The organism is Streptomyces sp. NPDC104096, from assembly GCF_055584385.1.
On record NZ_JBVJMD010000010.1, the window covers coordinates 111954 to 168438 of the forward strand.

Genomic DNA, 56485 nt, shown 5'->3' on the forward strand with positions numbered 1-56485 from the left:
GACATGGCCGAGCGCGTGGTCGACCGCGGCCCCGGCGTCGTCCTTGCCGTCCGAACGCAGCCAGGAGCGCAGCGCGTTGTTGTGCGCCGCGACCACGGCGGCCGCGATCACGTCGGCCCGCAGGGTGCCGTCCGGGCGGCCGGCGAAGCGGGCGCGCAGATACGCGGCCAGGGCGCGCTCGTAGCGCCACACCACCGACAGCTCGTACGCCCGCAGCCCCGGCACCTGCTTGGTGAGGCGGTAGCGCTGCACGGAGAACGCCGGGTTCTCGGCGTACATCCGCAGCACGAGCCGGGCCGCGTCGCAGACCCGCCGCACGGGTTCGTCCTCGTCGCCGCTCGCGGCCAGGAAGGCCGTCATGTCGGCGACGCAGCGCTCGTGGTCGGGGAAGACCACGTCCTCCTTGGAGGGGAAGTAGCGGAAGAACGACCGCCGGCCCACCCCGGCCAGCGCCACGATGTCGTCGACCGTCGTCTGTTCGTAGCCACGCTCCAGGAACAACTGGAAGGCCGCCGCGACCAGGGCGTCCCGCATGGGCGGCTTCGCGGCCGCCTCCTCCGCCTTGTTACTGGAGCTCATGGAGGGGAACGTAGCACCTGGTCCACCGGGATGGCACTCAGTTCCCTCTCGTGGGGGAACTGAGTGTCCCCCGTGAAGGCTCCGCGACGCCCGGCGTAACCTTCCTGCACCGCAGGGCACTGGCTGCACTGCCGGCCACCCGCCGCACCGCGGTACGACCACTGCCCCGCAGTACACCCGCTTCCGAGGAGACCCCGGCATGCCCGCCGCCCGCCCCCGCGTCCTCTATGTCACCGATCTGGCGTACCCGGCCCGCGGGCGCCGCTACTGCGACGAGGACATCTTCCTCACCGCCCGGCTGCGCGCGGACTTCGACCTGGCCCTGTGCCACCCGCGGGACGCCGCCGCCCTGATGGACGCCTTCGACGCCGTCGTGGTCCGCAACAGCGGCCCCGTCCTGGCGTACCAGGAGCAGTACGACGCCTTCCGCGAGCGGGCGCTGCGCGACGGCACCCGGGTCTACAACCCGCTGACCGGCAGTGCGGACATGGCCGGCAAGCAGTACCTCCTCGACCTGAGCGCCGCGGGCCTGCCCGTGATCCCCACCGTCGACCGCCCGGCCGACCTGGGGCTGCTGCCCGAGGCCGAGCACTACATCGTCAAGCCCAGGCTCGGCGCCGACTCCATAGGCCTGCGCACGGCCACCGCCGACGAACTGCCGGGCCTCGCCGACGGCACGGTCCTGGTCCAGCCGCGGATCGACTTCACGTACGAGGTCTCCTTCTACTTCGTCGACCACGACTTCCAGTACGCCCTGTACGCCCCGGACCCCGACCGGCGCTGGGAGCTCCGGCCGTACGAACCCACCGGTGAGGACCTGGAGTTCGCCCACCGCTTCATCGCCTGGAACACCCTCGACGCCGGCATCCAGCGGGTCGACGCCTGCCGCGCTCCCGACGGCCGTCTGCTGCTGGTCGAGCTGGAGGACCTCAACCCCTATCTCTCCCTCGACGCCCTCGACGAGACCCGGCGGGACGCCTTCGTGACCGCGACGGCGCGATCCCTGCGCCGCTTCCTCGCGGGCTGAACCCGGGCACCGGCACGCGCGTATCACTCCCCGGGGACCCCGAGGTACCGAAGGAGACCAGCGTGCCGACACCGCCCGAGCCCGGCGAGCCGTACGACCGCCCGGTCCTCGAACCGATCCGGGTCCTGCGCCCCCGCCGCACCGACGCGCTCGCGGACCTCTTCCGCGAGATGACGCAGGACGCCGCCTACGAGTCCGTGCCGGTGCGCGACGCCCCGGCCGCGGCCGAGGAGGAGACCCAGGAGCTGCCGCCCTTCCACGACCGGCAGGCACCGGGGAACGGCGGTCCCGCACGGCGCGGCGCCGGGTGGGGCGGCAGCCCGGGGCAGCGACGTGCCGCCATCGCCCTGGGTGTCTGCGCGGCGGCCCTCGTCGGCTTCGCCGGCGCCCTCCTGCTGCCCCGCATGAACGACGCCACCGCGGCCGCGCCCGCCCCGTCCGCCCCCGCTCCCGCCCCGACCGCCGCGGCGTCGACCGACCCCGACGGCGCCGGCACCCTGCGGGAGGGCGACTCCGGCCCCGAGGTGACCGACCTCCAGCAGCGCCTGCTGCGCATCCCGAACGTGTACGACCACGGAGCCACCGACGGCCGCTACGGCGCCGACCTCACCGAGGCGGTGGCCCGCTTCCAGCTCTGGTACGGCATCCGGGGCGACGAGTCCGGCGTCTACGGCGACGACACCCGCCGTGACCTGGAGGCGCGCACGACGGCGGCTGACGGCCAGTGAATCGAACACCGGGCAACGACTGGGGAAAGAGCCGTGATCGGGAGGTGGGTACGGCCTCACGATGACCTCGGGGGCCGACGCGACGGGGCGGCCGGCCCGCCTCGGACGAAAGCCCTTGCGATGACCGGCTCCCGCATTCCGGGCCTGCTGCTGCCCACCGCCTTCCTGCTGGCCCTCGTCGTGGGCGCGTTCTGGTACTGGAGACACCGCGACGACGACTGATCGTCCGGCCGGCGTGGTCAGCGGCCGGCGGTGCCGTGCTCCGCGAGCGCCTCGGTGACCGCCCGGACGCTGCGCGCGATGTGCTGGAGCTGCATGACCTCGGCCGCGTACAGCTTGATCGTGTGCTCGATGACCGACTCCGGCAGGCCCAGCCGCGGCAGATCGGCGCGCGCGGTCTGGAGCGCGGTGCGGGCGACCCGGATCTCCTGCTGGACCTGGATCGACGCGTGCCGGGCCAGGAGCACGGGGTGGCGCAGCAGCACCGGGTAGCTCGCGTAGCGGGCCGGGACCAGTTCCCGCAGCCACTTGGCCGCCGAGCGTTCCCAGTCGTAGCTGCCGGGCGTCTTGACCTGGCAGGGCCAGTCCGGGCTGATGCGCGTCGTCGTGAGAGTCATGATCATCGCTTCCGGGTGTGCGGCGTCGGGACGGGTGGTCCGACGAGGTGGGGCGGCCCCGGTCCAGGGGATGACCGGAGCCGCCACGGGCGCGCGCAGGCGACGCCCGACCGCGCCCCGGCGCCGACGTGGGTAGGGACGGCGGGCTCGGGGCGGGTGCGGCCGTGAGCAGTATTTATATATGCCGTTCGCTTTGCAAGGTGCATGAAAACATTCATGCGCGATCTGCTCCGAATGATCCGGGTGTGACGCCGTTTGACCATGGCGGGCACCGAGCAGGGGCGGGTCGCCGTCACTCCCGCAGGAAGAACTGGTGCTGCTCGGAGATCTGTTCGTACTCCTCCAGCCGCGCCTGGGTCCGCTCGGGCCCGGCGTCCGTCATCGCCTGGAGCAGCGCGGCGGCCAGCACGCCGGGCGCCGCGTAGGAGTCGAAGACCAGCCGCGAACCGGTGCCGGTGGCGAAGGTGACGTCGGCCTCGTCGGCGAGAGCCCCCAGCGCCAGGTCGGTGATCAGCGCGACCCGCAGTCCGGCACCGCGCGCGACCCGCAGCGCGGCCAGGGTCTCCTGCGCGTGCCGGGGCATGGAGAAGGCCAGCACCCAGGTGCCGCCCGCCGCACGGGACTGGAGCAGAGCGTCGTAGGCGACGCTGCCGCCCAGGGTCACCAGCCGCACGTCCGGATGGACGCGGCGCGCCGCGTACGCGAAGTACTCGGCCAGCGACACCGAGATGCGCAGCCCGAGCACCGTCAACGGCGACGACTCCGACAGCGCGCGGCCGATCTCGATCACCCGGTCGGGATCCGCGAAGTCGCGCCGCAGGTTCTCCAGGTTCTCGATCTCGGCGTCCACCGCCGCCTGGAGCTCGTTGCCCCGGTTCACCTCGTCCGCCGCGGGACCCCCGGCCAGGGTGCCCAGGGCGATCGCCTGGAGCTTCTCCCGCAGCGCGGGGTAGCCGCTGAAGCCCACCGCGGCCGCGAACCGCGTCACCGAGGGCTGACTCACGCCGACCCGGTCGGCGAGGTCGGTGATCGACAGGAAGGCGGCCTCGGTGATGTGCTCGATCAGGTACTGCGCGATACGCCGTTGCCCGGGAGACAGATGAGGACCGTCGAAGAGCGCCCTGAGCCGGGAGGTGGGGGAGACCTCCGCCTGCGGGTCGGTCTTCCCCGACGTGATCGCCGATGCCTGTGCGCGCGCCTGCTGCAACGAGGGGGCCGGCGCGTCTTCTTTGTCTCCCACAGAGACTCAACATAGCTCACCCACCGTGGTGACCAGGGATTGTGGAGCAGGCTCCGGCGCTCAGGACACCGGTGGGGATATCCGGGCGCGCCCCGGGCACCCGACGCCGAGGAACACCGACCCCGAGCAGGCAGGTGAACACACATGGGTGCGCTCAGCGCATTGGAACTGACTCTGGAGCACCACTGGGAGGCCCTGTGGGCCCGCGTCGTCGGCAAGGAGCCGGTCGAGCTGCTCGCCGCGCTGCGCCGCGAGTGCGACGACCACGCCGTGGTGTGCAGCGAACGCCTCGTCGTGGTCCCCAACGCCTACGACGTCGAGCTGGACGCCACCGTCCACGACGAACTGACGCGCCGGGACAGCGCCGTGGGCCAGGCCCTGACCGACAGCCTGGCCCGGCACGCGGATCGCGAGGGCTACGCGTGGGCGGGACCGCTCACGGTCCGTGTCGTGCGGTCCCCGGACGTGCCCAACGGCCGCTACCGGGTGGCGAGTCGAGTGATGCCCCACGTCAGCGCGGAGGAGTTCGCCGCAGCCGCGCCCCGGGGCCGTCACCGCCGGTAGATAGTGATCGAGTGGCCGACCTCGTCGATCTCGCGGCTGCCGTGGATCAGCGCGGCCAGCCGCCCCGTCGCCTTGGCCACGGCCGAGTCGGACACGACCAGCAGCCCGCGCACCTCGGCGGTGGGCCGCCTGCGCGGATCGGCCGCGTGGATGCCGTAGTACGACGGCACCCCGCTGCCCTTGTACACCAGCCAGACCCGCTTGCCCCGGTAGTGATCGCGCAGCCGGTCGGCCAGCGCGCCCAGGTCCTGGCCCCAGTCCACGTTGGAGTCGTGCAGCCGCAGATGGGTTCTGGCGGGCCCGCCGAACGCCTCGTTGGAGTACGGCAGGTAGTACGGGAACGTGCGCATCGAGCTGATCGCCACGAACAGCACCAGCGTCCACGTCACCACCGGCGTCCACCGTCGGCGTACCGCCAGGGCACAGCCCGCCGCCACCGCCAGGAACACCGGCATGAACAGCGCGTAGCGGGTGCCGAAGTCCCGCGACCCCAGCATCGCCGCCGCGAGCAGCACGGCCGTCGGCGCGAGCAGATAGGGCGCGGCGGGCCGCAGCCGTCGTACCGTCACCAGCGCGAGCGCGCCCGCCGCCCACAGGGCCAGCATGCCCAGCGGCGTCTTCACCAGCAGCGCGGCGGGCAGGTAGTACCAGAGCGAGCCGGAGTACACATGCCCGAACAGGAAGCCCTGCCAGGGGGCGTTCTCGAAGGCGAACTGGATGCGCATGCCGTCCCGGTAGGCGTCCGGGAAGGGCATCAGGCGCACCAGGAGGCCGTGCAGCCCGTGCGCGGCGGGGATGTGCTGCTCGGGCGTCCACCGCAGCCGCGGGTCGACCGCCAGATACACCGCCCACACGACGGCCACGGCGGTCAGCGCCACCACGGCCGCGCCCGCCACGGCCCCCAGGAGCGCGCCACGCCGGTCCGCGCCGGTCCGCGACAGCGCGCCGATCCGCGACAGTGCGCCACGCCGGGCCGGGGGAGCGGCGGGGGCCGCGGGCGGCACGTCCCCCCGCCGACCGTGCCACACCCACACGGACCCGGCGGCCAGGGCCATCAGCACCGGAACCGCGGGCAGCGCGGACATCTTCGTGGCCAGCGCGGCGCCGAGCGCCACCCCGGACAGCGGCAGCCAGAGCCGCGGGCGCCGCCGGGCCCGCCACACCAGCCAGACCGAGGTGACCAGGAAGCCGGTCACCGGGAGATCGAGCGTGGCCAGCGAACCCTGCGCGATCACATCGGGGGAGAAGGCGTACAGCGCGAGCGCCGCGACCGCGCCCCGCGCCCCGACCAGGTCCCGGGCGAAACCGAACACGACCAGGCCGAACAGCAGGGTCAGCGTGATCACCGGCAGCCTGGCCCACAGCATCAGCCGCCAGGGGTCGTTCCCGGACTCGTACAGCAGATGGCGCCCGACCTGGCCCTGGTCACCGGTGAAGGCCAGGTCGACATGCGGATCGGCCAGCGCCACCCCGACCCCGACGATCAGCTTCCCGAGCGGCGGATGCTCGGGGTTGTAGCGCAGCCGGTGCTCGTGCAGGGAGACCGCGGCCGTGCCGACGTACACCGGTTCGTCGATGGTCGGGGTCTGCCGTAAGGCCGTGGTCACCATCGCCACGGCCATCTGGGCCAGCAGCACGACCACGACCAGCGGCAGCACCCGGCGCCGGTGCCGCCGCAGCCACTGTCGGGTCCGCCCCGCCGTCACGGCCGGTCCGGCGGCCGCCGGACCGGCCGGATCCTCACGGTCGAGCACGACCGTCGTCTCTTCGCTCGCCATCATCCGCCCCGGGGTCCGGCCCGCGTGGGCCGGCGGGAGCGATCCTGAGTCGCCTCATGGACGTACTCTGCCTCAGCTCCCGCCCCACGGGGCGGCACCGCTTCAGGAGTCGTACCGACAGACTTTCCGCCGTGTGGACAGGTACGGCCGGCGGCGGGCCGGGGTTCAGTTCCCCCGTGCGCGGACCGCCCGCGCGCCGGTCGGGTGCCGGGTCCGCGCCCCGTGCGACGGCGCGGCGACCGTGTGCCGGGACCGCGGGCCGGGCCCGGCGCACCCGCCACACGATGTTCGTCCGGTGGACGTCCGCACTCCCGCCCGTGCTCATCTGCTTCCCCGACCGTCCGACGAAGCCGGCCGGGAGCACGGCGACCGCCGCGACGAAGGGCCGAGCACACATGCACCTTCCCCACCAGCGCGGCCCGTTGCACGACCTGCCCGACAGCCCGCAGGCGTACGACGCCGTCCTCGCCGACGTCACCGAGCAGGCCCTGGCCCGGCTGACCCCGGACGGCAGCCTCGAACACCCCGCCGGGGGCGACGACATCGGCGACACCTCGCTCGGCGTCACCTCGCTGCTGGCGCTCGCCTGGCAGCGCTCCCGGGACCCGCGCCTGCCCGCCGCGGTGGGCCGCAGCCTCGCCTTCCACCTCCGCGAGCGCGTCCACCGCGAGGACAACCCCGGCTACCCCAACCTCCGGCGGCGCGACACCCGACTGCCGTACGCCCGCTATGTCCTGGAGACCGGCGCGCACCCGGTCGGCGACTGGCCGAGCACGGTGTGGGCGCTGCTCCAGGCGGTGAACGTGCTGGACGCGGCGGACGGGCTGGTCGCCGACGCCCAGCGCGCGCAACTGCGCGACACCGCGCACGGCTACTGGCACTGGCTGACCGAGGCGACCTTCTTCAACCCGCAGGAGGCGGGCAACCAGGCCATCGGCTGCGTCGTGGGCGGACTGATGCTGGCCCGCCATCTGCCGCCGCGGCAGGGGGAGTCGGTGCGTTCACGCGCGCTCACCCTCTACGCCGATGAGATCCGCGCCCACCGCGTCCGCGACCGGGGCGCGCTGCTGCCCCCCGAGCACCGCGGCGCGTACGACAACAACTACGGCCCGATCTCCCTCTCCTTCCTCGCCCAGGCCCACCGGGTCAGCGGCGAGGCGATGTTCGCCGAGGACGGGGACGCGCTGGCCCGCTACCTCGACGCCCGGCTGACCAACGGCGGCTTCGACATCGGCGGCCCCCGCTACAGCGAACAGCACTCCGGCTTCGAATCGGTCCTCGGGCTGCGCTACTTCGGCCGACGCATCGGCTCCGACCTGGGCCGCTACCGGGGCGACAGCCGCTGGGGCCGTCATGCGACCAGGGCCGACGGCGGTCTCGACGGCCACTTCGCGTTCATGCTGGTCTGGCAGATCCAGGACCCCACGCGCTGGCACCGCGCGCCCGCCGCCCCGACGACGCGGCACCAACTGCGCGCGGGCACCGTCTCGGTGGCCTTCGACGACCGGATGACCCCGGCGCTCGTCGAGGCGGCGGGCACGTACCTCCTCGCCGCCGCGGTGAACCGTCAGCACGGCTTCGGACCGGTGCTCGACGGCTTCCTGATGTGCCGTCCGACGGGCGAGGTCCGGGTCCGGGACGTGCGCGCGGACGGCCTGACGGCCAAACTGGTCACCAAGCCGGTCGTCGGCCGCGACCACGTCCTGCGCCATGTGCGGTCCCTGTACGTCACCGACGGCACGAGCCTGTGGACGACGGTCGTCGTGCAGCGGCTGGACGGCAGCCCGTACCTGCTGGCCGGACTGCCCTACGCCGCCGACGACGGCGACCGGGTACGCAGGACCGCGCGGGCACACGTGACGGGTGCGGGCCCGCTGCGGCTCACCCACCCCCGCTCCACCGGCGTCGACCACTTCGACGCCCGCGCCGACACCACGCAGGAGCAGGCCGCCTTCGCCCTGGCCGCCGACCCGCGGGTGTACGGCAACCCCGACGAGGGCTGGCGGCACCTGGTGTCCTCCAGCGCGCTGGAGGCGGACCCGGCACCCGGCGCCCCGGAGCACCTGCACGTGTTCGCCGTGCGCTACGGTCCCGAGGGCGGTCCGTTCGTCCCCGCCTTCGAGGACGGCGGTACGGGCCTGACGGTCCGCACGGAGGCCTTCACCGCACTGATCGGGCAGCCGGCGGGCGACGCGTCGGGGGAACCGGAGTTGACGCTGCACGCGTGAGCGGCGAGCGGCCCGCACCGGCGCCGGGGCGGGCCGCGGCCGGCCCGCACCGGGTCACGGACCCCCGCGTCCGCCCCGCACCGGGTCACGAACCCCCGCGGCCGCCCCGCACCCGGGTCAGGCGTCCGCCGGGGCCTGCGGCACGGCCGCCTCCGGTACCACCAGATCAGCCCGCTCCCGGGTCCCCGCGACCAGGTCGGCGTTGCGCTGGTCCGTGCCCAGCACCCACGCCACGGCCTCCTCGTGCCCCTTGCCGAACTCCTCGTGCCGGGCCACCAGTCGCCGGATCCGCTCCTGCTCGTCCACCTCGCAGAACCACACCTCGTCCAGCTCCGGCCGCACCCGCGCCCACGCACCCGACTCCAGCAGCAGGTAGTTGCCCTCCGTCACGACCAGTCGTGCCGTCGACGGCACCGGTACCGCCCCCGCGATCGGCTGTTCCAGCACCCGTTCGAACCCGGGCGCGTACACGATGTCGTCCCCGTCCGACTCCTCCCGCAACCGCCGCAGCAGCGCCGCGTAACCGGCGGCGTCGAAGGTGTCCGGCGCGCCCTTGCGGTCGCGGCGGCCGAGCCGGTCCAGCTCCACGTCGGCGAGATGGAAGCCGTCCATCGGGACGTGCGCGACCCAGGCGGGCCCGTCCCCGTTCAGCTCCCGGACCAGCCAGGCGGCGAGCGTGCTCTTGCCCGCTCCCGGGCTCCCGGCGACCCCGAGGACCGCCCGCCGCCCCGGCCGCACGAGCGCGGCGGCCCGGCGCAGCAGGTCGGCGGCGGTCAGGCGCGAGGCACCCGTCCCCGAAGGCGGATCGGACTCGGCGGGCGGTGCGTCATGGGACATGAGCCGATCATCCAGCCGATCAGCCGCCCTGACCAGGGAACGGGACAGCCGAACCGCCTCAGAGCGCGTTGATCGCCGACGGCGCGCGTTCCGCGCGGGTCAGGGCACGCAGCAGCGCCGTCCGGCCGTGCCGACGGGCGGCGAGTCTGGCCAGCAGGGCCAGCACGGGTTCGAACGCGGCGGCCGGGATCTCCGGTGCGCGGACGCCCACGCTGACCGCCAGATCGTCCATGTGCACGGCGAGTTCCGTCATGCGCGTCACGAGGAAGTCGTCGAGGCTCAGAGCCCAACCCGTCTGGGGCATGAAAACGGCCCGGTCGCCCCGGATCCCCGGCAGGGCGAACCGCTGTCCGGCGAGTTCCGCGCGGGCCTGGTCGAGCAGCGCCCGCGGACCCCCGGACGCGATCTGCTCCCCCTTCGCCCGGATACCGGTGTTCACCTCACCGTCGAGCGGCGCATCGATCCACGCGGCGCGCGCATAGTGCTCGAGCAGAGGGATCGGCGGCGTCTGCCCGGACGCGGATTCCCGCAGGGCCGGGGTCACGCTGAAGATCTGGTACGCGAGATGACCGGCCAGGGCGGCGACGGTCATCTCCGCCAGCGCGCTCGGCTTCTCCCAGGAAGCGGCGACTTCCGGCGCGCCCAGCAACGTCACCGCCTGGGCCGCGGCACCCAGATACGCGTCTGCGAGACCCATCACGCCCCCTGCGACCGGCTGTCCCCGGCAGCGGTCGGCGACCGGGCGGCACACCTGATGATAGGTGCGGGAACTCCGTCCGGGGCGGGATGCGGAACTTCCGGGCGCACCGCGGTCGCGGCCGTCGGGACGAGGAGGGGCTCGGCCCCGCGGCCGTGATGTGACAAGGTGTGACGAAGTCGACGGGGAGACAACGGGGAGGACGGCATGCCCGAGCTTCGCAAGGGTGAGAACACGGCGGTGGGCTCCGGGCTCGTCACCGTCGAACTGCGCGCGGTGGGTGACGCGGTCGACCTCAGTGCCCTGCTGGTCTCGGCGGACGGGAAGGTCAGGTCCGACGACGACCTGGTCTTCTACAACCAGCCCTCCGCCGAGTCCGGAGCCGTCCGGCACCTGGCCGCCGACGCCGAGGGGCCCGAGCGGATCGCCGTGGATCCGGCCGCGCTTCCCGCGGACGTGGACCGGGTCGTCCTGGTGGGCAGCTGCGACCCCGACGACACGACCCGCACCTTCCGTGAGGTCAAGGACGTGCTGGTACGTGCCGAGCAGGACGGCGCCGAACCGGTGCGGTTCTGTCAGCCCGCCCTCGTGGACGGCGAGCGTGCCGTGCTGCTGATGGAGCTCTACCGCCGGGGTCCGGTCTGGAAGCTGCGCGCCATCGGGCAGGGCTACGCCGACGGACTGGCCGGCCTCGCCACCGACTTCGGCATCCGGGTCGAGGAGCCGCAGCAGGTCTCGGCCGCGGAGGGCCGCGACACCGATCACGGCGGGCCCTCGCTCGACGCCCCGGCGACGGCGACGTGGCCGGAGCCCGGTCCGCAGGCCGTCGCCGCCGCGGGTCCGACGAGCCTGCGCAAGCCCCCGCTGGGCAGGGTCAGCCTCGACAAGGGCGGCCGGATCTCCATCGGATTGGACAAGGCGGACCGCGAGTCGGTGGTCACCGCCTCCCTGGAGTGGGACGGCGGCAGCGACCAGCGCCGCAGGATGGGCGCCGACCTCGACCTCTACGCCCTGTTCGTGCCCGCCGCCAAGGCCGTGCGCGGGGGGACGGCGCCCGGCACCCTCGTCAAGGCCGGTCATGTGGCGCAGGGCGAGCCGCTGCGGCCCGGGTCGGCGGTCGCCGGGACCGCCTCGGACACGGCGAAGAAGGACAAGGGCGCCGACGTCGTCTACTACAAGGACCTCGGTTCGGTGCAGAGCCCGCCCTACATCCGCCTCGACGGCGACGCACGCGCTCCGGGCCGTGAGTCGATCCGTATCGTCCGCCCCGACGAGCAGGGATACGTCCTGCTGTGCGCCTACTCCGCCGTCAGCAACGGCTTCGGCTCCTTCCGCAGTTTCGGCGCGCGGGTCGTCGTCGACGACGGGCGCGGTTCCACCGTCACCGTCCCGCTCTTCGAGAACACCAAGACCCGCTACTGGGTGGCGATCGCCCTCGTCGACTTCACCGGAGCCGACGGTGCGGCGATCCACCACATCGAGGCCTACAGCGGCCGGATGACGGAACGCCGTCCGGTCCTGCACCCGGACGGCACCATCACGATGAACGCGGGACCGGTGGAGTTCAAGCGGCGCTGACCGCCGGTCCACGGACCCAGGACGCCGGATCCGCGAGATGTGGCGCGCGCCACCCCGTGGACGGCGTCCGGCGGGGAACGGTGAAGGTATGACGGAGCTCGGTCTGCCCGAAAACATCCTGGCCTGCCTCTTCGACCTCGACGGGGTCGTCACCAAGACCGCCGTGGTGCACGCGGCCGCCTGGAAGGAGACGTTCGACGCGTTCCTGCGCGAGCGCGAGGGCGGGCGTTTCCGGCCGTTCGACGCCGTGGCCGACTACGCCGCGTACGTCGACGGCCGTCCGCGAGCCGACGGGGTACGCACCTTCCTCGCCTCCCGCGACATCGAACTGCCGGACGGCACGGCGGACGACCCGCCGGACGCCGGCACCGTCCACGGCCTCGGCAACCGCAAGAACGAAGTGCTCCTGGAGAAGATCCGCACCCAGGGCGTCGAGGCCTACGACGGCACCCTGCGCTACATCGACGCCGTCCGCGCGCGAGGCCTGCGGACCGCGATCGTCTCCTCCAGCGCCAACACCCTCGACGTCCTGCGCTCGATCGGCGCCGAGCACCTCTTCGACGTACGCGTGGACGGGGTGGTGGCCGCCGAGCGGAAGCTGCCGGGCAAGCCGCACCCCGACACGTTCCTCGCCGCCGCCCACGACCTCGGGGTGCCGCCCGGCCGCGCCGCCGTCTTCGAGGACGCGCTGGCCGGGGCGGAGGCGGGCCGCGCCGGGCACTTCGGATACGTCGTCGGCGTCGACCGGACCGGACAGGCCGACGCCCTGCGCGCACACGGCGCGGACGTCGTCGTGAAGGACCTCGCCGAACTGGGAGGCCGGGCGTGATCACCCACCGCTCGTACACCGTGGAGCCGTGGACCGTACGCGAGACGGCCCTCGACCTCGACGTGCTCGCCCAGAGCGAGTCGGTGTTCGCGCTGTCCAACGGCCATGTCGGCTGGCGCGGCAACCTCGACGAGGGCGAGCCGCACGGCCTGCCCGGCTCCTACCTCAACGGCGTGCACGAACTGCACCCGCTGCCCTACGCCGAGGCAGGCTATGGCTACCCCGAGTCCGGCCAGACCGTCATCAACGTCACCAACGGCAAGGTGCTGCGGCTGCTCGTCGACGACGAGCCCTTCGACCTGCGCTACGGACGGCTCGTCGCCCATGAACGCACCCTCGACCTGCGCGCGGGAGTGCTGGAACGGGTCTGCGAGTGGACCTCGCCCGCCGGGACGACCGTACGGGTGCGCTCGACGCGGCTGGTCTCGCTCACCCAGCGGGCGATCGCCGCCGTGGCGTACGAGGTGGAGGCCGTCGGCGGGCCGGCCCGGGTGGTGATCCAGTCGGAGCTGGTCGCCAACGAGAGCCTGCCCGAACCGGACGGCGACCCGCGCGCGGCCAGGGCGCTGCGCTCGCCGCTGGAACCGGAGGAGGACTTCGCCGTCGGCCGGCGGCTGCGCCTGGTGCACCGCACCCGGCGCAGCGGTCTGCGGGTGGCCGTCGCCGCCGACCACACCGTGACCGGCCCCGAGCGGACCACCACGAGCGCCGAGAGCAACGTCGACGTCGCCCGGCTCACGGTCACCGCCGTGCTGGAGCCCGGGGAGCGGCTGCGGGTGGCGAAGCTGGTCGCCCACGGCTGGTCCGGCGCCCGCTCCCGGCCCGCGATGAGCGACCAGGTCGAGGCAGCCCTGGCGGCGGCCGCGCACAGCGGCTGGCAGGGCCTCCTCGACGACCAGCGGGCCTACCTCGACGACTTCTGGGCGCGCGCGGACGTCGAGGTCGACGGCGACGAGGAGATCCAGCAGGCGGTCCGCTTCGCCCTCTTCCACGTCCTCCAGGCCGGAGCCCGGGCCGAACGGCGTGCGATACCCGCCAAGGGGCTCACCGGCTCCGGCTACGACGGCCACGCGTTCTGGGACACCGAGACCTTCGTCCTGCCCCTGCTCACCCACACCGCGCCGCAGGCCGTCGCGGAGGCGCTGCGCTGGCGGCAGAGCACCCTGCCCGCCGCCCGCGCCCGCGCCGCCCAACTCGGCCTGCGCGGCGCCGCGTTCCCCTGGCGGACCATCGAGGGCTCGGAGGGGTCCGCGTACTGGCCGGCGGGCACCGCCGCCTTCCACGTCAACGCCGACATCGCGGACGCGGCGGTGCGCTACACCCAGGCCACGGGCGACACCGACTTCGAACGCGAGACCGGGCTCGAACTGCTGGTGGAGACCGCCCGGTTGTGGCGTTCGCTGGGCCACCACGATCCGCGCGGCGCCTTCCACATCGACGGCGTGACCGGGCCCGACGAGTACAGCGCCGTCGCGGACGACAACACGTACACCAACCTCATGGCCCGTACGAACCTGCTGGCCGCCGCCGACACCGCCGAACGCCATCCCCGGGAGGCCGCCCGGCTCGGCGTCGACGCGGAGGAGAGCGCGGCCTGGCGGGACGCGGCGCAGGCGATGCACATCCCCTACAACCACGAACTCGGCGTGCACGAGCAGCACGAGGGCTTCACCCGCTACCAGCGCTGGGACTTCGCGGGCACCCGGCCCGACCAGTACCCGCTGCTGCTGCACTTCCCGTACTTCGACCTCTACCGCAAGCAGGTCGTCAAACAGGCGGACCTGGTCCTCGCCATGTACGTCTGCGGAGACCACTTCGACGACGAGCAGGTCGCCCGCAACTTCGCCTACTACGAACCGCTGACCGTACGGGACTCCTCGCTCTCGGCGTGCTGTCAGGCCGTGGTCGCCGCCCAGGCCGGCCATCTCGACCTCGCCCACGCCTACGCGGCCGAGGCGGCGCTGATGGACCTGGCGGACCTGGAGCACAACACCCGCGACGGACTGCACATCGCCTCGCTGGCCGGCACCTGGACGGCGCTGGTGGCGGGCTTCGGCGGGCTGCGCCGCGACGACGGCACCCTCCGGTTCGCGCCCCGACTGCCCGAGCGGCTGGGCCGGCTGGCCTTCACCCTCCAGCACCGCGGCCGTCGCCTGCGCGTGGAGATCGGGCAGAAGGCGGCCACGTACACCCTGCTGTCCGGGCCGCCGCTGACCCTGCGCCACCACGGCGAGTCCCTGGCCCTGAGCGGCGACGACCCGCAGGTCCGGCCGGTCCCTCCGCCGCCGTTCCGCCCGGCCCCCGAACAGCCCACCCACCGTTCCCCGAAGCCACGTTGACCCGCGGGGCACGGCCGGAGTCACACCGGTGATCCCAACTCCTTGTGCCACTTGGCGAGTTGCTGGTGCGGATCGCCGGTGTACGACCATGGCGTACGCGTCGCCCGGCGGCCGAGCATCCGCAGCAACGGACCCGCGACGTCCTCGGCACCCGCCAGACAGGCGGCGTGCGCGAGGTGGTTGAGGTCACGCAGGTCACTCGGTTCGACCGGGGCGTCCAGGTCGGCGCGGTCCGCCAGCCAGCGCTGCCAGGTGCGCCGTACGTCGCTCACCGCGCCGTCGTCGTCCCAGTGCCGGCCGAGCCGCATCGCGGCCCGGCTGCCTTGCGCCGCGTCCAGGGCGTAGCGGTACTCCTCCACCCGGGCGTACTGCACCAGGACCGGCAGCGCGCAGCCGGGCGGCGCCGAGCCCGCCGCGTCGCGGGCGAAGTCGTACATGACGCCGTGGGTGCCGTGCCAGCGCGCGGAGTAGTAGTGCAGCACCTGGAGGTGGCCCTCCACGCTGTACGGGTCTCGCTGGTGCAACTCGTCCCACCAGCGCGCCAGTTCCTGCCGCCGTACCCCCGACGGGTACAGCCGGGCCACGGAGATCAGGGAGACCCATGGCGTCGGATCCTGGGGCAGGGCCTCGGCCGCCCGCAGGCACGCCAGCACCGCGGTGTCGACCCGGTGCTGGTCGATGGGCACACCCCGGCCGGCGGCGATGGCCAGGGTGAAGGCCCGCACCGCCTCGGTGGCCGCCCGCAGCACCAGCGCGTCGGCGCTGTGCGGCTCGGCGGCCAGCCAGGTCTCGACCGCGGAACTGTCCATGCAGGCCTGCGCGAGCAGCCGGACCCGGTGTCCCCGGGCGGCCCAGTCGGGGCCGGTGGCCCGCAGCAGTTCCCGCAGCCCCTGCCAGCGGCCGATGACGATGTCGTGCCGGGCGGAGGTGACGGCCGTGTCCCCGCAGTCGGGGTCGAAGTCGGGAGCGAAACGGTCTCGCGCCATCGGATTCCCCCTCAGAAGTCGGTGGGGAGGCCCTCGTGGGCGGCCGAGGCCGCGGCGGCACGGTCGGCCGGGACGTACTCCGTCGCGACCGTGCGGCTGGCGTCCAGCCGGGCGGGCCGGTAGTAGTCGCTGCCCTGCCGCCAGTACCAGAACATCGGGACCAGTCCGACGGCCAGCCCGCCGACGCCGATCGCGACGGCCGCCGCGCTCAGCTCGCCCAGCGACTCGACGAAGATCCAGAACATGAACAGGGCGCCGAACAGCGGCCACACCCCGCCGAACACGAAGTTGGCGGGCGATCTCAGCAGCATCCTGCGGTAGGCGACGACCACCGCGAGGCCCGCGAGACCGTAGTACACCGCGATCAGGAGACCGATCGCCGAGATGGCGTCCGCGAGGATGTCGCCCACCGAGCCCAGCGCGTTGGCCGCCACGAACATCGCGAGCGCCACCGCGCCGACCACCGTGATCGCCACCCACGGGGTGTTCCAGGTGCGGTGCACCCGGCCCAGCGCGGCCGGCATCGTACGGTCCCGGCCCATCGCGAACAGCGAGCGGGTGACCTGGATGAGCGTGGTCTCCAGGGTGGCGATGGTGGACAGCATCACCGCCACGGTCAGCAGTCTGCCGCCCCAGCCCGGCCAGATCTCCTCACCCAGTGCCCCCAGCACGTTGGCGGCGTTGTCCTCGATCTGCTCGGTGGACAGGATCACGTTCACCACGATCGTGAACACCTCGAACAGCAGGAACACGGTCCCCACCCCGATCAGGCCCGCCAGTCCTGTCGTACGGCGGCTGTTGCGGGTCTCCTCGCTCAGATTGCTGGTGACGTCCCAGCCCCAGTAGTAGAACGCGGCGACCAGCGCGCCCGACGCGAACCCCGACACCCCGTCGAAGTGTCCGAACCCGAACCAGGACCAGTCGAAGGCGCGGGCGTTGCCCGAGTGGAAGAGCGCGAGCACCGCGAACAGGACCAGTATGGCCAACTCGACGCCGGACATGAGAAGTTGCGCGCGGACGGTGAGCCGCGCGCCGCCCAGCACCACGCCCAGCATCAGCAGGAACCAGGCGGCGCCGACGAGCGTGGACAGCGCGGTGTCGTCGGCGAGGCCCTCGTCGAAGAGCGCGAGCGTCATCGAACCGGCGGGCAGTGACCCGGCCACCATGAAGACGGTCGCCGAGACCACCAGCGCCCAGCCGCTGACGAACCCCAGGAAGGGATGGAGCGTGCGCCCCACCCACGAGTAACTGGCGCCGGCGTTCACGTCGATGCGGCTGAGATAGCTGAACGCCAGCGCTATGCCGAGCATGGGTATCACGCAGTACAGCAGAGCCGCGGGGCTGGCCACACCGACCGCGCCGACCAGTACCGCGGTGGTCGCGGCCAGCGAGTAGGCCGGAGCGCTGCCCGCGACCGCCATCACCACTGTGTCGAACGTACCGAGGGCGTTGGCCTGGAGTCCCCTGCCCCTGCTCTTGCTCATGGCTGTGCTGCTTTCCGTCGTGCACGACGCGAGGGCGGCCGGTCCGGCCCCGACGACGTCGGGGGGTGGGGCGCGGCCGCCGTGCGCCGGAGGGGGATGACCTCGGTTCAGGGGCGGCGAAGGAGCAGGTGGCCGCCGTTCAACCGCTGGATCGGCGAAAGATCACACCGAGTGTGCGAGTGATGATAGCCCCAAGATCCCCGGCCCGGTTTCCGGCCGGGCCCCGGTCCGGTCCCCGGATCAGTCCCCGATACGGTCCAGTTGACGCAGCTTGTTGGTGGCGTCCAGCGCCGCGACCTTGTAGGACTCGGCGAGCGTCGGGTAGTTGAACACCGCATTGACCAGGTAGTCGACCGTTCCGCCGCAGCCCATGACGGACTGTCCGATGTGGATCAGCTCCGTCGCCCCGGTGCCGAAGCAGTGCACACCGAGCAGCTTGCGGTCCTCCGGGGAGACCAGCAGCTTCAGCATCCCGTGCTGATCGCCGATGATCTGTCCGCGCGCCAGCTCCCGGTAGCGGGCTATGCCCACCTCGAACGGCACGCAGTCCTCGGTCAGCTGGTCCTCGGTCCGGCCCACGAAGCTGATCTCGGGGATGGTGTAGATGCCGATCGGCTGGAGGTGGTCCATCTGCCCGACCGGCTCCCCGAAGGCGTGGTACGCCGCCGAACGCCCCTGCTCCATCGAGGTGGCGGCCAGCGCCGGGAAACCGATGACGTCGCCGACGGCGTAGATGTGCGGCACCTCGGTGCGGTAGTGCTCGTCGACGGTGATCCGGCCACGCCGGTCGGCGGTCAACCCGGCCTTGTGCAGGTCGAGTTCGTCGGTCAGGCCCTGCCGGCCCGCCGAGTACATCACCGCGTCCGCCGGTATCTTCTTGCCGCTCTCCAGCACGGTCAGCGTGCCGCGCGCATGGCGTTCGACGGCGGCGACCGTCTCCCCGAACCTGAACGCGACGGCGAGGTCGCGCAGATGGTACTTCAGCGACTCGATGACCTCGACGTCGCACATGTCGAGCATCCCGGCCCGCTTCTCGACCACGGTGACCTTGCTGCCGAGCGCGGCGAACATGGAGGCGTACTCCATGCCGATCACCCCCGCGCCCACGATCACCATGGAACGCGGAACCCCTTCCAGGGTGAGGACGTTGTCCGAGTCGAGGATCGTCCGCCCGTCGAACTCCACGGTCTCGGGCCGGGCCGGCCGGGTGCCGGTCGCGATGACGATGTGCTCGGCCGTCAGCAACTGGTCCTGGCCGTCGGCCTCGCGCACGGCGACCGTGTGGGCGTCGACGAAGCGGCCGATACCGGCGTACAGGGAGATCTGGTTGCGGGAGAGCTGGTTGCGGATGACGTCGACCTCGCGGCCGACCACGTGCTGGGTGCGCGCGGTCAGATCGCCGACGGTGATGTCGTCCTTGAGGCGGTAGCTCTGCCCGTACAGATCGCGCTGGGTGAGTCCGGTCAGATAGAGCACCGCCTCCCTCAGCGTCTTGGAAGGGATGGTGCCGGTGTGTATGGAGACCCCACCGACCATGTCGGGGCGGTCGACGACGGCGACCCGGCGGCCGAGCTTGGCGGCGGCGATGGCGGCCTTCTGGCCACCGGGTCCTGAACCGAGGACGAGCATGTCGAAGTCTGGCACCCTCGGGAGTCTGTCAGCCCGAAGGTGCCTTTCGAAAGGGTGTACCGGCTAACGGGGAGCCGTTCCGCGTCCTACGGCAGCAGCTTCTCCATGGCGGCGGGGCCCTCCTTGTCCAGCTTCCGCCGGGCCCATTCCAGGTTGCTCGGGGTCACGTCCCGGCCGGTGGCGAGCACCAGGTCCTCCGGTGCCACCTCCGTGCCGGTGCGGGTGTGGAGCAGGTTGTCCGGGGTGACGCGCTCCCGGACCTGCCGGGACGCGTCGGTCTGTGACGTCTCCATGATCACTGCTCCTCGGGTCCGTGGGGACTGCTTCGGCCCGGTGCCTGCACCGGGGCCCACTATCACCATTCATCGCGCGGGCGCGGTGCGCATCCGGAAGACGCGGGTGCCCCGGTACGGGCGGGACTCACCCGGATGTCCGAGCCGATTCCGACCGGCCCGGACGACCGCTCGCTCTCCGGGAAATCCCCAGGTCAGCGTGATGCGGTGAGATCAGGGGCGAGGATGAGGCAGGTGACGTCGTCGTGGACCGTCGACGTGCCGCAGAACCGCAGGACGTCGGCCCACACCCGCTCGGCCAGGTCCTCGGGGTCGTCACCGTGCTCCGCGGCGAGCGCGGCGAGCCGCTCGGGCAGTGGGTAGAAGGCCCCGGTGGCGTCCCTGCTCTCCCAGACCCCGTCGGAGGCCAGGACGAGACGGTCGCCCGGGCACAGCCGTACCGTGCCCTCGCCGTGCGGTGAGGCGTCGGGCAGCCCGAGACCGAGCGGCGGCCAGGGGGCGCTGCCGACCTCGCGGGCCGTTCCGTCGTGCAGCAGCAGGGGCGGCGGATGGCCACAGGTCACGATCCGCACCATGTCCGCCTCCGGCGAGATGTCCAGCAGCACGGCCGTCGCGAACCGCTCGTCACGCCGGTTCTGCGCCGCGTCCACCAGCAGCCTGCGGTCCAGCCGGCCGACGATCGACTCCAGGTCGGGGTGGTCCAGCGCCGCCTCCCGGAACGTCCCCAGCAACAGGGCCACCGTCGCCACCGCCGCCAGCCCGTGCCCCTGCACGTCGCCGAGGACGGCCCGCACACCGTGCGGACCCTCGCGTACGTCGAAGAAGTCCCCGCCGACCAGCGTTCCGTGCTGCGCCGCGCGGTAGAGAGCCGCGCAGCGCACCGGGCCGACCCGCTCCGGCACCTCCGGCACGACCGCGCGCTGCGCCGCCTCGGCGACCGTGCGCTCCAGGTCGAGCTGGGCGTCCCGGCGGCTGCGCACGTACGACACGAAGATGCTCAGCAGGGCCACGAAGCAGACGGTCAGCAGGTCGGTGTTGCCCGGACGGTTCAGCTGGAACGCCGGGACCGTCAGCACCACGACCGCGACCAGACCGAGCAGGGCCGTCGCGAGCGGCCCGTACGACAGCACCGCCAGGGGCGGGATGGCGCCCAGCAGGAAGCCGATGTCGAGCGGATCCGGGCTCAGCAGCGTGACCACCGCCACGACGCAGATCAGGACGGGCGGCAGCGCCCGGACCCACCGGGGCGGCGGCGCGCCCCGCAGCCAGCCCCGGCGGTCCCGGCGGAGTGACCCGGCACGCACGCTTCCCACACCACCACGCTCCTACGTCGGCGCGCGCGCCGCACGTCCGGAGGCCGGCGTCCGGACGCGCGGCGCGCTGCCGAGCGGTGTGCGCGGTCGCTCGGCGTGCGCGGTCGCTCGGTGTGGACGGCCGTTTTCGCGTTGCCCGGTCCGCGTCGGCGGGTTCCCGTCGGCCGGTCCGTGTCGGTCAGTCCCTGTCGGTCAGTCCGTGTCGGCGGTCAGGAGCGTTTCGGCCGCGGTGAGGATCTCGGTGACCCGGAGGGCGAACACGGCGTCGCACGGGTGCGGGACGCCGGTGCGGGCGGCCTCGCGCAGGGCGTCGACGGCGCGGCCGAAGGCGGGCACGGCGCCCTCGGAGCGCTCGGGCAGCAGGGTCACTCCGTGCTCGCCCCGGAGCTCGACGACCGCCCCCGCCGCCGCGGCCGGTGCGGTGAGGCTGAGGGTCAGCGTGCTGGAGGCGCCGCCGATGTGCCGGAGGACCACGTGGACGGTGTCACCCGGACCGTGCGCCGCGGCGGTCACCCGCCGGACGTCGCCGAGCAGCGGGAGCAGCACGGACAGGGCGTGCGGACCCACGTCCCACAGCGCGCCCTTCTCCCGCCGCCAGGGCGAGGCCGCGAACGGGCTGTCGGAGGTGAACACCGCGCCGAGCCACTGCGCCCGCCCGGTGAACCAGCCGCCCACCCCCGCCTGCTCGTCGACCCAGGCCGCGGGGTCCGCCAGGAAGCGGGTGGTGAAGAAGACCACCGAGGCGACACCGGTCTCGCGCACGGCGTCGACCACGGCGCGTCCCCGTTCGACGTCGGTCGCGACGGGCTTGTCCAGCAGCAGATGGCACCCGGCCCGCGCGGCCCGCGCCGCCAGACCCGCCTGGATGTCCGGGGGAAGGGCCACGGCCACCGCGTCGACCTCGGCGAACAGCGCGTCCACGTCGTCGTACGGCCGGGTGCCGTGCTGTTCGGCCAGTTCCTTCGCCGCGTCGGCGCGACGGCCCCAGACACCCGCGAAGTCGACCTCGGGATGTGCGGCGAGGGCGGGAGCGTGGACCAGGTGTGCCCAGGGTCCGGTTCCGAGCAGTCCGATGCGCATGCCGCCGCCTTCCACCGTGCCGCACGGTCCTCCGGCCGGCGCCCTCGTGGCGGCCGGCCGTGGGCGAGCCTCGCACACGACCCGGCCGACGCGCACGCCTCCCGGTGCTCGGTGCTCGGTGCTCAGGCCGCGCGGGCCGCCGGGGCGGTCCCGGGCCCGCCCTCGGGTGCGGGGTGCTCGGCGGGGCGCTGCTCGGGGTCCTCCCGCGCGTCCCGGCGGCCGCCCCGCACCAGGCGCAGCTGCCGACGCCCACCGGCGTGCCGGCGTCTCGAGTCGGCGGGACGCAGCATGTGGTCCTCCACCCGGTCCATCACGATCAGCAGGGCGGACAGCAGCGGCAGCAGCAGAACGGCGACCACGATCACGACATCCCCTCCCGGCGATCCATCACCTGCGAGTGCTCAGGTCCCGACGCCTGATGCGTGTCCGAAAGGTGAAGAATCCGTGGTGGTCCGCGGCAGGTCGGCACGGCCGACGAGAAACGCCCTGCTGACAGGTTGCGCGAGCAACCTGGCTGTTCCACAGGGAGTTTGGCGCACAGGCTGGAACGGCAGAACGCCAAGTCCCTAGGATGTACCGTCAGTCGTGCAGGTGGCACGGTACGGAGCTGGGGGAGCGATGCACATGGAAAAGCAGCTGTCCACGAAGATCGATGCCAATGTGCCGACCGCCGCCCGGATGTACGACCACTATCTCGGCGGCAAGGACAACTACGCGGCGGACCGGGCGGCCTGCGAGGAGCTCGACAAGGTCGTCCCCAGCACCCGTCGGCTCGCCGTGAACAACCGCCGCTTCCTCCAGCGGGTGGTCAGGACCCTGGCGGCCGACTACGGGATCCGCCAGTTCCTCGACCACGGCTCAGGCCTGCCCACCCAGGACAACGTGCACCAGGTCGCCCAGCGCGTCGACCCCAGCGCGCACGTCGTCTACGTCGACAACGACCCGATGGTGCTGGTCCACGGCCGGGCACTGCTGGAGCAGGACGAGCGCACCACCGTCATCCACGCCGACCTGCGGGCCACCGACCAGATCTTCGACCACCCGGACACCCGGCGTCTGATCGACTTCTCGGAGCCGGTGGCGGTGCTGTTCAACTCGGTCTTCCACTGCATCCCGGACAGCGAGACCGACGGTCCGCAGGCCGTCGTACGCCGGGTGAGCGAGCGACTCGCGCCCGGCAGCTTCCTGGTGATGTGCCAGCTGGTCAGCGAGGACGCCGAGGTCCGCGCGTTCGTCACCGACTTCATGGACAAGGCCACGCAGGGGCACTGGGGCCGGGTTCGCCAGGAGAAGGACCTCGCCGCCCTGTTCGACGGCACGGAGATCCTGGAGCCGGGCCTGGTGGAGGTGTCCGGCTGGCGCCCGGACAACGAGGTGGCGCCGCGCCAGCTCACCCAGGAGTGGATCGAGTTCGGCGGCGTCGGCCGCCTCCGCTGACCCGGCCCCGGAACCCGGCCGCGCAACCCGACGCAGAACACGGCCGGGGTTCCGCGGTGTTCACGGGCAGGAACCGCGAGTGGTGCTCACGAGCGGCGTTCGCGAGCGGCGTTCGCGAGCAGGGATCGTGAGTGACGCTCAGGACCGCTGATAGCGCCCCGCCATCGTCGCGCGCAGCAACCGCAGCGACTCGCGCGGGCTGAGCGCCTCGTCCGCCAGCCGGTCCAGCGCGAGCCGGTACTCCTCGGTCTCGTCCCGGTCCTCCAGGAAGTTCGCGCTTCTTATGTGTTCGAGGTAGACGACGTCGGGCAGGTCGAGTCCGCCGAAACGCAGATAGGTGATCGGTATGGCGGGCGCCGACGCGTTCGTCACGTCCAGGGGCACGACCTGCACGGTCACATGGGGTCGCTGGGCCATCTCGACCAGGTGGGCGAGCTGTTCGCGCATCACCGTGGGACTGCCCAGCACCCGCAGCAGGACCGACTCGTCGACGACCGCCCACAGTTGAGGGGCGTCCTTGCGGGACAGCAGCTCCGCCCGGCGCATCCGCAGCTCGACCCGGCGCTGCACCTCGGCGGCCGACGCGTTGGGCAGACCCCGCTCCACCACGGCCCGGGTGTAGGCGGGCGTCTGCAACAGGCCCGGTACGTACTGGATCTCGAACGTACGGATGGTGGCGGCGGCCTCCTGCAACCCGACCAGACGGTCGAACCACTCCGGCATCAGCCGTTTGTCGTACCGCTGCCACCATCCGGGCTCGCCCGCCCGCCGGAGCAGCTTGAGCAGGACCGAGGTCGCGTATTCGTCCGTGCCGTAGAGCTCGAGCAGCGCACGGACGTCGTGCTCCGTCGGCGGCCTGCGGCCCTTGCCCGACTCGATACGGGAGAGCTTCGCCCCGCTGAACCCCAGGGTGCGCGCCGCCTGGTCCTGGGAGAGGCCCGCGTCCTCCCGGAAGCCGGCCAGCTGCACGCCGACCAGCATCTTGAGCAAAGTCGGGGCAGGCTCGGGTCTGTCCAGATAAGGTTCGAGACGGGAGATGCGATGCGACTCGGCGGACATCCTGACTCCCAGCTGACCGGCAGAAGTGCCAACCACCCTATCGCACGCTTCCGGTCTCCTTCATGTGTGGCCGGAAAGCAGGGGAGTTGGATTCCGCTCGCGCTCGCTGTCCGCTGTCGCGGCGGGTTCACAGCAGATGGTCGAACTCCCCCTCCTTCGCCCCGGCGAGGAACGCCGCCAACTCGGACGGCGTGTAGACGAGCGCGGGCCCGTCGGGATCACGGGAGTTGCGCACCGCGATGCCTCCGCCGGTCAGCGAGGCGACTTCGACACAGTTGCCCTCGGCGTTGCTGTGGCGGCTCTTGACCCAGGTGGCGTCCAGTGAACTGGCCCGCACACCGTTGTGTACTCCTGGCACCGACGTCTCCTCGCTGTTCGATCCTCGCCGTTGTTCACGTTCCTCGTCGAACCCCGCGTACGACCGTCGAATTTCGCGCAATTTCTCGTGCAATTGCACGCGGAGGCCTTCAGCGTGGATAATAGCCGTGGCGTCAACCCCCGTGTGGACGCCGCAACCTGACCTCACATCAGGGGGATGCCGTGTCGTCACCTGCACCCGGAGCGGTCCGGCCGGCGGGCGAGGCCGCGCTGTCGGCAGGTGGGACCGGTATCAGTGGGGCGCCGGTGCGAACCGTCCACTCCGCACATCCCGGGGAGCGGCCGCCGCCGGGAGCCGGCTCGTCCAGCGGCTCCCGTGCCGGCTGCGGCCACGGAGGACCCGTACCCGCCCGCCGTGCCGCCGGGACACCGGCCGGGCGCGGCCCACGCCCCGTCCGAGGACCTGCGCGACCACGGGAGCCGGACCGCCCGGCCCTCGCGAGCACCGCCGCCCGTGCCGAGCCGTCGCCCGGCCCCCTCCGCTGACACGACCGCCGTGGAAAGGCTCACCGCCATGCGTCCCGCTCCGACCGCACAGCCGAGCACGCAGCGCACCGACAGCGACACACCCGCGCGGGGCGTGGCCAGGACCGCGCCCCTGATGGCCCTGGGGCAGGTGCCCTGGCACGAGATCAAGGACTCCTCCGGTTCCGCGGCGGCCATCCCGCTGCTGCTCAACAGCGTCGCCTGGGGTGACGCCGAGACGGCCAGAAGCGCGCTCGACGACTTGAGGAAACGCATCTGCCAGTTCGGCTTCGTCGTGGAGCAGGCCACCGCCGCCACCGTCCCGTTCCTCTGGGAGCTCGCCCGGCTCCCGCAGGTCACCTGCCGGGCGCAGATCATCCAGTTGCTCGGCAACATCGCCGACGCCCGCCAGTGGGAGGCCACGGCCGCCGTCTACCCCAAACTGCTCAACCACCACGAGAACCACGTCGTCTGGGAGCGCAAGGCGCGGCAGGCCGTCCGGGCGCGCCGGGCCGAGCTGCGCCACCTGATGGCCGAGGACGACGCCGAGATCGCCCGCGCCACCACGGAACTCGCCCGCGCGCTGGAGGAGTGAACCCTCCGAACCGTCTCGCAGTCCCACCACGGCGTCCGGGGCGTGGCGGACGCCTGAACGCCCGCCGGGGCGCCGGTCAGGCCGCGCTGCTCCGGTGGGTGCGGTGACGGCACGCCGAGTCGTGGTCGGCGCCCAGGCTGGTCCACCAGCGCTCGCAGCACGCGGCGTCGAGCTGGGAGCGGACCGCCTGGTCCAGGGCGGTGCGGCCGGCGTGCGCGGCCGAGGTCGCGTGCAGCCGTCGCAGTCGGGCCGCGTCCCTGCGGTGGTCGCACAGGACGCTCTCACGCAGGACGGCGATCACCGGCACGAGACTCGCGGCCACGAACAGGCACCCGGCCCACGCGGGCCCGAAGCGGAACTCGAGGACGGCGGGCCAGGCCAGTCCGGAACCGGTGGCGAGGTAGAGGGCGCAGAGCAAGCGGCTGGAGCGGGACATCGGGGTACACCGTTCGTTCAGAGGGGCGTGCCCCTTGTTCAACTGCGTACGGCTGATTTGGAAGCGGGCGGTTTCGGATGCCGTGCATGTCCGGCGGCGGACCGGGCAGACGGAGCGCACATCCGAGAGAGGGGCGTCGCGTGCTGGTTCCGGACCCGAAGGTCGTCAGAAGACTGCTCGCCCGCTACGCGTCGTTGCAGATCGCCCGTGCCGAACGGGACGGCTCGGCCGCCGCGGCCCGGGAGCTGGAGGACGTCAGCTACACCCTGTGCGTCCTGATGGGAACCGAGGGGGTGCGTGAGGCGATCACCAGGGCCGATGCCCTGCTGGCGGCCACTGCGTACGGAAAGACCGGTGTGTCGGCGGCTGTCCGGTTCTCCCCCGTCTCTCCCGGAATTAACACCGAGGTGTGCGAGGGCGCCTAGACTCGGCAATCGTGCCGAGGCGCAGCAGCGCAAGAGGCGTACCAGACGAAAGGCACGTTGCCCGGTGTTCCACGATTCCCCCATCTACGACCGACTCATCGCGGAACGCGGAGACGTTCCCGGCCAGGTACGCCGGGAGGCCGAACGCGTCAGCAGGGAACTGGAGATAGTGCTGCGCCCGACGCAGGCGCTCGGCTATCCCGAGACCGCGCCGCGCGCCTCCTCGCCCGGTGCCGGTTGGCAGCGGACGGCCCTGATGCCGGGGCAGTCGCCGCGCTGACCGACCCTTCGGCCGGCCGAGGGCACGCCGGGGTGTGCGTGGGTCGGGACGGGGGCCCGGCGCACGGTACGGGCCGGGGAGGCCTGGGTGTGGGGGTGCGTGCGGGCCGGGGTTCACGGCATGGCGGTACCGGTGCAGTGGGCGTGTTCCGGGTGCGCGTCCGCCGCCGGCCGGCCCAGCCACTGCGCGATGACGTGGGCGATGGGCTGGCCGGTGTCCACCTCGACGAACCCGAACTGGCCCGACTGGTTGCACTCCAGGAACCACCAGGTGCCGTCGGCGTCCTCGGCGAAGTCGAAGGCGCCGTAGGCCAGTTCCGCCCCGCGGAGGTAGGCGCGTACCCCGTCGGCGACCCGTGGCGGCACCTCGACGGGGCGCCACGGCACGGCGGACGAGGCGTAGCGCACGTCCACCAGGTCGGGATCGGCGTCCGGGTCCGCCGCCTTGCGGGCCGCCAGCATCCGCTCGCCGACGACGGTCAACCGGATGTCGGCGCTCTTGGCGACCCGGCGTTGCAGCAGTGTCGGGCCGTACGCCACCGCCGTGAAGTCGGCGTCCGGTGCCACCCGGCTGGTCGGCACCGCCCGGGGCGGATCCTGCGGGTGCGCTCCCGAGACGGGCTTCACGACCAGATCCGGATAGCGTTCCGCGAACTCGCGGGCGGCCTGGGGGAAGGTCGTGATCAGCGTGGCCGGGACGGGCAGCCCGGTGCGCTGGGCGAGATGGAGCTGCCAGGGCTTGTGGCGGGCGCGCACGGCCGCGTCGGGATGGTTCATCCAGCGTGCGCCGCTGCCGCGGAGCATGCCGTAGAGGGCCTGTGAGGACTCCTCGGCCAGCCAGGCGGAGGCGCCGGCGGCGTGGGCGGCCGGGGCGCCGGGCCTGCGGACCCAGACGGAACGCAGGCCCTCGATGCTCACCAGGCGCCCCGCGGAGGACAGATGGCCGCGGAAGGCACCGTGGACGTACTCGCCGGACAGCGCGACGCCGTTGGTGAGATCCGCCGGGTCGAGCCGGACCACGGGGACGCCGGTCGCGTTCAGGTGGACGATCACCATGTCCGTGGTGACGTCTTCTTCACAGGTGAGGATCAGTACGGTCATGGTCGGCCGCTCGTGTTCAGTCGTCGAAGTGGGTCTTCGAGCCCGCCGTCGAGGTCGTGGTCCCGAGTTCTCTCAGCAGGGCGTGGTCGCGGGCGGCTATCCGACCGTCGAAGAGCACGTTCAACTGCCGTCCGGAGTCGTAGGCGTACGGAGTCACGAACTCCAACTCCGCCGCTGGGCGTGCGTAGTTGAGCGCGAACGGTTGCATGGTCTCTCCCTCTTCGGTACTGCCTCGATCAAGCGGTGTCGCCCGGCCGTGTCACTCGGCCCGTTGTCTTCGTGCGACCCCCAGGTACTTATACGAATCGAACGGGTGATTGGTTTCCTTACTCTCCGTGACATTTGGCGCGAGGAGCGCCGGTTGGTCAGCCCTCGGCACCGGAGCGGTCGGGAGAACGGTGCAGGGTGCGGAGGGCGAGCAGGAGCACTCCGATGTCGTCGAGATAGACGGGATCGGGCAACAGGTCGGTCGGCAGTACGAAATACAGGACCGCGCCCCAGAAGACCCAGCGCGGCCCGGTGGGGAGTCCCGCGCGGCGCAGGCCCTGCCGGGCCCGGACCAGCCGCACCAACACCCCGACGGCCAGGGCGAACAGAAGCACCGCCGCCACCACGGCGACGGTGATGAACGTGGTGGTCGAATCCACGGACCCTCCCTCGCGCGGTCTGCCGCGCAGCGTCTGGGCTACCCCGGTACTTTCCCCCGCCTTTGGTAGTCGAATGCCCGTTTTTGTCGGCGGAAAGCACGTTTGCTGAGGCCGCTTCACCCGGCTGCTCCACCCCGGCGGCGCGGAGATCGCGGGCGCCTGGTCATGGCCGGGGCCGAGTCGGCTGCCGCGCTTCGGGGATGCCCGACCCCGGTCCGGTCGCGTCCCCGGCCGTCGCCGAGCGCGCCACGGCGTCGGTCGCGCACTCTCCGTGACGGGCGGGGCTCCGGGTGCTGGTCCGCCGACCGGCTCCGCCGGACCGGCCGACGGCGCGTTTCCCGGTCCCGGGCGCTCGCCCGGAGCGGGAACGACCGCCGCGCTCAGCGATCGGCCGGAGGCTCCGCATGCGTCGTACCCGGCGTGCCCGCCGTACCTGCCACGCCTGCCGTACCCGTCGTGCTCGTCGTCCCGGCCGCTCCGGCGGGCTCGTCCGGGGTGGTGGGCGGGGGCGGGGTGTCCGTGGCGGCCGGGGCCGCCCAGGGGCGCCCGCCCTTCGGGCCGGCCTTGAAGCGTTCCAGCGTGCGCGTCAACTGCTGGAACGGGGAGCCGCCCGCGCGGGGGGCCGGGGGTCGACTTCCGGCGCCCTCGCGGTACGCGGCCAGCGCCTCGTTGGCCCGCTCGGCGGCCTCCCGGTACAGATCGCGGGACTGCGTCATGGCCTCGAGCGCCTCGGCGTACATCGCCACGAGCTTGCGCTCGCGGTCCAGTTCCTCCTCCAGCGTCAGCAGCCGCCAGTCCTCCCGCAGCCGGGTCAGGGCGGCCTCGGCGCCGGCCGGCAGCGGCCGGGGCGACGCGGCGAAACGTGTCACCGCGTCGAGCACCTCGGTCGGCTCCGAGCCGTCCAGGAAGACACTGCGTACGGCGAACGCGGACGCGTCGTGGTCGGGCGCGACCGGGGTCCCGGGCAGCACCACGGCGCCGCCGCGCGGCAGTTCCACCCCGAACTCGCGCAGCGCCCAGTTCACCGAGCGCAGCTGGTGCGGCGCGGCCCGGTGCTCCACCACCCGGTGGTGCAGACCGGGTCCGAGCAGCGGGGTCAGCGGGCGGCGCCCCCGCTGGTCGGGGGTCATGGCCTCGTGGACGACGAGATGGACGGCCCAGCTGCCGCGCACCGCGGAGCGCAGCAGACGCCGCAGCTCCTTGTCGTCCTCGGGGAGCGGGTTGGTGTCCAGGAACCGCAGGCGGGTGGTGGCCTCGTGGTCCCAGGCGGTGTCCCGCTCCTGCGGCCAGAACATGGTGGCCGGGGAGGGCCAGCGCTGGTCCCACGGCTGCTCGGCCTCCGCGACCAGCGTCCAGTCCTGCCCGAAGGCCGTGTCCTCGGTGAGCGTCAGCCGCGCCCGCACGGTCACCTGCGGCCCGACCAGCCAGCGGGCCTCGAAGATCCGCTCGTCCGGGGCACTGTCGGACTCCGGTACCTCCAGCCAGTCCAGGACCACCTCGGTGTCCTTGAGCGTACGGAGGTTCTTGCGCAGGGCGTCGGCCGCTGCCGGGCCGAGATGGCGGCCCCGGACGAGCCAGACCGTCGGGGGAAGGGTGGGCTGCGCGGTGGGAGAGGTCGGCATGAGTCCATCTGTGGTGCGGGGACGACGTGCGAGAACCAGTATCGTCGTCCCGGGGTGCGTACGGCCAGGCGGGGGTGGTCCGGCGCGTCGCACCCATGTGGTGCGCGAGGTTCTCGGTGTACCACCGGCGCACACCCGTGACCGGTCCCGCTCGGGCGCCTGGCGGTCGTGGACGGACGGGTCCCCTCCGGGCCGGGAGGGGCGGACCTGCGCGCTCCCTCAGGGCCGGTCCGGCCGGCGATCGTCCTCGGCCATAACTGCGCATGTTCCTTTGGAAAATGCCAAAGCCCTCACCCGCAGCCGACACATTCCGTAGTCTCAACATCACGTTCGCGATACATCCGTGCGGGGAGGGGGGTTCCTGCGTGCCCGGAATCGACGAGAGTCTGCTGGACGCCATGCGGGTGCCCGGTGCCCGAGGCGCCGCGGTGATCGACTGGGTCAGTGGGCTCGCCCTGGGCGTGGTCGGCGAGGCGTCCGGCGGGGACCACGAGGCCGCGGCCGCGGAGACCGCGGAGTTCGCGCGGGCCGCGCTGGAGAGCCGCTCCTTCGCACCCGAGGACGTCGGTGACGGGCCGGAGCCCGACCCGGGCACGGCACCGCCCGTCCAGGACGTGATCGTCACGACCCCCGACTCGTACCACGTGCTCACCTTCGTCTCCACCCCCTTCGACAGCAGCGTCTTCCTCCACCTCTGGCTGAACCGCGCCGACGGAAACCTGGCCCTGGCACGCATCCGACTGGCCGAGACGGCGAATCGGCTGGTGCTCGGATGACCCCGTTACCGCTGACGGACGCCACCGTCCTGAACTCGCTCGAAAGCCTCGCCGCCGACCGCGCGACCGGTGCCCTCAGCGGAGAGCGCGGCACCTTCTACCTGGTGGCCGGACGCGTCGCGCACGTGGACTCCCCGTTCGCCCCCGACCTGGGCCTGCTGCTCACCGGCAGCGGTGCCGTCGACCCCGACGGCTGGCAGGAGGCACTCGACCGGGGCGGCAGGCGCCGCAGCGTCGGCCGGCAACTCGTCGACAGCGGGCGGCTCGCCGCCGGAGCGCTGGAACTGTGCCACCTGGGCGTGCTGTTCGACGCCGCGTACTTCGCCCTCGGCCGTACCGGCCGCGCGCCGCGCTTCCGCCCCGACATCGGGCACTGGCTCGGTGCGGTCCGGCCCGTGCCGGTGGACACCGTCGTACGGGAGTCGCAGCGGCGGCGTGACCAGCTCCAGCGCATCTGGCCCGAGCCCGACATCGACAACGCCCCCCTCGTGCGGGTGCCCGGCGTCCGCGCGGCGGCGCTGCCCACCCGGCGCGGCCGCGCGCTGGCGCAGGTCGACGGAGTGCGCACGGCCGCCGAGATCGCCTCGGCGCTGGCCTGGCGGACGTTCCCCACGCTCGTCGAACTGCGGCGCCTGGCCGCCGACGGCCTCGTCACCACCGTATCCGCCCCGCCCGTGCCCCCCGCCCCGGCCCTTCCCTGGCAACCGGCGGCCCAGGACGAGATCGACACCGCCCTCCTGCGGCGGCTTCGAGACGCCCTGGAGGCCCTGTGATCCGCGCGCGACGACAGCGTGCCGAAAGGAGACTGGTCATGGCCGTCGAAGCCGACGTCCTGAGCGAACTACGCCGACTGCGCACCCGTATACCCCTGCTCGCGGGATCCCTGGCGGCCAGCGCCGACGGTCTCGTCCTCGCCCAGGACCTGCCGGACGCCGAGACGGAGGGGCTGGCGGCGCTCACCGCGGCAGCCCTCGGCGTCGCCCACCGCATGGTGGACACCGCCCGGCGCGGCGAGTTCTGCGAACTGCTGGTGCGCGGCACCGACGGCTACGTGGCGACGTACGCGGCGGGGCCGTCCGCCGTGCTCACCCTGCTCGCCGACGACCGAGCCAACGTCGGCCGGCTCCATCTGGAGGGCAGACGCAGCGGCGCGCGGATCGCCGAACTCGTCGCGGCCCAGGCCGATTCCGACGCGGGCGTGCGCCGCCCCCGGCGGGCGCTCCCGGACGATCCGCCGCCCCCCGCCGACCCGGGGCGCGCGCTCGGCACCCTTCCGCTGCGGATACCACAGCAGTCCCGGCACTGGCTGCGGCCCGAGGCCGGCAACTAGTGCCGCAACAGGCAACAGGCAACAGGCAACGGCTCAGGGCCCGAGGTCCGCGGCCGCCGGAACGCCGCCCCGAACCATCTCGCTCCTGTTCAACCCCCCTCGATCTGAAAGGACATGAGACATGGCCAACCTGGAAGTCTCCCTCAAGGAATGCCTCAGCTCCATCGACGGCGCGACCGCGGCAGCCCTCGTCGACTACACCAGCGGCATGGCGCTGGGCACGCTCGGCGGCGGCAAGGACTTCGACCTGGAGGTCGCGGCGGCGGGCAACACCGATGTCGTGCGCTCCAAGCTGCGCACGATGGAACACCTCGGTCTCCAGGGCGAGATCGAGGACATCCTGATCACCCTGAGCAGCCAGTACCACCTGATCCGGCTGCTGAAGGGGCGTGACGGGTCGGGGCTGTTCCTCTACCTCGTGCTGGAGTCCAACCGCGCCAACCTGGCGATGGCGCGGCACCAGCTGCGCAAGATCGAGAACGAGCTGGAGATCTGAGCAGGCCGTCCCGGGTCAGCGACGTCCGCGTCGGCCGCGCACCGCGCGGTCGGGCGCGCCGTCACCGGGCGGCCCGCTGAACCCACCGGGGACCAGGCGCGTCGCCGCCCGAGACCCCGGGGGCACGGGCTTTATGCCCGGCTCGGCCGGCCTCGCGAGCGGCGCGGCCCGGCCCAGCACCCGGGTGTGGGGCATCAAGGGGGCGCACGCGGAGCAGACCTCGCTGAGCGTCCACACCTGACCCACCGAGGGATCGTGGCGCAGGACGAGGAGCACCACGCCCCCGCAGGACACCCTGGTGTTCTCGTGCAGCACGCAGCGCTGCTGACGGCACGAACAGGCCGCGTCGGGACGCACCGACGCCGCCTTGGCGTGGGCGGCGGCGTGGGCTTCGGCGAACCGGCGCAGGGCGGCGATGTCGCGGGAACGGGGAGGCATGCTGCACGCCGAGGAGCAGCTCACGGTGGCGGTACGGTCGCGATGTCCCGTCACCCGGATCGTCCAGGACCTGCCGGGACGACGGGCTGAGGGTGCGTCGGGGTAGGTGAGAGCCAAGGCCTTGTGTCCTTCGCGGGAGGTGTCGGGCGGAAAGCCGCTGAAGGAGATCTACCCGCCCCGGCCGCACTCGCAGCATCTGCGCGACCACGGATTGGCCCACGTCGGCGCGGGCCGCCGCTCCGGCGCACAACCCGTCGCGCGGCGGCCGCGCGCTCCCTCCCCGCACGCGGCCCGCCGTGCGGCGCTCCGGTGCCCCGGCTCGCCCGCCCGGCGCAGCCGGCCTCGGGCGGCGCCCCGCGGCCGGCTGCGCCGTCCGTCCGGGGCCGGGTTCCGGGACGATACGGTCAGCCCATGTCCGACGCCCGGTTGACCACCTCCTCCTTCCTCGTCCTCGGCATCATCGACAAGCTCGGCGAGGCGAGTGCGTACGACGTGAAGGTGGAGGCGGCCCGTACGGTCGCGCCGTTCTGGTCCGTACCGCACGCCCAGGTGTACGCGCAGTGCGACCGTCTGCTGGCGGCTGGCCTGCTGGCCCAGGTGCGGCAGGAGAGCGGCCGCAACCGCCGGGTGCTGACGCTGACCGAGTCCGGCCGGAGCGCGCTGCGCGGCTGGCTCGACGACCCGGAGTTCGTGCCGGTGGAGGCCAGGGAACGCGGCATCCTCAAACTGTGGTTCGGCGGCAGCCCCGACGTGCTGGTCCCGGAACAGCTGGACGCCCATGCCCGCACCCTGCGCACCTACGAGGAACTCGCCGCGAGCGTGGGCGACCTGCTGACCCCCGGTCAGCGCGAGGCCCTGGAGTTCGGCCTGCGCTACGAACGGATGATGGCCGACTTCTGGGACTGGGTGGGCCGCCGTGAGGAACGTACGCGGGACCGTTGACGCGCGGCCGGGTCACCCCTACCTTCTCGATAGTCCAGAAGAGACTATCGGTGGCCGGGTCCGGCCGCGGGCAGGGAGCCGTCGTGCGTCGTCCGACGAGGGCCGGCCGGCGCCGTGGCGCCGTCGTCGCGGTGTCCGCGGTCTGCGTGGCCTACGCGCCGATCGCGATGACCGAGCTGTGGCCCTACGCCCGTCCCGGCGCGCCCGCCTTCGGCGAGTGGCTGCTCGGCCGCGCGGTCTCGCCCCGGTACGCGGCCGACGCGCTGGCGACCAGGATCGGTCCGTACCGGCACAGCCTGCTGCCGATGATCGTGCACTCCGTGCTCGGCGGCCTGCTCATGCTGCTGGGTCCCGCGCAGCTGCTGACGGCCGCCCGCGGGCGGGCGCGGGCGCACCGGATCCTCGGCGTGGTCTTCGCGGTGACCGTGTACGCCTCGATGGCGGGCGCCGGAGTGTACCTCGCCCGGACCGCGCCCGCGGACGCGTTCAGCGGCGCGGCGTTCTGGATCGTGCTCGCCGTCATCCTGGTCGGCACGGTGTTCAGCGTGACGTTCGGCGTCCTCGCGGCCGTCGGCGGCTTCCCCGACCTGCACCAGCGCTGGATGCTGCTGTGCTACGGCTTCCTGCTGACCGCTCCGCTGCTGCGGCTGGAGTGGGGCGCGCTGCCGTGGCTGCTGCCGGGGCTGCCCATGACGGACGTCAACCAGGTGGCGATCATGCACCTGGGCTCGGTGGTCGCCCTGGGCGCGCTCGTCGCCTCGCGCACCCTGGACCGGCGCGGGCGGCTGTCCGGCGCGGGCCGTTCGTGGGTACCGCTGCCGGTACTGGCCGCCGCCCATCTGGCCGGCGCGGCGGCCCTCGCCCGGATCACGCACACCTTCCTGGAGGCGGCGGGCCCGGGGCGGCGGCTGCTGTGGGCCTATCTGCTGCCGTACGCGGCCGCCTACGCCGTCATGGCCGTGGGCGCCCGACGCGCCGGACGGCAGGGACGCGCCTGGGCCCGGGAGGAGTGGCTGCTGCAACTGACGGGCCTGTGCCTGGCCCCGGTGCTGTCGGCCGGCACGGCCCCGCTGCTGGAACGGGGGCTGGGACTCGATCCGCACACGGCGCTCGTCGCCGGGGTGTCGATCGGCTGCGGCGTCCTGGCGTTCGCCGCGACGGCCGTGGTGAGCCTGCGGGTCGTGTACGCCCGCGAGGTGCTCAGGCGGGCGGCTCCCGGCGCGCTGCTAGGGCGTGTTTCGAAAGTAGCGTCGTCCGCCCGAAGGGCGGGCCCGGCGGCGTCTGGTGCGTGCGATCGCAAGGCGGAGGGTCGCCCCGATACTGGATGTATCGGGGTGATCCCGACAACGCGGCGAGCGCGCGTGCCAGGCGTCGCCGGGCAGACGGGACTTTCGAAACACGCCCTAGTCGCGTCGCCGGTCGGCGGAACGGTGGCGTAGCCCGGAACGGATCGACCGCGATCGCCCTCGCGATCGAACGCGGCGATCGAACACGTTGGTGCCGTCCAGCGAAGCCGACTCGAACGGATCGGAGGGACAACCTCATGCCGGACGCTCCCGCCACGCCCGCCCCGGACGGGGACGGCCGCTGACCGCCGGGGTGGCGGTCCTGGCCACGGCGGTGGCGGTGATCAGCGTCCTGGTCGGCGGACCGCTGGCCGCCGTCAGCCTCACCGGTCATGTCCTCGGCGCCTGGCCGTCGCCCGGCTCCCTCAGCCCCGGCCTGGTCGGCGCGGCGATGCCGGGCACCTCCCCGGGCCTGTTCGCCGTCGGCCGGGCCGCCCGCTGGCAGGACGTACGTACGCTCGTGTACGCCCTCGGCGTCGTGCTCGTCGGCCTGTTCGCCGTGACCCTGCTCAACGCCGGACGGCTGTACGTCGCCCGCGGCGGCGGCATCGTCCCGGTGCTGTTCAGCCTGGGCTGGCTGTTCGTGCTGGGAGTGCTGTGCGTGGCCGCGCTCGCCACCCTGACCCGGCAGCATCTCGGTGCCGCCCGCCCGGCGCGGCCCCGCGCGCTGCCGCTGCCCGGCTGGTCGAAGCCGCCGCTGGCCGTGCTCGGCTCGGCCTGGCTGGGCATCGGCACGGGCCTGCTGCTGCGACCGGGACTCTGGGCCGCCTTCGTCCCCTGGGACGTCGGCCGGCCCGACGCCCAGGCGCTCGGGGTGTGGGCCCTCGCCCTGGGCACCGGCGTGCTCGGCGCCCTCGCCGAGGACGATCTCGCCCGCACCCGCCCGGCCCTGCCGGCCCTGCCCGGGACCGCGCTCGCCGTGACGCTCGTCCTCGCCGTCCACGCGCGCTCCGTCGACTGGTCGTCCGGCCCCGCGCTGAGCCTGGTCTGCATGCTGGCGGGCCTGGCGGGCCTGGCGGGCGCGGGCGGCCTCGTACTGCTGTCGAGGTCGGCCCCGCTCAGTGCGGGAACACGCGCGGCGGGCGCAGGCTCGGCAGGTCGTCGCGGAACTCCGCTATGACGGAGCTGATCTGCCGGGTCAGGACGGTGTGCTCGATCCGGTCCAGATAAAGGTTGCGACGGGCCAGACCGACCGCGTCGACGCAGAAGTACACGGCCATCAGCGGGTTGACGAACAGCCGGCTGTTCCTCGTCCGCTCGGTGAACCGCACGTCGCCGAAATCGCCGCGCACGGCGGCGGCCACGGAGCCGTTCACGATGCTCGGGTGGTCCGGCGTGCTGTGCTGGGCGTGGGCGACCGCGTCGACGTAGAGGGCGCCCTCACTGCTGTCGTACGGCAGCGAGAACGCGCCCAGCCAGGCACCCTCGCGCTGGAGCGCGGCCAGGTTCTCCAGCACCAGCGCGTGGTTGACCCCGTGATGGGCGTCGACGCCGAAGCCGAGACACGCCACCAGTCGCTGCTCCACCTCGTCGAGACCGGCCACGGCGCCCAGGCTGGCCATGTCCTCCTCGGGGGTGCCGAGCCCGTCCTCGTCCCCGCGCATGAGGATGTCGGTGCCGCCGTCCACCAGCACGATCGCGTCGACCCCGCCGAGGTGGTCCAGGAGCGCGCGGTAGGCGGCGCGCAGCGGGGTGACGCCCGTACGGGACAGCGCGTACACCGTGGACGGCATGCCGTGCAGCTCCAGCCACCGGGCGAGGGTGCGCTCGGGGAAGTAGTCGCCGCGCGCGACGGTGTCCGGGCGGATCGCGGCCACGTCCTGCTCCAGCCACACGTCCAGGTCCAGTCCGTACAGGTCGGCGAAGGACAGGTTCGCCAGCTGGACCTCCTTGCCGGCCGCCCGTAGGGCGAGGGCCAGCGGCAGCCCGGCGTAGATGTCGAATCCGCCGCCCGCGCCGGCGACGAGGATCCGCCGTGCGTCACGCAGACGGGTGAACAGGGGCGGCTCGTGGAGGGTGAACACCGGGGGAAGCTAGCAGCCATCGGTGCGGACTTCACCCGGTTTCCCGCGGCGACCGCGACCGTTCCCGTACGACGGCCCGAGGGGCAGGCACGAGGCACGGGCCGGCGGGCGGCCCGGGCAAGCGGGCGACCCGGACGGACGGCGCGCGGGCCGGGCGGACGGCGGGCGGGCCGGGTAAAAGAGACGGGCGCGGGGGCCGGTAAGTGAGACGGGTGCGGGGCCCGGCGGCAGGTGTGCCGCCGGGCCCCGCGGGGCGGCCGGCCGTGGTCGCCCACGGGCCGGCCGGTGCGTCGTCTCAGGCGCCGCTCTCCCGGAGCATGTCCTCGCGCTCGACGAGCTTCACGCGCTCCCGGCCCTGGGGTTCGCCCAGCGCCTTCTCGGCGGCGTCCAGCTTGTACCAGCCCTCCCAGGTGGTGAAGCGGACACTGCGCTCCGCGAGGAACGCGTCCACGGCCTCGGGCTCGGGCGAGGCGGGCACGCCCAGGCGGCCGTTCGCGTGGTCGTCCAGGAGGTTGGCGACCGTCTCGTTGGCGTCGCCCTTGGTGTGGCCGATCAGGCCCACCGGGCCGCGCCGGATCCAGCCGGTGACGTAGACCGACTGAAGGTGCGCGCCGCTCTCCTCGACGACCCGGCCGCCCTGGTCCGGGACCGTGCCGGAGTCGACGTCCCACGGCAGCTTGGGCAGCTTGTCGGACAGGTAGCCGACGGCCCGGTAGACCGCGCTGACGTCCCAGTCCTTGAACTCGCCGGTGCCCTTGACGTTCCCCGTGCCGTCCAGGGCCGTGCGCTCGGTGCGCAGACCGACGACCTTGCCGTCCTCGCCGAGGACCTCGGCCGGCGACTCGAAGAAGTGCAGGAACAGTTTGTGGGGACGGTCGCCGATGTCGCGGATCGCCCAGTTCTCCAGCGTCTTGGCGACCATGTCGGCCTGCTTGTTGCCGCGCCGGGTGGCGATGGAGCCGTCGTCGTAGTCGATGTCCTCGGGGTCGACGATGACCTCGATGGTGGGGGAGTGGTCCAGCTCCCGCAGCTCCATCGGGCTGAACTTCGCCTGGGCCGGGCCGCGGCGGCCGAAGACGTGGATCTCCACCGCCTTGTTCGCCTTCAGACCCTCGTGGACGTTCGGCGGGATCTCGGTGGGCAACAGCTCGTCCGCCGTCTTGGCCAGGATGCGCGCCACGTCGAGCGCCACGTTGCCGACGCCGAGGACGGCGACCTTCTCGGCCTCCAGCGGCCAGGTGCGCGGGACGTCCGGGTGGCCGTCGTACCAGGACACGAAGTCGGCGGCGCCGTAGGAGCCGTCGAGCTCGATGCCGGGTATGCGCATCTCCCGGTCGGCCGTCGCGCCGGTGGAGAAGATCACGGCGTCGTAGAAGGCGCGCAGGTCGTCCAGGCTGATGTCGGTCGGGTAGTCGACGTTGCCGAAGAGGCGGATCTGCGGCTTGTCGAGCACCTGGTGCAGGGCGGTGATGATGCCCTTGATGCGGGGGTGGTCGGGCGCGACGCCGTAGCGGATCAGGCCGAACGGGGCCGGCATGCGCTCGAAGAGGTCGATCGAGACACCGGGTTCGGCGGCCACTTCGGACTTCAGCAGCGCGTCGGCGGCGTAGATCCCGGCGGGGCCGGCTCCGACGATGGCTACCCGCAGGGGGCGGGGCATGATCAGGTTCCCTTCGAGCGATGACAAGCGACTCGACGGGAAGCCTAAACTGAGGCAAACCTTAGTTGGTACGCGGGTCCGGTCTATGGACCCATAAGCCTCGTTTATGGGTAGACGGCGGGCGTCAGGGAAGCGGCTGCTCGGCCCAGATGACCTTGCCGTCGGACGTGTACCGGGTGCCCCAGCGTTCGGCCAGCTGCGCCACCAGGAACAGCCCGCGACCGCCCTCGTCCGTCGTCGCCGCGTGCCGCAGATGCGGCGAGGTGCTGCCGCTGTCGAAGACCTCGCAGATCAGACTGCGGTCGCGCAGCAGGCGGACGCGCAGGGGAGCGCCACCGTAGCGGATCGCGTTGGTGACCAGCTCACTGAGGATCAGCTCCGAGGCGAAGGTCAGCTCCGCCAGGCCCCACTCCGCCAGCCGGCGCGCCACCCGGGCCCGTACGTCCTGCACCGCCGCCGGATCCATCGGCACCTCCCACTCCGAGACCCGGTCGGCGCCGAGCACCCGGGTACGCGCCACGAGCAGCGCGATGTCGTCGCCCGGCCGGTCGGGGAGCAGCTCGTCGAGCACGGTCCGGCAGGTGGCCTCGGGGGAGTCCCCGGCCCGCCCCAGAGCGGTGCGCAGCAGCTCCAGACCCACGTCGATGTCCCGCGCCCGGTCCTCGATCAGCCCGTCGGTGTACAGCACCAGCCGACTGCCCTCCGCCAGCTCCACCTCGGCCGTCTCGAAGGGCATCCCGCCGATCCCGAGCGGCGGACCGGCCGGCACGTCGACGAAGTCCACCCGGCCGTCGGGCCGGATCACGGCCGGCGGCGGATGGCCCGCGCGGGCCAGCGCACAGCGCCCGGACACCGGGTCGTAGACCGCGTACAGACAGGTCGCGCCGCTGACCGGCGCGCCGGCCCCCTCCGCCGACTCGTCCTGGTCGATACGGCCGACCAGCTCGTCGAGCAGGGCGAGCAGCTCGGCGGGCGCCAGGTCCAGGGCGGAGAAGTTGTGCACCGCCGTGCGGAGCCGGCCCATCGTGGCCGCCGCGTGCAGCCCGTGGCCCACCACGTCGCCCACGACCAGCGCCACCCGGGCGCCGGACAGCGGCAGCACGTCGAACCAGTCGCCGCCGACGCCCGCCTGCGCGGGCAGATAGCGGTAGGCGACGTCCAGGGCGTCCTGCTCGGGCAGGCTGCGCGGCAGCAGACTGCGCTGCAACGCCTCCGCCGTACTGTGCTCGCGCGTGTAGCGGCGGGCGTTGTCGATGGACACCGCGGCGCGGGCGACCAGCTCCTCGGCGAGGGTCACCTCGTCCTCGTGGAACGGTTCGGGCCGCTGCGAACGCCAGAAGCTGACCACGCCCAGGATCAGCGACCCCGTCCGCACCGGAACGGTGATCAGCGAGTGGATGCCGTACTCCACCACCTGCTCGGTGCGCTCCCGGTCCTGCGCACGCCAGCCCGCCGCCCGGTCCAGCCACGGCTCCAGCACCGCCCGGCCGGTGGCGAGGCTGCGCGCCTGCGGCGAGGACGCGACGAACCTGATCCGGGAGCCGAGCGGGTAGAGCGGTGCGCCGCCGTGGATGCCGCCCGAGGCGATACGGTGCAGCGCGTCGCCCGGCTTCGGCTCGTCGCCGCCGACCACGGCGTCGAACAGGTCCACGGTGGCGAAGTCCGCGAACCGCGGCACGGCGATGACGGTCAGCTCCTCGGCGGTCCGGGTCACGTCCAGGCTCGTGCCGATGCCCACCCCGGCGGCGTAGACCATGTCGAGGCGTTCGCGCGCCGCCTCCGCCCGGCCGGACAGGGCCCGCAGCTCGGTGGAGTCGCGCAGCGTGGCCACGCTGCCGGCCGGCCCGCCCGCCAGGTCCGTGGGCCGGTGGTTGACCGCCAGCAGCCGGTCGCCGACCAGGAACACCTCGTCCGTCGCGACCCGGCCCGAGGCGAGCAGCTCGGCGGTGCCCGGATCGAGGCCGAGGTCGCGCACGTCGCGGCCCTCGGCGTCCGCCGGCAGGTCCAGCAGCCGGCGCGCCTCGTCGTTGGCGAGCAGCAGGTCGCCGTCGCCGCCGACGATGAGCACCCCCTCCCGTACGCAGTGCAGCACCGCGTCGTGGTGCTCGTACATCCGGGTCATCTCGTGCGGGCCGAGGCCGTGCGTCTGCCGCAGCAGCCGTCTGCTCACCAGCGCCGTGCCCGCCGTGGCCAGCCCGAGGCCCGCGGCCGCGGCGCCCAGCATCAGCGGCAGCTCCCGCTCCGCGGCACCGCCCACGTGCTCGGTGGTGATCCCGGCCGAGACCAGGCCCTCGACCTTTCCGTCCGGCGCCTTGACCGGCACCACGGCCTGCACCAGCCGCCCGATGGTCCCGTCGACCTCCTCGACCACCGTGCCACCGGCCTGCGCGGGTTGCAGCGTCCCGACGAACTGTTTGCCGATGCGGTCCGGTCTGGGGTGCGTGTAGCGGATCCCTTCGGCGTTCGTCACGACGATGAAGTCGACGTCCGCGGCCTTGCGGGCCGCCTCGGCGGACGGCTGGAGCACGGCCGTGGGATGCGCGCTGCGCAGCGCCGCGTGGATGCCGGGGGAGTGGGCGTAGGTCTCTGCGACGGCGAGCGAACGGCTGCGGGCCTCCGCGGTCGTGTCGTGCCGCACCTGGAGCACCAGCGCCACCACCGCGGCCACGGCCAGCAGCACCACGATGACCACGTTCAGTACGAACACCTGCGCGGCGAGGCTGCGTCCACCCAGCGCGGACCGCAGTCGCCCGGGTTTTTCGCGGCGCGGCCGCTCCCCGTCGGCGCGCGGTCCGTCCGGCGCGCCGGACGGCACCCGCGTCCGCCGCCCGCGCGCGTCGTCGGCGCGGTCCGGCGCGCGCGGCACGCCGCGACCGTCCGGACGGGTTGACTCAGCCCCCACTCGACCCAGGAGTCGGACCATGTGCCCTGTCTACACTGCCGGACTCCCCGAGGCGAGGGGCGTCACCGCGTGTGGCGTCCCCCTCACCCCTCGGGCTCCCCCGCGATGTCAGCCTCGGTGCCGGGGTGCGGTGTGGCGGGTGGCCAGGAGCAGCGCGATGTCGTCGGGCCGGTCGACGGCGTGCCGGGCGGTCGCGGTGAGCCGGTCGGCGAGATCCCCCAGGGACTGCTCGCCCCGCGGGGCGCCCGCGCCGGCGGCCCGGTCCAGCGCCTCGCGCAGCGTGTCGATGCCGTCGTCGATGTCGAAGCCGGGCCGCTCGACCAGCCCGTCGGTGTACAGGGCGAGGATCGCGCCGGGTTCCAGCCGCAGCTCCATCACCGGGTAGTGGGCGTCGGGGGTCACGCCGAGGACGACGCCGCCGGGGATGTCCACGACCTGCGCACACCCGTCGGCCTGGCGCAGCAGGGGAGGCGGGTGTCCCGCGCGGGCGACCCACAGCCGACCGGTCGCGGGGTCCAGCCGCAGGTAGCAGCAGCTGGCGAACTGGCCGGCGTCCAGGTCGACGAGAAGCCGGTTGGTCCCGCTCATGACCTCGTCGGGCGGATGACCGCCGAGGGCGAAGGCACGGACGGCGCTGCGCAGCTGCCCCATGGTGGCGGCCGCCTGCACCCCGTGCCCCTGGACGTCCCCGATCACCAGGGCCAGCCCGTCCCCCGCCTCGACGACGTCGTACCAGTCGCCGCCGACGTCCATGCCCTGGGTGCCGGGCAGGTACCGCCCGGCGGTCTCCAGCAGCGGATGCGAGGACAGCCGCCGGGGCAGCAGGGCCTGCTGGAGCCCACGGGCGAGCGCGGCCTCGGTGTCGTAGCGCTGCGCCTTCTCCATCGCGTGGGCGATCAGCCCGGCGAGCGCGGTGAGCACCGTGCGTTCCTCGGTGCTGAAGCTGTGCGGCCGGTCGAAGCCGAGGATGCAGGAGCCGACCGGGCGGCCGGAGGCGATCAGCGGCAGGAAGACCCGGGCGCCCTGCGTGGCGTCGACCGCCATCCCGGGGTACGCGGCCTGCATCTGCTGTATGGAGTCGAAGAACAGCGGGCGGCCGGTGGTGAGGGTCTCGACGCCCGGCAGCCGGGCGTCCAGACCCACCCCCTCGAAGGGGGCGAGGAAGCCCTCCGGGAAGCCGCTCTCCCAGGCCAGGTACAGATGCCGGTCCTGCAACAGGTAGATGGCGAGGCTGCGCCCGCCGAACGCGGGCAGCAGCTCCTGCATCACCACCGCGGACACCTGCCGGGCGGTCACCGCCTCGGTCAGCGCGATCGCGAGCACGATCGGCCGGTACTGCGGGGGCGTGGGGGCGGTGCCCGACAGCAGGCCGCCGATCCGGGGCAGGCCGGCGGCCGGAGGCTCCTCCGGTGCCGTCCGGCGCACGTCGACCGGTTCGGCGATCCGGTTCGACGGCATGACGGTGCAGGTCAGAATGTTGGAACCGGGGTAGACCGACACGGCGAGCCACTCGCCCTCGAAGGTCTGCTCGTCGTCCGCGGCCGGGCGCCGGACGTGGAAGTGCACGGGGTCGGGCGCCAGCAGGGCGCCGCGCAGATGCTCCTCGAACGCGGGCTGGCGCAGCCAGGGGGCGCTGTCCCACAGCGCACGGCCCAGCAGCCGGGTCCGGGACAGCCCCAGCAGGTGCGCGGCCCGCGGATTGGCGTACACGACCAGGCCCAGCCGGTCCAGACAGAACACACCCTCCGGCAGCAGACCGGCCGCCGCGTCGGCGGGCGAGTCGGCCCTCGGGTCGCGCAGCACGCCCCCGGCGCCCGCTCCGTCGGGCCCGGCACCCGGCTCGGGGGCCCGCAGCCGCAGCAGCCGGAGCGCGCCGTCCGCCGCCCTCACCGGCACGGACAGGGGCGGCGGTCTGCCCTCGGCGGTCTCCCGCAGCAGGGCCAGGAGCTGCGGGGAGTCGGTGGGGGCGAGGGTGCGGGCCAGGTCGCGCAGGGTGGCCGGGAACTCTCCCGGGGGCAGGCCCAGCAGGGCGTGCACCTCACGGTCGGGCGTGACCAGGTCCGTGGCCGGGTCCCAGGAGAAGCCCGCCGAGCGGTCCGAGGCCGGCCCGACGGCCGGTGTCCGCACGGACAGAGGCCGCTCGTCCCAGGCCAACGGTGGTCCCTCGCCCTCCAGCCGGTGCAGCGACCGGCCCAGGTCGGCGGCCAGACGGGTGAGCTGCTCCCGGTCCGCCCGCAACTCGGCGGCGTCGGCCGCGGCGGGGCGCAGCATCGTGAAGACGCCGAGCGGCCCGGCCCCGCCGACGACCGGCACGTAGAGGGAACCGAACTGGAAGGGCAGCCCCGCCGCGAACTGGGGGTAGCGCCGCATCGCCTCGGTCGCGTTGGGCAGGATCACCTGGACCCCGAGCCGGTAGGCGTCGGCCACCGGGAAGGGCCGGTTCACATGCAGCCGCCACCAGGGGTGGAACAGCGGCGCGGGCAGCCCGGCGAGGACGGCGAGCCGCAGCAGGCCGGGTGTGCCGGCCCGCAGGTAGACACCCGCGACCGGCCCTTCGGCCGTCCGGACCGCCTCCGCCGCGGCCTGGGTCAGCAGCCCGGCCAGCCGTCCGGTTCCTGCCCCGCTCCCGGCGCTCCCAGTCACATCGGCCCTACCTCGTCCCCGTTCTGGAGCCGCTCACGTGGGCGACACGCGGGCGACACAGAAAGAATGCGCCCCCCGGGCACCGGTGCGCATCCGCGCGGGGTGCGAGGCGTCCCGAGGGGTGCCCGGTCAGGCCCGCAGGAACGCGAGGACCGCCAGCACCCTGCGATGGGTCTCGTCCGTCTGCGGCAGGTCCAGCTTGCCGAGGATGCTGCCGATGTGCTTGCCGACGGCCGCCTCGGACACCACGAGTGCGCGGGCGATCGACCCGTTCGACCTGCCCTCCGCGATCAGGGCCAGGACCTCCCGCTCGCGCGGTGTGAGCCGTCGCAGCGGATCCCGGCGGCGGCGCAGCAACTGGCGTACGACCTCGGGGTCGACGACCGTGCCGCCGGCCGCGACCTCGCCCAGGGTGTCCATGAACTCCTCGACCTGGCCGACCCGGTCCTTGAGCAGGTAGCCGACCGCCGTTCCGTCGCCGGAGTCCAGCAGTTCGGCGGCGTACGTCCGCTGCACGTACTGGCTGAGCACCAGCACGGGCAGCCCCGGCCGCCGCTCCCGCAACCGGACCGCGGCGTGCAGTCCCTCGTCCTGGAACCCCGGGGGCATCCGCACGTCGGTCACGACGATGTCGGGGGCGTGCTTCTCGACCGCGTCGACCAGCGCCACCGCGTCGCCGACCGCCGCGACCACCTCGTGTCCGCAGCGGTCGAGCAGTCCGATGAGCCCTTCCCGCAACAGCACACTGTCCTCGGCCAGCACTACGCGCAGCGGTCGGTCGGCTCGCAAGGGAACTCCACAGACAAGAGGGTCGGTCCGCCCGGTGGACTGGACAGGGAGAGTCTGCCATCGAGCACCGACACCCGGTCCGCAAGTCCGGTGAGCCCACTGCCGTTCCCGGCGGCCGCGCCGCCCCGGCCGTCGTCGCGCACCCGCAGGAACAGGCGTCCGTCGCGATGCTCCCCGGTCACCTCCGCGCGATGGGCGCCACTGTGCCTGGCGATGTTGGCCAGGGCCTCGCAGACGACGAAGTACGCGGCGGCCTCGACGCTCTCGGGCAGCCGGACGGACAGGTCCAGGTCGACGTCCACGGGAACCGCGGAACGCTCCGCCGCGTCGGCGACCGCCGCCGGGAGGCCGTAGTCCGCCAGCACCCTGGGATGGATGCCGTGGACGAGCTCCCGCAGCTCCGCCAGTGCCTCGCCCGCCTGCTGATAGGCCTTCGCGAGCTGGTCGGCGAGCGGTCCCGGCGGCGCGTCCAGACGGGCCAGACCCAGCGTCATCGTCAGCGCCACCAGCCGTTGTTGCGCCCCGTCGTGCAGATCACGCTCGATCCGCCGGCGTTCCGACTCGAAGGCGTCCACCAGCCGGACGCGGGAGCGCGTCAGCTCCACGACCCGCTCGTCCGGATCGCCCTCGCGCGGCGCGATCAGCAACCGGGTCAGCTCGGCCCGGCCGCCGGCGACCGCCGCCAGGGCGTAGCCGCCCAGGAGCAGCAGGGCCAGCCCGAGCACGGCGAGCCCGGAGGCGGCCGGCCAGGTGGTGACCGTCCAGACCTTGAGCACCTTGGTCTCCCGGCCGTCGCCGACGGTCGCCAGCAGCAGCGGGGTCGCGATCACCGACAGGGGGACGAGCAGCCCGACCGTGAGCGCGAGGGCGTCGACCGGCCACAGCACGACGGCGAACAGCAGCGCGTATCCGAGCTCCCGCCAGGTGGCCCGTTCCCGCAGCCGCGTCGTCAGCCAGGGCCACAGACCCCGTGCGGCGGGCACCCGGTGACGGCCGGCGGCCGGGTCACGGTCGACCAGGCGCAGTCGGTGCCGCTCCGCCCACGCCACCGGAATCCCGGCCAGGGCCGCACAGCCGAGCAGGGGGAGCCCCACGAGCACGAGGGCGAGGGCGCAGCCGACCGCCGTCGTGCTCACGATCCCCACGAGGGCGAGCACCCCGGCCGGTACGCCGGTGAGCAGGTAGACGGCCGACCGCCACGGCCAGAGCGAGAGCAGGAAACCCGGTCCGGCCATGGCCTGCCATACGTTCCGAGGGCGCATGTGATCACCGTAGAAGCTCCGGTCCGGCCGGTGCCATCGGCCCAGGCGGAGCTCCTGGGGTAGTGCCTGCCCTACCCCAGGTCTCGCCCCTGCCGCACTGCGCGGGACCGCCGTCACGCGGTTTCGTGTGCTCACCGAACAGCACCGGCCACCGGGCAGCACCGGCCGGCGAACAGCACCGGCCACCGGGCAGCACGGACAGCGAGAAGCCGGGCAGCACGGACATCGACGACTGTGGGGACAGATGATCAAGGACGCCATCCGATTGCACTCCGTCAGCAGGCGGTACGGGGTGGGAGACGGCGAGGTGACGGCGCTCGACCAGGTCTCGTTCGCCGTCCCGCAGGGCACGTTCACCGCCGTCATGGGCCCCTCCGGCTCGGGCAAGTCGACCCTGTTGCAGTGCGCCGCCGGGCTGGACCGCCCCACCTCGGGTTCGGTCGTCGTGGGCGGGACCGACCTGACGCGGCTGACCGAGACCCGGCTGACCCTGCTGCGCCGTGAACGCATCGGGTTCGTGTTCCAGTCGTTCAACCTGCTGCCGTCCCTGACCGCCGAGCAGAACGTGGCGCTGCCCCTGCGGCTCGCCCGCCGCCGCCCGTCCCGGGCCCGGGTGCGGGAGGCGCTCGAACAGGTCGGCCTGGGGGACCGGGCGCGGCACCGGCCGGCGGAGCTGTCCGGCGGCCAGCAGCAGCGCGTCGCCCTGGCCCGTGCCCTGATCACCCGTCCCGAGGTGCTCTTCGGCGACGAGCCGACCGGCGCCCTCGACACGCACACCGGCCGTGAGGTGCTGAAGCTGCTGCGCGCCATGGTCGACGCCGAGGGCCGCACGGTCGTCATGGTCACGCACGACCCGGTCGCCGCCTCGTACGCCGACCGCGTCGTCTTCCTCGTCGACGGGCGGATCGAGAGCGATGTGGCCGGGGCCCGCGCCGACGACATCGCCACGCGTATGACGAAGCTGGAGGCAAGGCCGTGCTGACCGTCGCCCTGTGCACCCTGCGCAGCCGCTGGATCACCTTCGTCGGCAGCTTCGTCGCCCTCGCGCTCGGCGTCGCGCTGACCACCGTGATGGGTCTGGCCCTGGCCGCCACGCTGCACGCGCCCGACCGGAACCCGGAGCGGTTCGCCGCCGCGCCCGTCGTGGTGAAGGCCTCCGACACCCTGCGCGTGTCCACCCCGCACGGCGACCGGGTGCGCACGCTCGACCGGCCGCGCGCCCTGCCCGCCGACGTCCTCGCGCGGCTGAGGCGGCTCGGCACCGTCGTCGAGGACCGGTCGTTCGCCGTACGCGCCCGGGGCGGCCCCGGCGACCTGGTGGGCCACCCCTGGTCCACCGCCGCGTTCGCACCGTACGAGATCGACGCGGGACGCGGGCCCACCGCTGACGACGAGGTCGTCGTCAGCGGCCACTGGGCCCGGCCCGGCAAGCGCGTACGGACCGATCACGGCATCGTGCGCGTGGTCGGCACCGTCGCCGGACACGGCTTCGAGAACGCCGTGTTCTACACCGACCGGCGCGCGGCCCGGATCATGCCGGTCGGCACCCAGGCGGTGGTGGACGCCGAGGCGTCGGCCGTGCGTACGGCGGTGGGCGGCACCGGCGTCCAGGTCCTCACGGGCGACGCGCGCCGCCGGGCCGACGCCGACCTCGACCGGGATCGCGAGGCCCTCACCGCGATGAACGCCATGTTCGGCACCGCCGGCGGGGTGACCACCTTCGTGTCCGGGTTCGTGGTGGCGTCCACCTTCGCGTTCTCGGTCGCCCGACGGCGTCGCGAGTTCGGGCTGCTGCGCACGGCCGGGGCGACCCCGGGACAGATCCGCCGGACGGTCTTCGCCGAGGCCCTCCTGGTCGGCGTGCTCGCCTCCGCCGCAGGCTGCCTGCTCGGCGGCCACGAGGCACCCCGGCTGGCCGCCTGGGTGGTCGGCGGGGGTCTGGCCCCGGACTGGTTCACCGTGGGCGACGCCGGCTGGCCGTACGGCGCGGCCTTCGCGACCGGCCTGCTCGTCGCGCTGGGCGGTGCGACGGCCGCGTCCTGGCGGGCCGGCCGCACCGGTCCCGCCCAGGCGCTGCGCGAGGCCTCCGTCGACACCCGGACGATGACGTGGGGCCGATGGCTGTCCGGCGCCGCACTGCTGCTGACCGCCGTGGTGACCTGCGCCGTCGCCCTGCTCACCGACCCGGCCGACCTGTTGCACCGCAAGACCTATGTGAGCCGGCCGATGCTGCTGATCAGCGCGGTGGCGCTGCTCGCCCCGGCCGTGGTGCGCCCGCTGACCCGGCTGCTCGCCTGGCTGCCGGCCCGGCTGCCCGGCGCGGGCGGCATGCTCGTACGGGAGAACGCCGCCGCGGGCGTGCGCCGTACCGCCGCGATCGCCGCGCCGGTCCTGGTGACCGTCGCCCTCACCGGCTCGCTCCTCGGGGCCACCGCGACCCTGGACCGGGCGAAGGCCGCCGAGATCGGGGAACGGACGACCGCCGCCTTCGTCGTCGTCCCCGCGAGCGACGCGGGTTTCGACGCGACGACGCTGCGCGGGCTGCGCGGGGTGTCCGGCGCCGAGGTGTCCGCGACCTCGGCGAGCGCCGTGCACGTCCTGGAGGACGGTGTGTCGCTCCGCAGGGACGAGGCCCGGGCAGCCGATCCCCGGCTGCTGGCCGCCACCACCGAGCTTCCGGTCGTGGCCGGGAGCGTGCGCGCCCTCGACGACGACTCGATCGTCGTCGACGAGGAGTGGGAACGGCACACCGTGGGGCAGCTGGTGCGGATCTGGCTCGGTGACGGCACGCCCAGGACGCTGCGGATCGCCGCCGTGCTGCGGCAGGGCACGGGCGGCGACGGCGTCTACGTCACCCCGCGCAACGCCCCGGGCGCGAGCGTCGACCGGGTCGACGTCGCCCTCGCGGACGGCGCCGACCCGGCCGCCGTGGCCGACGGACTGCGGACGGCGGTGCGCGCCTCGGGCGGCCGGGTCCTGACCGGGTCGCAGTGGGTGCGGGCGAGTGTCCCGAAAACCAACCGGACGACCCGGACCGGCCTGCTGCTGGTCCTCGGCATCGCCCTCCTCTATACGGGTATCTCGCTGGCCAACACCATGATCATGGCGACCGCCGACCGGGTCCGTGAGCTGGCCCTGCTGCGGCTCGCCGGAGCGACCCGGCGGCAGGTGCTGAGGCTGGTGGCCGCCGAGTCGCTGCTGGTCGTCGTGGTCGGCGCCGTGCTGGGACTCCTGGTCGCGGGCGCCGGCCCGGCGGGCATGTGGTGCGCTCTGCACGTGCTGTCGGTGCCGGCCGTGCTCGAGCTCCCCTGGACGGCCCTCGGCCGGGCCGTCGGCGCCTGCGCGGCGCTCGCCGTGGTCTCGTCCGTGGTCCCCGCGTGGATCGCGCTGCGCCGGGAGGCGGTGGGTCCTGCGGGGGTTCGGCAGTGAGGTTCGGCGGTGAGCTCGGCGGGGGCCGGCGGTGAGGTCGTTCGGCGGTGAGCTCGGCGGGCGGCGAGCTTCGTCGGCCGGTGAGTCCGTCGGGCAGTGAGTCCGTCGGGCAGTGAGTCTGATGGGCAGTGAGTCTGATGGGCAGTGAGTCTGATGGGCAGTGAGTCTGCCGGGTGGTCACGGTCATCGGGCGGTGACGGTCGTCGGGTGGTGGCGGTCCGGCGAGGTTCACTCGTGGTGTCCGTAGATCTCCGCCGTGATCCCGGCGCGGGCGCAGGCCTCGGCCGCGCGCTCACGGGCCCCGGCCGCCTCGTCGTCCAGGCCCGCGGTCCGCAGGGCGAGAGCGAGGTTGTTCCAGGTCTGCCCGGTGGCGTACCAGTTGTCGTACGTCTGGCGGATGCGTACGGAGTCCCGTAGCGCGGTGAGAGCCTCGGCGGTCCGGCCGGATCTGAGCAAGGCGCAGCCGAGGCTGTTGAGCGAGTCGCCGTACAGCACGTGGTCGGTGGTCCGGTGCAGGGCGCAGGCCTGCTCGAAGGCGGCGGCGGCCTCCGGGTGGCGGCCGCCGGCGGCCAGCGCGAGACCGAAGTTGTGCCAGGCGCGGCCCTCGTGGGACGCGTACCCCGTGGCACGGAAGCGGTCGCGGGCCCGCAGGTGATTGGCGAGGGACTGCTCGATCCGGCCCGCCCTTCGCTGTGCGAGGCCGAGGTTGTTCCACGCCCTGCCCTCGCCGGCCGCGTCCCCGACCAGGTGGTACAGGCGGGCGGCGCGGTCGAGCGGTTCGAGCGCCTCGTCGGGGCGTTCGGCGCGCAGCAGCGCGCCGCCCAGGTCGTTGCAGACGGTCGCCTCCGCCGGCCGGTCCCGCAGCCGGTGCGCGATGTCCCGGGCGGTGCGGCCGACGGTGACCCAGTCCTCGAAGTAGCGGCGCCAGCGCAGGTACTCGGCCAGGTGCAGGGCGATACCGACGCAGACGTCCGCGTCGCCCTCCGCGGGCCACTGGGGGGCGGCGACGAGGTTCGCCCGCTCGGTGTCGAACCAGGCCAGCGCGGCTGCCTGGTCGGCGAGCGTCCGGGGCAGCGGGTCGTGGGTACGGACCTGGAGGCGCCGGTCCGCGTCGGCGGCCAGGGCGTGGAAGTGGCGCCGGGTGCGGGCCCGTGACTCCCGTCCGGCCGCGGCGAGCCGGGGGTCGCCGACGGCGCGGGCGGCCGCGTAGTCCCGGACCAGGTCGTGGATGCGCCAGCGTTCCGGCAGGTCGTCCGCGAGCCGTTCCCCGGTGACCAGGTGGGCGGACGCGAGGTCGTCTAGCACGTCCAGCACCGCCGGTTCGTCGAGCCCGGTGACGACCGCCGCCGTGTCGGTGCCGTAGTCCACACAGGGGACCTGGGCCAGCAGACACAGCGCCCGTGCCCGGTCCGGTGCCAGGCGCCGCAAGGAGACCTCGAAGACCGGCGCCAGGGTCAGCGTCCTGCCGTACTGGTCGACGCCACGGCTGGAAAGGGCGTCGGTACGGTCGGCGCAGGTGCGCAACTCCGCGACGAGCGAGGCGACCGGGCGCCGGGGCCGACGGCGGCGCAGCAGGGCGGCGGCGATCTGGAGCGCGAGCGGCAGATGACCGCACAGGCGGGTCAGTTCGTCCACGGACCCGGCCTCGCGCAGCGGCCGGTCGTCGTCCGGGTCGCGCAGCCGCAGCGCCCTGGCGACCAGCGCGGCGGAGTCGCCGGGGCTCATCGGCTCCAGGGGGAGTTCGCGGGCGGGCAGCGAGTCGTGCGACTCGCGGGAGGTGAACAGGACCCGGTGCAGGTCGCTGCCCGGCAGCAGGGGCAGGAGCTGGGCGGGGTCGCACACGTTGTCCAGGAGCAGCAGCACCCGCTCCCCGCGGTCGGCGAGCCCGGCCAGCCGGCTGCGGTACAGACTGCGGTACAGGGTGTACTGGTCGACCTCGTCGGCGGGCAGTTGGACGCCTCCGACGCCGAGGGCGTGCAGCAGTGAGGTGACGGCGTGGGCGGGTGTCACGGGGGTGTCGTCATAGCCGGCGAGGTCGAGGAAGAGGGTGCCGCCGGTGAACCAGCCCCGCTTGCGCGCGAGGTGCGCGGCGCGCAGCGCGAGCGCCGTCTTGCCGATGCCGCCCAGCCCGGTCACGGCCCACATGACCGGCGGGTCGGCGGGCGCCGACGCGTCGGGCGGACGCAGTCCGTCGAGGAGCACGGCGAGCTCCGCCTCCCGGCCGGCGAATCCCGCGGGGGCGGCCGGCAGGGCGGACAGCGCGCTGGGCACGGCGTGGGAGCAGCCGTTCACGATCACTTTGCCGGCCACGGGACCGTGGAACGTACCGGACCGGAAGTCGATGTGCTGCGGCTCGGACCCGGGGTCCTGCCCCGAGTCCCGGACGAGGCCGGGTGCCGGGTCCGGAGGGCGGTCCCCGCCTCGTGTCTCCACCCGTCCTCCCGTGTGCGTCCGCGCCTTCCACCCGCACCCCGCCACCCCGGTGACACGGGTCCGGCAGGCGCGCTCGGGAGCGCTTCACGGTAGGGCATCACCGGACGCCCGCGGTGCGGAATCGGGCGATTCGCCTACGGAGTCCCGGGTGCGCCGCGCATGTCCGGTGCGAGGACACGCCGGGAATGCGCCGGGGAGGTCTCCTGTTGTAGCCCTCGTGACTGGCATGCACCGATCAGTGGGTGCGCTGCCGGTGAGAGGAGAGTCCATGGCCCGCAACGAGGTCCGTCCCGTCGTGACACTGAAGTCGACGGCCGGGACCGGTGTGACCTATGTGACGCGCAAGAACCGCCGCAACGACCCCGACCGGCTGGTCCTGCGCAAGTACGACCCGGTGGCGGGGGCGCACGTCGCCTTCCGCGAGGAGCGATGACCACGGTCCTCGCTCCGGCGCGCCGCTGACCGCGGCCACCGACGCCCGACCGAACCGAAGGAGAACGCAGCCATGAAGGTGCGTACGTCGTTGCGCGCGCTCAAGTCCAAGCCGGGGGCGCAGGTCGTCCGGCGACGGGGCGTGACGTTCGTCGTCAACAGGAAGAACCCCCGCTTCAAGGCCCGTCAGGGCTGACCCGGGCTCACCCCCGGGTGTCCGTGCGGGCCGCCGCCGCGGTCCGCCTGCGGGCCATGCGTTCGTCGTGCACGAACAGCGCCAGGCCGCAGGTCAGCACCGCGGCGGCGGCCCACACCGCGCGCACGCCCACGGCCACGGTGAGGGCCGCACCGCCCAGCGCGCCGGCCAGGAACGCCAGGATGACGGCCGTGAACTGCCCGGCCCGGCGCGCCGCCTCCCGGTCGCCGTCGACGAGCGCCTCGTACGCGCTCTGCGTCGCGGTACGCAGGTTCCCCGTCGTCATCGTGCTGTTGTAGGCGGTGTCCACGAGCTTGCGGAACGCGGTGATCTGCACGGACGCGGTGAACGAGATCAGTACGACGACCAGGGCGTCCGGAGCGCCGACGGGCAGCAGCCCGACGCCCGCCAGCACCACGATCTCCAGCACCAGCGCCGCCACGGGGGGCCACCGCACGGCGTCGGCCAGCCGGGGACGCTTGAGCGTCTCCGCCGTCACGACACCCGCGATGAACGCCAGGATCGGCGGGACGTGGCGCCACGCCTGCACCCACTGCCCATGGGCCGCCTCGATGCCGAGCAGGACCACGTTCCCCGTCTGCGCGTTGGCGAAGACACCGTCCAGGCTGACGAAGGTGTAGGCGTCGAGCGCCCCGCCGACCATCGCCAGGAGCACGCCCAGTCGCACCGACTGCGACGTCGGCAGCGGTTCCGGGACGTTCACCTTCCACCTCCGGCGGCCGGCTGCGCAGCGGCCTTCGCCCTACGCTCTCACCCGCCCCGTGCCGCCACGGCGCACGACACGAGCGGCAGCCGTACGGCGCGGGTGGGTCCCGGTCCCCGCCGGGGGCCGCTCAGGCGCGGAGCGTGCCCAGTGCCGCGAGCAGCCGGTCGACGTCGTTCTCGTCGGAGTACGGCGCCAGGCCGACCCGCACCGCGCCCGCACTGCCGAGGCCGAGGCGCTCCGAGGCCTCCAGCGCGTAGAAGGAGCCGGCCGGGGCGTCGACGCCGTGGTCCGCGAGACGGCGCGAGACGTCCGCCGACCGATGGCCGGCCACGGAGAACAGCAGGGTCGGAGTGCGGTGCGCGGCACGGGAGTACACCGTCACGCCGCCGAGGTCCGCCAGTCCGCGCTCGATCCGGTCCCGCAGGGCGTCCTCGTGGGCCTCGACGGCGGTGAAGGCGGCGCGCAGTCGCTCCGGCCGCGTGCCCTGCGCATCGGGCGCCAGGTCGGCTAGGAGGTCCACAGCGGCCCGGGCTCCCGCGAGCAACTCGTAGGGCAGCGTGCCCAGTTCGAACCGCTCCGGCACGGCGTCCGAGGACGGCAGCAGCTTGTCGGGCCGCAGCGTCTCCAGCAGTTCGGGGCGGCTCACCAGCACGCCCAGGTGCGGCCCGAGGAACTTGTAGGGGGAGCACACCAGGGTGTCCGCGCCGAGCCCGGCGAGGTCCACGGTCGCGTGGGCCGCGTAGTGCACCGCGTCCACGTGCAGGAGCGCCCCGGCCTCGTGTGCGAGTCGGGCGACGGCGGGCATGTCGGGACGGGTGCCGATCAGGTTGGACGCGGCGGTCACGGCGACCAGCCGGGTGCGCGACGACAGCACCGCCGCGATGTGCTCGGGCAGCAGTTCGCCCGTGGCCGGGTCGAAGTCCGCCTCCCGGACCCGCGCGCCCACGGCCTCCGCCGCCTGGATCCAGGGACGGATGTTGGAGTCGTGGTCGAGCCGGGTGACGACCACCTCGTCGCCCGGGTTCCAGGTCTTGGCGAGGGTACGTGCCAGGTCGTAGGTGAGCTGGGTGGCGCTGCGGCCGAAGACGACGCCGCGCGCCGGGACGCCGGTCAGGTCCCCCAACGCGGCGCGGGCGGCGGCGACGACCGCCTCCGCGTTGCGCTCGCCCTCGGTGGTCTGCCCCCGGTTGGCCAGGGGCGCGGTCAGCGTCTCCACCATGGCGTCGATGACGGGCTGCGGCGTCTGGGTGCCGCCGGGTGCGTCGAATCGGGCGGATCCGGACTTCAGGGCGGGGATCCGGGCGCGGAGCGCTGCGACGTCGAAGGCCATGCCAACTCCCTGGGACAAGGGGGTGAGGTGCGTGCATCCCGCCCGTACCGGACGGTTACCGCACATGATCGCAGTTCGGGTGCCCGGCCTCGGGGCCGGGTCCGCCTCACCGGCGGTTTCGAGGCCTCGACGGCTTCGGAACGCGAGGCTCCATGTCAGGCACTCCCTGTGACGGCGTCGGTACGCGATAAGAAAATGCTGTGAATTCCTGAGGCGCCTGAACGCACCCGGGCCCGGCTCCGTATGGGACGAGGGATTTTCATACCCGGAGCCTCGTCACGACGCGTAGGAGTTTTCCGTGGGACGCAACACGCGCAGACGCCCAACAGGCGCACGACGCGCGACCTTTGCCGCAGCCGCTCTGATCCTGGGCGGCGGAGGACTGGTCGTGGCGAACGTGTACGCCTCCGCGACCGAGAGCGGTCAGGGCGGCGACACGCAGCAGTCGGGCGGGGCGTGGGGTCCCGGCACGATCGACTGCCCGGACGTCGGCGACAAGCTGACGGACGTGCCCGACGCGGCCCGCGCGGACGTCGACAAGGAACTCGCGCTGCTCGACCAGCAGATCGCCGAGGCCTACAAGAAGCTCCAGGAGTCGGCGCAGGCCGTCCAGGACGACAGCGGCTTCGCCGACAACAAGATCATGGATCCGCTGAAGGAGACGCGGACCGCGACCATCGAGCGCATCGCGGTCGCCATCGGCCAGGCGGGCAATCGCCCGGAGGGCCTGGAGGCGCTGGCCGCCTGCACGCTGCGCCAGCAGACGCAGGATCAGGGGCAGGGCCAGCAGGGCCAGGAGCAGAACCAGCAGGGCCAGGGCCAGGAGCAGGGTCAGCAGAACCAGGGCCAAGGCCAGGGCCAGGGTCAGACCGGAAACGGCGGGCAGGCCGGAAACGGCCCGGTCGCCGCCGACTACGCGGACATCAACTCGGTCCAGCCCAACGCGCAGAGCCCCGCACTCCAGGCGGACGCCTCCCGCGGCACCTTCGCCACGAGCTGCGGCGTGAACGCCAACGGGCTGTTCAACTCCGACAACGTCATCGTCGCGCCGGGTGTCAGC

The 56485-nt window shown here is 73.4% G+C and carries 53 protein-coding genes (2 of these 53 only partly in view); 23 read left to right on the top strand and 30 right to left on the bottom strand.

The window, feature by feature from the left end; genetic code table 11:
* On the bottom strand, window positions 1-579 hold the 5' portion of the coding sequence (locus tag ACZ60B_RS13955; protein WP_469386497.1) for a TetR family transcriptional regulator. The gene continues 144 nt to the left of window position 1, outside the view; the window shows 579 of its 723 coding nt (coding positions 1-579); the start codon lies at window positions 577-579; its stop codon lies off the left edge, out of view.
* 199 nt (window positions 580-778) lie between these two features.
* Here ACZ60B_RS13955 and ACZ60B_RS13960 point away from each other — a divergent pair, with 199 nt between their 5' ends.
* The gene (locus ACZ60B_RS13960; protein ID WP_469386499.1) at window positions 779-1606 is read left to right on the top strand and encodes an ATP-grasp domain-containing protein; all 828 of its coding nucleotides are present in this window, start codon (window positions 779-781) and stop codon (window positions 1604-1606) included.
* Between the two features lie 62 nt (window positions 1607-1668).
* Window positions 1669-2334, top strand: coding sequence for a peptidoglycan-binding domain-containing protein (locus ACZ60B_RS13965; protein ID WP_469386501.1), 666 nt, complete (start codon window positions 1669-1671; stop codon window positions 2332-2334).
* Window positions 2335-2573: 239 nt separating this feature from the next.
* Here the strand turns inward: ACZ60B_RS13965 and ACZ60B_RS13970 are convergent, their stop codons facing one another.
* Together ACZ60B_RS13970 and ACZ60B_RS13975 are read right to left on the bottom strand one after the other, a co-directional pair.
* Window positions 2574-2957: a hypothetical protein gene (locus ACZ60B_RS13970; protein ID WP_469386503.1), complete on the bottom strand. Its 384-nt coding sequence runs from the start codon at window positions 2955-2957 to the stop codon at window positions 2574-2576.
* A 286-nt stretch (window positions 2958-3243) separates the two neighbouring features.
* Window positions 3244-4191: a MurR/RpiR family transcriptional regulator gene (locus tag ACZ60B_RS13975; RefSeq protein ID WP_450664473.1), complete on the bottom strand. Its 948-nt coding sequence runs from the start codon at window positions 4189-4191 to the stop codon at window positions 3244-3246.
* A 144-nt stretch (window positions 4192-4335) separates the two neighbouring features.
* Here ACZ60B_RS13975 and ACZ60B_RS13980 point away from each other — a divergent pair, with 144 nt between their 5' ends.
* Window positions 4336-4755 (top strand): DUF3662 domain-containing protein, encoded by a 420-nt coding sequence (locus ACZ60B_RS13980; protein ID WP_469386505.1) that lies wholly within the window; start codon window positions 4336-4338, stop codon window positions 4753-4755.
* Here the strand turns inward: ACZ60B_RS13980 and ACZ60B_RS13985 are convergent.
* Window positions 4743-6536 carry an ArnT family glycosyltransferase gene (locus ACZ60B_RS13985; RefSeq protein WP_469386507.1) on the bottom strand — a complete coding sequence of 598 codons (1794 nt, stop codon included), beginning with the start codon at window positions 6534-6536 and terminating at the stop codon, window positions 4743-4745. The two genes, ACZ60B_RS13980 and ACZ60B_RS13985, sit on opposite strands and share 13 nt — an antisense overlap.
* Before the next feature lie 392 nt (window positions 6537-6928).
* On the opposite strand from ACZ60B_RS13985, the gene ACZ60B_RS13990 reads away from it, so the two are divergent.
* Window positions 6929-8761 carry a hypothetical protein gene (locus ACZ60B_RS13990; protein WP_469386510.1) on the top strand — a complete coding sequence of 611 codons (1833 nt, stop codon included), beginning with the start codon at window positions 6929-6931 and terminating at the stop codon, window positions 8759-8761.
* A 117-nt stretch (window positions 8762-8878) separates the two neighbouring features.
* On the opposite strand, the gene ACZ60B_RS13995 is transcribed toward ACZ60B_RS13990, so the two are convergent.
* Together ACZ60B_RS13995 and ACZ60B_RS14000 are read right to left on the bottom strand one after the other, a co-directional pair.
* Window positions 8879-9598: a nucleoside/nucleotide kinase family protein gene (locus tag ACZ60B_RS13995; protein WP_469386512.1), complete on the bottom strand. Its 720-nt coding sequence runs from the start codon at window positions 9596-9598 to the stop codon at window positions 8879-8881.
* 58 nt (window positions 9599-9656) lie between these two features.
* Window positions 9657-10295, bottom strand: a complete 639-nt coding sequence (locus tag ACZ60B_RS14000) for a maleylpyruvate isomerase N-terminal domain-containing protein (protein ID WP_469386514.1) — start codon at window positions 10293-10295, stop codon at window positions 9657-9659.
* 207 nt (window positions 10296-10502) lie between these two features.
* Between ACZ60B_RS14000 and ACZ60B_RS14005 the strand changes: the two genes are divergently transcribed.
* The 3 genes from ACZ60B_RS14005 to ACZ60B_RS14015 all read left to right on the top strand — a co-directional run bounded on the left by ACZ60B_RS14005 (window position 10503) and on the right by ACZ60B_RS14015 (window position 15041).
* A complete protein-coding gene (locus tag ACZ60B_RS14005; RefSeq protein ID WP_469386516.1) occupies window positions 10503-11873 on the top strand; it encodes a TerD family protein in 1371 nt (456 codons plus the stop codon).
* 88 nt (window positions 11874-11961) lie between these two features.
* A complete protein-coding gene (locus tag ACZ60B_RS14010; RefSeq protein ID WP_469386518.1) occupies window positions 11962-12702 on the top strand; it encodes a beta-phosphoglucomutase family hydrolase in 741 nt (246 codons plus the stop codon).
* Window positions 12699-15041: a glycoside hydrolase family 65 protein gene (locus tag ACZ60B_RS14015; RefSeq protein WP_469386520.1), complete on the top strand. Its 2343-nt coding sequence runs from the start codon at window positions 12699-12701 to the stop codon at window positions 15039-15041. The genes ACZ60B_RS14010 and ACZ60B_RS14015 overlap by 4 nt, the downstream gene beginning before the upstream one ends.
* A gap of 20 nt (window positions 15042-15061) precedes the next feature.
* On the opposite strand, the gene ACZ60B_RS14020 is transcribed toward ACZ60B_RS14015, so the two are convergent.
* The 7 genes from ACZ60B_RS14020 to ACZ60B_RS14050 all read right to left on the bottom strand — a co-directional run bounded on the left by ACZ60B_RS14020 (window position 15062) and on the right by ACZ60B_RS14050 (window position 22191).
* Window positions 15062-16027, bottom strand: a complete 966-nt coding sequence (locus ACZ60B_RS14020; RefSeq protein ID WP_469386522.1) for a hypothetical protein — start codon at window positions 16025-16027, stop codon at window positions 15062-15064.
* A gap of 11 nt (window positions 16028-16038) precedes the next feature.
* Entirely contained in the window at window positions 16039-17511 is a 1473-nt protein-coding gene (locus ACZ60B_RS14025; RefSeq protein WP_469386525.1) for an APC family permease, read from the bottom strand.
* Between the two features lie 240 nt (window positions 17512-17751).
* The gene (gene sthA, locus ACZ60B_RS14030) at window positions 17752-19155 is read right to left on the bottom strand and encodes a Si-specific NAD(P)(+) transhydrogenase (protein ID WP_469386527.1); all 1404 of its coding nucleotides are present in this window, start codon (window positions 19153-19155) and stop codon (window positions 17752-17754) included.
* 71 nt (window positions 19156-19226) lie between these two features.
* Complete coding sequence (locus ACZ60B_RS14035) at window positions 19227-19433, bottom strand: hypothetical protein (RefSeq protein WP_469386529.1); 207 nt, start codon at window positions 19431-19433, stop codon at window positions 19227-19229.
* 194 nt (window positions 19434-19627) lie between these two features.
* Window positions 19628-20746, bottom strand: a complete 1119-nt coding sequence (locus ACZ60B_RS14040) for a PP2C family protein-serine/threonine phosphatase (RefSeq protein WP_469386532.1) — start codon at window positions 20744-20746, stop codon at window positions 19628-19630.
* Between the two features lie 192 nt (window positions 20747-20938).
* Window positions 20939-21826, bottom strand: a complete 888-nt coding sequence (locus ACZ60B_RS14045) for a Gfo/Idh/MocA family protein (RefSeq protein WP_469386534.1) — start codon at window positions 21824-21826, stop codon at window positions 20939-20941.
* A 122-nt stretch (window positions 21827-21948) separates the two neighbouring features.
* Window positions 21949-22191, bottom strand: coding sequence for a hypothetical protein (locus ACZ60B_RS14050; protein WP_469386536.1), 243 nt, complete (start codon window positions 22189-22191; stop codon window positions 21949-21951).
* A 253-nt stretch (window positions 22192-22444) separates the two neighbouring features.
* Between ACZ60B_RS14050 and ACZ60B_RS14055 the strand changes: the two genes are divergently transcribed.
* The gene (locus tag ACZ60B_RS14055; RefSeq protein ID WP_469386538.1) at window positions 22445-23263 is read left to right on the top strand and encodes an SAM-dependent methyltransferase; all 819 of its coding nucleotides are present in this window, start codon (window positions 22445-22447) and stop codon (window positions 23261-23263) included.
* A 138-nt stretch (window positions 23264-23401) separates the two neighbouring features.
* Here ACZ60B_RS14055 and ACZ60B_RS14060 read toward each other — a convergent pair whose 3' ends face one another.
* Both ACZ60B_RS14060 and ACZ60B_RS14065 read right to left on the bottom strand, forming a co-directional pair.
* The gene (locus ACZ60B_RS14060) at window positions 23402-24322 is read right to left on the bottom strand and encodes a helix-turn-helix domain-containing protein (protein ID WP_469386540.1); all 921 of its coding nucleotides are present in this window, start codon (window positions 24320-24322) and stop codon (window positions 23402-23404) included.
* A 127-nt stretch (window positions 24323-24449) separates the two neighbouring features.
* Window positions 24450-24680 (bottom strand): DUF397 domain-containing protein, encoded by a 231-nt coding sequence (locus ACZ60B_RS14065; protein WP_469386542.1) that lies wholly within the window; start codon window positions 24678-24680, stop codon window positions 24450-24452.
* 534 nt (window positions 24681-25214) lie between these two features.
* On the opposite strand from ACZ60B_RS14065, the gene ACZ60B_RS14070 reads away from it, so the two are divergent.
* Window positions 25215-25760, top strand: coding sequence for a hypothetical protein (locus tag ACZ60B_RS14070; RefSeq protein WP_469386544.1), 546 nt, complete (start codon window positions 25215-25217; stop codon window positions 25758-25760).
* Between the two features lie 76 nt (window positions 25761-25836).
* Here ACZ60B_RS14070 and ACZ60B_RS14075 read toward each other — a convergent pair whose 3' ends face one another.
* On the bottom strand, window positions 25837-26196 hold the full coding sequence (locus ACZ60B_RS14075; RefSeq protein WP_469386546.1) for a hypothetical protein: 360 nt from the start codon (window positions 26194-26196) through the stop codon (window positions 25837-25839).
* A gap of 140 nt (window positions 26197-26336) precedes the next feature.
* On the opposite strand from ACZ60B_RS14075, the gene ACZ60B_RS14080 reads away from it, so the two are divergent.
* Together ACZ60B_RS14080 and ACZ60B_RS14085 are read left to right on the top strand one after the other, a co-directional pair.
* The gene (locus ACZ60B_RS14080) at window positions 26337-26621 is read left to right on the top strand and encodes a DUF5133 domain-containing protein (RefSeq protein WP_469386548.1); all 285 of its coding nucleotides are present in this window, start codon (window positions 26337-26339) and stop codon (window positions 26619-26621) included.
* Between the two features lie 64 nt (window positions 26622-26685).
* Complete coding sequence (locus ACZ60B_RS14085; RefSeq protein ID WP_469386550.1) at window positions 26686-26901, top strand: hypothetical protein; 216 nt, start codon at window positions 26686-26688, stop codon at window positions 26899-26901.
* A 113-nt stretch (window positions 26902-27014) separates the two neighbouring features.
* Here ACZ60B_RS14085 and tgmB read toward each other — a convergent pair whose 3' ends face one another.
* From tgmB to ACZ60B_RS14105, 4 genes are all read right to left on the bottom strand, one after another.
* Window positions 27015-28001 (bottom strand): ATP-grasp ribosomal peptide maturase, encoded by a 987-nt coding sequence (gene tgmB, locus ACZ60B_RS14090; RefSeq protein WP_469386552.1) that lies wholly within the window; start codon window positions 27999-28001, stop codon window positions 27015-27017.
* Window positions 28002-28017: 16 nt separating this feature from the next.
* The gene (gene tgmA, locus ACZ60B_RS14095; protein ID WP_152887452.1) at window positions 28018-28209 is read right to left on the bottom strand and encodes a putative ATP-grasp-modified RiPP; all 192 of its coding nucleotides are present in this window, start codon (window positions 28207-28209) and stop codon (window positions 28018-28020) included.
* Between the two features lie 157 nt (window positions 28210-28366).
* The gene (locus ACZ60B_RS14100; RefSeq protein WP_162468528.1) at window positions 28367-28648 is read right to left on the bottom strand and encodes a DUF1232 domain-containing protein; all 282 of its coding nucleotides are present in this window, start codon (window positions 28646-28648) and stop codon (window positions 28367-28369) included.
* A gap of 380 nt (window positions 28649-29028) precedes the next feature.
* Complete coding sequence (locus ACZ60B_RS14105; protein WP_469386555.1) at window positions 29029-30270, bottom strand: hypothetical protein; 1242 nt, start codon at window positions 30268-30270, stop codon at window positions 29029-29031.
* 365 nt (window positions 30271-30635) lie between these two features.
* Here ACZ60B_RS14105 and ACZ60B_RS14110 point away from each other — a divergent pair, with 365 nt between their 5' ends.
* The 4 genes from ACZ60B_RS14110 to ACZ60B_RS14125 all read left to right on the top strand — a co-directional run bounded on the left by ACZ60B_RS14110 (window position 30636) and on the right by ACZ60B_RS14125 (window position 32872).
* On the top strand, window positions 30636-31046 hold the full coding sequence (locus ACZ60B_RS14110) for a hypothetical protein (protein ID WP_469386557.1): 411 nt from the start codon (window positions 30636-30638) through the stop codon (window positions 31044-31046).
* Window positions 31043-31819, top strand: coding sequence for a hypothetical protein (locus ACZ60B_RS14115; RefSeq protein WP_469386559.1), 777 nt, complete (start codon window positions 31043-31045; stop codon window positions 31817-31819). The genes ACZ60B_RS14110 and ACZ60B_RS14115 overlap by 4 nt, the downstream gene beginning before the upstream one ends.
* Before the next feature lie 38 nt (window positions 31820-31857).
* Window positions 31858-32376, top strand: a complete 519-nt coding sequence (locus ACZ60B_RS14120; protein WP_469386561.1) for a roadblock/LC7 domain-containing protein — start codon at window positions 31858-31860, stop codon at window positions 32374-32376.
* Between the two features lie 121 nt (window positions 32377-32497).
* Complete coding sequence (locus ACZ60B_RS14125; protein ID WP_450664444.1) at window positions 32498-32872, top strand: roadblock/LC7 domain-containing protein; 375 nt, start codon at window positions 32498-32500, stop codon at window positions 32870-32872.
* 15 nt (window positions 32873-32887) lie between these two features.
* Here ACZ60B_RS14125 and ACZ60B_RS14130 read toward each other — a convergent pair whose 3' ends face one another.
* Entirely contained in the window at window positions 32888-33310 is a 423-nt protein-coding gene (locus ACZ60B_RS14130; protein WP_469386563.1) for a hypothetical protein, read from the bottom strand.
* A gap of 411 nt (window positions 33311-33721) precedes the next feature.
* On the opposite strand from ACZ60B_RS14130, the gene ACZ60B_RS14135 reads away from it, so the two are divergent.
* The 3 genes from ACZ60B_RS14135 (at window position 33722) to ACZ60B_RS14145 (ending at window position 36718) form a co-directional block, all read left to right on the top strand.
* Window positions 33722-34252 carry a helix-turn-helix transcriptional regulator gene (locus ACZ60B_RS14135; RefSeq protein ID WP_469386565.1) on the top strand — a complete coding sequence of 177 codons (531 nt, stop codon included), beginning with the start codon at window positions 33722-33724 and terminating at the stop codon, window positions 34250-34252.
* An 83-nt stretch (window positions 34253-34335) separates the two neighbouring features.
* On the top strand, window positions 34336-35691 hold the full coding sequence (locus ACZ60B_RS14140) for a DUF2306 domain-containing protein (RefSeq protein WP_469386567.1): 1356 nt from the start codon (window positions 34336-34338) through the stop codon (window positions 35689-35691).
* 58 nt (window positions 35692-35749) lie between these two features.
* Window positions 35750-36718, top strand: coding sequence for a serine/threonine-protein kinase (locus ACZ60B_RS14145; RefSeq protein ID WP_469386569.1), 969 nt, complete (start codon window positions 35750-35752; stop codon window positions 36716-36718).
* Here the strand turns inward: ACZ60B_RS14145 and ACZ60B_RS14150 are convergent.
* The 6 genes from ACZ60B_RS14150 to ACZ60B_RS14175 form a co-directional block, all read right to left on the bottom strand.
* Complete coding sequence (locus ACZ60B_RS14150; protein WP_469386571.1) at window positions 36657-37622, bottom strand: DUF1152 domain-containing protein; 966 nt, start codon at window positions 37620-37622, stop codon at window positions 36657-36659. The genes ACZ60B_RS14145 and ACZ60B_RS14150 overlap by 62 nt on opposite strands.
* Before the next feature lie 295 nt (window positions 37623-37917).
* Window positions 37918-39282 carry an FAD-dependent oxidoreductase gene (locus ACZ60B_RS14155; RefSeq protein ID WP_469386573.1) on the bottom strand — a complete coding sequence of 455 codons (1365 nt, stop codon included), beginning with the start codon at window positions 39280-39282 and terminating at the stop codon, window positions 37918-37920.
* A 124-nt stretch (window positions 39283-39406) separates the two neighbouring features.
* Window positions 39407-42205: a SpoIIE family protein phosphatase gene (locus ACZ60B_RS14160; RefSeq protein ID WP_469386575.1), complete on the bottom strand. Its 2799-nt coding sequence runs from the start codon at window positions 42203-42205 to the stop codon at window positions 39407-39409.
* Window positions 42206-42292: 87 nt separating this feature from the next.
* The gene (locus tag ACZ60B_RS14165) at window positions 42293-44827 is read right to left on the bottom strand and encodes a SpoIIE family protein phosphatase (protein ID WP_469386577.1); all 2535 of its coding nucleotides are present in this window, start codon (window positions 44825-44827) and stop codon (window positions 42293-42295) included.
* 129 nt (window positions 44828-44956) lie between these two features.
* On the bottom strand, window positions 44957-45589 hold the full coding sequence (locus tag ACZ60B_RS14170; RefSeq protein ID WP_469386659.1) for a response regulator: 633 nt from the start codon (window positions 45587-45589) through the stop codon (window positions 44957-44959).
* A complete protein-coding gene (locus tag ACZ60B_RS14175; RefSeq protein ID WP_469386579.1) occupies window positions 45589-46878 on the bottom strand; it encodes a sensor histidine kinase in 1290 nt (429 codons plus the stop codon). The genes ACZ60B_RS14170 and ACZ60B_RS14175 overlap by 1 nt, the downstream gene beginning before the upstream one ends.
* Before the next feature lie 244 nt (window positions 46879-47122).
* Between ACZ60B_RS14175 and ACZ60B_RS14180 the strand changes: the two genes are divergently transcribed.
* Together ACZ60B_RS14180 and ACZ60B_RS14185 are read left to right on the top strand one after the other, a co-directional pair.
* Window positions 47123-47860, top strand: coding sequence for an ABC transporter ATP-binding protein (locus ACZ60B_RS14180; RefSeq protein WP_469386580.1), 738 nt, complete (start codon window positions 47123-47125; stop codon window positions 47858-47860).
* On the top strand, window positions 47854-50307 hold the full coding sequence (locus ACZ60B_RS14185) for an FtsX-like permease family protein (RefSeq protein WP_469386582.1): 2454 nt from the start codon (window positions 47854-47856) through the stop codon (window positions 50305-50307). Before ACZ60B_RS14180 ends, ACZ60B_RS14185 begins: the two co-directional genes overlap by 7 nt.
* A gap of 228 nt (window positions 50308-50535) precedes the next feature.
* Here the strand turns inward: ACZ60B_RS14185 and ACZ60B_RS14190 are convergent, their stop codons facing one another.
* Entirely contained in the window at window positions 50536-52617 is a 2082-nt protein-coding gene (locus ACZ60B_RS14190; protein ID WP_469386585.1) for a tetratricopeptide repeat protein, read from the bottom strand.
* A 391-nt stretch (window positions 52618-53008) separates the two neighbouring features.
* Here ACZ60B_RS14190 and rpmG point away from each other — a divergent pair, with 391 nt between their 5' ends.
* Both rpmG and ACZ60B_RS14200 read left to right on the top strand, forming a co-directional pair.
* Entirely contained in the window at window positions 53009-53173 is a 165-nt protein-coding gene (gene rpmG / locus ACZ60B_RS14195; protein ID WP_469386586.1) for a 50S ribosomal protein L33, read from the top strand.
* A gap of 72 nt (window positions 53174-53245) precedes the next feature.
* A complete protein-coding gene (locus tag ACZ60B_RS14200; RefSeq protein WP_469386588.1) occupies window positions 53246-53368 on the top strand; it encodes a 50S ribosomal protein L36 in 123 nt (40 codons plus the stop codon).
* Window positions 53369-53375: 7 nt separating this feature from the next.
* On the opposite strand, the gene ACZ60B_RS14205 is transcribed toward ACZ60B_RS14200, so the two are convergent.
* Both ACZ60B_RS14205 and ACZ60B_RS14210 read right to left on the bottom strand, forming a co-directional pair.
* A complete protein-coding gene (locus ACZ60B_RS14205; protein WP_469386590.1) occupies window positions 53376-54092 on the bottom strand; it encodes a YoaK family protein in 717 nt (238 codons plus the stop codon).
* Between the two features lie 130 nt (window positions 54093-54222).
* Window positions 54223-55425 (bottom strand): cysteine desulfurase-like protein, encoded by a 1203-nt coding sequence (locus ACZ60B_RS14210; protein WP_469386592.1) that lies wholly within the window; start codon window positions 55423-55425, stop codon window positions 54223-54225.
* A gap of 298 nt (window positions 55426-55723) precedes the next feature.
* Between ACZ60B_RS14210 and ACZ60B_RS14215 the strand changes: the two genes are divergently transcribed.
* On the top strand, window positions 55724-56485 hold the 5' portion of the coding sequence (locus ACZ60B_RS14215) for a DUF1996 domain-containing protein (protein WP_469386594.1). It continues 1425 nt past the right edge of the window; only the first 762 of its 2187 coding nucleotides appear in the window; it begins with the start codon at window positions 55724-55726; its stop codon lies off the right edge, out of view.

Bases quoted from the DNA above. Each gene is read 5' to 3' on its own strand.
- ACZ60B_RS14035 (WP_469386529.1), bottom strand. From the start codon at position 19,433: ATGGAGACGTCACAGACCGACGCGTCCCGGCAGGTCCGGGAGCGCGTC.
- ACZ60B_RS14105 (WP_469386555.1), bottom strand. From the start codon at position 30,270: ATGCCGACCTCTCCCACCGCGCAGCCCACCCTTCCCCCGACGGTCTGG.
- ACZ60B_RS14120 (WP_469386561.1), top strand. From the start codon at position 31,858: ATGGCCGTCGAAGCCGACGTCCTGAGCGAACTACGCCGACTGCGCACC.
- ACZ60B_RS14135 (WP_469386565.1), top strand. From the start codon at position 33,722: ATGTCCGACGCCCGGTTGACCACCTCCTCCTTCCTCGTCCTCGGCATC.
- ACZ60B_RS14155 (WP_469386573.1), bottom strand. From the start codon at position 39,282: ATGCCCCGCCCCCTGCGGGTAGCCATCGTCGGAGCCGGCCCCGCCGGG.
- ACZ60B_RS14180 (WP_469386580.1), top strand. From the start codon at position 47,123: ATGATCAAGGACGCCATCCGATTGCACTCCGTCAGCAGGCGGTACGGG.
- ACZ60B_RS14020 (WP_469386522.1), bottom strand. From the start codon at position 16,027: ATGGCGCGAGACCGTTTCGCTCCCGACTTCGACCCCGACTGCGGGGAC.
- ACZ60B_RS13990 (WP_469386510.1), top strand. From the start codon at position 6,929: ATGCACCTTCCCCACCAGCGCGGCCCGTTGCACGACCTGCCCGACAGC.
- ACZ60B_RS14055 (WP_469386538.1), top strand. From the start codon at position 22,445: ATGCACATGGAAAAGCAGCTGTCCACGAAGATCGATGCCAATGTGCCG.
- rpmG (WP_469386586.1), top strand. From the start codon at position 53,009: ATGGCCCGCAACGAGGTCCGTCCCGTCGTGACACTGAAGTCGACGGCC.
- ACZ60B_RS13995 (WP_469386512.1), bottom strand. From the start codon at position 9,598: ATGTCCCATGACGCACCGCCCGCCGAGTCCGATCCGCCTTCGGGGACG.
- ACZ60B_RS14200 (WP_469386588.1), top strand. From the start codon at position 53,246: ATGAAGGTGCGTACGTCGTTGCGCGCGCTCAAGTCCAAGCCGGGGGCG.
- ACZ60B_RS14070 (WP_469386544.1), top strand. From the start codon at position 25,215: ATGCGTCCCGCTCCGACCGCACAGCCGAGCACGCAGCGCACCGACAGC.
- ACZ60B_RS13970 (WP_469386503.1), bottom strand. From the start codon at position 2,957: ATGATCATGACTCTCACGACGACGCGCATCAGCCCGGACTGGCCCTGC.
- tgmA (WP_152887452.1), bottom strand. From the start codon at position 28,209: ATGCAACCGTTCGCGCTCAACTACGCACGCCCAGCGGCGGAGTTGGAG.
- ACZ60B_RS14005 (WP_469386516.1), top strand. From the start codon at position 10,503: ATGCCCGAGCTTCGCAAGGGTGAGAACACGGCGGTGGGCTCCGGGCTC.
- ACZ60B_RS14000 (WP_469386514.1), bottom strand. From the start codon at position 10,295: ATGGGTCTCGCAGACGCGTATCTGGGTGCCGCGGCCCAGGCGGTGACG.
- ACZ60B_RS13985 (WP_469386507.1), bottom strand. From the start codon at position 6,536: ATGATGGCGAGCGAAGAGACGACGGTCGTGCTCGACCGTGAGGATCCG.
- ACZ60B_RS13960 (WP_469386499.1), top strand. From the start codon at position 779: ATGCCCGCCGCCCGCCCCCGCGTCCTCTATGTCACCGATCTGGCGTAC.
- ACZ60B_RS14060 (WP_469386540.1), bottom strand. From the start codon at position 24,322: ATGTCCGCCGAGTCGCATCGCATCTCCCGTCTCGAACCTTATCTGGAC.
- ACZ60B_RS14130 (WP_469386563.1), bottom strand. From the start codon at position 33,310: ATGCCTCCCCGTTCCCGCGACATCGCCGCCCTGCGCCGGTTCGCCGAA.
- ACZ60B_RS14075 (WP_469386546.1), bottom strand. From the start codon at position 26,196: ATGTCCCGCTCCAGCCGCTTGCTCTGCGCCCTCTACCTCGCCACCGGT.
- ACZ60B_RS14175 (WP_469386579.1), bottom strand. From the start codon at position 46,878: ATGCGCCCTCGGAACGTATGGCAGGCCATGGCCGGACCGGGTTTCCTG.
- ACZ60B_RS14160 (WP_469386575.1), bottom strand. From the start codon at position 42,205: ATGGTCCGACTCCTGGGTCGAGTGGGGGCTGAGTCAACCCGTCCGGAC.
- ACZ60B_RS13980 (WP_469386505.1), top strand. From the start codon at position 4,336: ATGGGTGCGCTCAGCGCATTGGAACTGACTCTGGAGCACCACTGGGAG.
- ACZ60B_RS14125 (WP_450664444.1), top strand. From the start codon at position 32,498: ATGGCCAACCTGGAAGTCTCCCTCAAGGAATGCCTCAGCTCCATCGAC.
- ACZ60B_RS14045 (WP_469386534.1), bottom strand. From the start codon at position 21,826: ATGCGCATCGGACTGCTCGGAACCGGACCCTGGGCACACCTGGTCCAC.
- ACZ60B_RS14210 (WP_469386592.1), bottom strand. From the start codon at position 55,425: ATGGCCTTCGACGTCGCAGCGCTCCGCGCCCGGATCCCCGCCCTGAAG.
- ACZ60B_RS14010 (WP_469386518.1), top strand. From the start codon at position 11,962: ATGACGGAGCTCGGTCTGCCCGAAAACATCCTGGCCTGCCTCTTCGAC.
- ACZ60B_RS14025 (WP_469386525.1), bottom strand. From the start codon at position 17,511: ATGAGCAAGAGCAGGGGCAGGGGACTCCAGGCCAACGCCCTCGGTACG.
- ACZ60B_RS14115 (WP_469386559.1), top strand. From the start codon at position 31,043: ATGACCCCGTTACCGCTGACGGACGCCACCGTCCTGAACTCGCTCGAA.
- tgmB (WP_469386552.1), bottom strand. From the start codon at position 28,001: ATGACCGTACTGATCCTCACCTGTGAAGAAGACGTCACCACGGACATG.